This window comes from Aliiglaciecola sp., assembly GCF_039982535.1.
Lineage (GTDB): Bacteria > Pseudomonadota > Gammaproteobacteria > Enterobacterales > Alteromonadaceae > Aliiglaciecola.
Genome location: NZ_JBDWYG010000077.1, coordinates 1 through 54,017, shown reverse-complemented (window position 1 = coordinate 54,017; position 54,017 = coordinate 1). Strand labels below are relative to the sequence as shown.

Genomic DNA, 54,017 nt, shown 5'->3' with positions numbered 1-54,017 from the left:
CATTGGAAGTTGTAGCCCCCTAGCCAACCGGTAACATCGACTACCTCGCCGATAAAAAATAGGCCATCCACGTCATTTGCCATCATGGTTTTTGAGGAAAGTTGGTTGGTATCAACTCCACCTAAGGTTACCTCGGCAGTTCGATATCCTTCAGTACCATTGGGTTTTAATTGCCATTGATGAAAGGCGCTGGAAACCTGCTCAAGTTGCTTACCTTGGAATTGTTTAAGGGGTTTATTTTCTAGCCCTAAATAAGGCAATGCCGTCTGTACATAACGTTTGGGAAAGTGTTTCGATAATGCTGTCGCTAACAAACTATCTGGCGATTGTTGCTGAGCTTGTTGCAATTCGTTGAGTAAGTCGCCATTGGGAAAGACGTCAAATTCAACCTCTTGGCCTGGATGCCAAAAAGATGAGATTTGTAACACCGCGGGGCCACTTAAGCCTCGGTGAGTAAATAAAATATTTTCGTTAAAGCTGGTGTTGTTGCAGCTTGCTCGCGCATCTAAGGAGATGCCGCTTAGCTCGGCTAATACGGTTTTATCTTGTTCATGCAGGGTGAAAGGAACCAATCCAGCTCGAGTTGGTTTTACCCTTAACCCAAACTGCTCAGCGATTTTAAAACCAAAAGGTGACGCGCCTAATTTGGGCATAGATAAGCCGCCGGTGGCAACCACCAGTGATTCACAGCGATATTCACCTTTGCTGGTTTGCAAAATGAAACCATCGGACGTTTTATCGATATCAATAATTTCACATTGATTAGTCACCCCCGCCCCTGCCTTGTCGCATTCTTGCAGCAACATATTGAGGATATCTTTGGCCGATTCATCACAAAATAATTGCCCGAGGGTTTTCTCGTGATAGGGAATGCCATATTCAGCCACCAAACCAATAAAGTCCCACTGGGTGTAACGACTTAGAGCTGACTTACAATAATGAGGGTTATCAGAGAGAAAGTTCTCAGGAGCAGCGTACATATTTGTGAAATTACAGCGCCCACCGCCTGACATCAGTATTTTGCCACCAATACGTTTAGCGTGATCCAGCACTTGCACTTTTCGGCCACGTTTAGCGGCTTCAGCGGCACAAAATAATCCGGCAGCACCCGCGCCTATGACAATGACATCAAGTTGTTTCAATTTTTACTCTGTTTTTGTGTATGTTGGAATTTGAGCGCTTGCAAATACCCGCCTCAATTGTAGAGGGGATTATATATTGTCAACGAAGCTGTAGCACGGGATTTATCCCGTGTTCGAAAACATCAAGGCGAGGAACCTGTAGCACGGCCCTTAGGCCGTGTTCGAAAACATCGAGGCCTAGGAACCTGTAGCACGGCCTTTAGGCCGTGTTCGAAAGCATCGAGGTCGAGGAACCTTTAGCACGGCCTTTAGGCCGTGGAATAATCACTACCAAATACAGCGGCTGAAGCGCCCTGCTACAGAGGAGAAGCTTTTACCTGTTTATTCTCAATATAAAAGGCTTCGGGCGGCGTTGCATTGAGGGTTTGGATTAAGGTTTTTGCAGCATGTTTAGCCACATAACGCGTTTTTTCGTCAGGTTCGTTATCACCTACTTCATAAGTTACGCCATGGACTTTATAAACATCAGCAAAAAACTGCTTAAACACTCCTCTGCCTGGCGAAGTCCCTGGCTTATCATTCACCTTAAACACCCCTGCGGTTTTTTCTTGTAAACTTGATAACCACGTCACTACCATTTCTGTTGGGGCGATCTTTTCATCCTGTGGAATGGTGTAGAAAACATTATTGTGTGTTGAATGGAAGTCCATACCCATCACAATTTTACCGCCGCCATTAGTTATAACGTCTAAATATTGTTTAACCGCCCTGGTTTCTGGTTGAGAAAATACATTCCAATCGCGATTCAGGTCTTTATGACCCAGACTATGACGCCAATGACCTTCTGCAACTCCATCGGGATTTATATTCGGCACCACTAGTACGTTAAATCGAGATAAAAATTCACTTTTAGATGCAGTGTAAGCAAGAAACTCGTCTAAAAATGCGAACATGGCTACAGCACCGGTTACCTCAGGAGGATGTTGACGACCAAGTAATATCACCCACTCTTTGTTATCCGGTTTTTGTAACGTAAAAGCAGATAGAGTGCGACCTGCGGTGGACTTACCAATAGCAAAGGGCTCAAAGGCGTAAGTTTGCGCGGCTTTATCTAACCAGGCGTCGTAAGCCGAATTTGGTATGGGTCGCTGGGCAGCTACGTATAAAGGTTTGTTAGTGACGTCCAATGACAACGACATACTCATGTCATTTGTATCAAAGGCAATGGGCTGCCAAGACATTTGATCAGTACTCACTTTCGGTAAATATCTTGGTGCAAAGCCATCGAAAGTAAGTACCACATCAATTTTTTTAGCCGTTGTTGATTTTACGCTGAAATAATACCAAGGGCTTGGATTAATAGGTTTATCTTCGGGCAAGAACGTCAATACGTACTCGCCATTTTTATTCAATTCACAACTATCTAAACTGCCTGCCTCAAATTTGGCAGAAAAACTCACATCTTCAAACTCACACCCATAAGTGACAGGCGCTGCAAATGCCAACACAACCAATAAAAACCGGATCATTAGACCTCCAAAAAATTATCGCCCAGGTTGAATGAGCAATATTAGTTAAACATTATAGGTTAGGGAGCCTGTAGCAGGATCTTCAGCCCGTGGAGTGTACACCATACAACTTTCGCGGGGCTAAAGCACCCGCCTACAGATAGGATTTTTGCGTTGTCCCATACCCTTAGGTTATGGAATTTATCTTAACCAACTTTCGCGGGGCTAAAGCGCCCGCCTACAGATAGGGTTTTGCTCTAGTAGCATGGCCTTTAGGCCATGGGTTAAACCAAGGATTTAAACCATACAACTCTCGCGGGGCTAAAGCACCCGCCTACAGATAGGATTTTGCTCTTGTAGCATGGCCTTTAGGCCATGGGTTTAAGCCAAGGATTTAAACCATACAACTTTCGCGGGGCTAAAGCGCCCGCCTACAGATAGGATTTTGCTTTGTAGCATGGCCTTTAGGCCATGGATTAAACCAAGGATTTAAACCATACAACTTTTGCGGGGCTAAAGCGCCCGCCTACAGTGCATTTAACATGGTTTCGGCATCGCTAACTTCGAAGGTACCTGGCTCTTCTTTATTGAATATTTTAACTACGCCATTATCGACTAACATGCTGTATCGGCATGATCGCACACCGCCGAAATTACCTGTGTCGATATTCATCCCGATTGCGCTGGTAAAACTACCGTCGCCATCCGCCAACATTAATATATCGTCGGCATTTTGTTGTTTTCCCCAAGTGTCCATCACAAAAGCATCGTTTACCGATAAACATATTATCGTGTCTACACCTTTTGCTTTTATTTTGTCGCTTAATGCCACGTAACCAGGTAAGTGGGCTTGCGAGCATGTTGGTGTGAATGCACCAGGAACGGCAAACATTACTACTTTTTTATCTTCAAAAAGATCGCTGGTAGTAAATGTTTTCATTTTACCGTCTACTCTTGCGGTAGTTTCGGCTTCTGGCAACTGACTTCCAATGCTAATCATAGCGTTCTCCAATTAATTTTAAATATGGGTAAAATAGACATCAAACCGAAGCTTTTTACCTTTGATGGACATATTTGGTTCATTTTCTTGTAAATAAGGCGCAGATTCTGGCCTTTTTACCACAACTCGCTGTTTCGCGAGGCCTAATGCAGGTCCCAGTAAATCATCTGCATCTTCATCGGCCCCTAGTAACGCTTGAAACAAACGCATTTCTTTCTTCACCAACGCTGATTTCTTGCGATGGGGAAACATAGGATCTAAATACACCACATCGGGTTGTATTCCTTGCCAATTTGCTAACAAATTGACGGCTGAATCATGAAAAAGTGCCATTCGTTGAGGCAACCAATCGCCTAAAAGTGAATGCCCTTCAGCACGATGCAATCCATCACTCAGTAACGCTGCAACCTCTTTAGATCGCTCTATCATATCAACATGGCAGCCAAAGCTAGCGAGTATAAATGCATCTCGCCCTAAACCTGCGGTGGCGTCTAACACATGAGGAAACACATTGCCTTTTATTCCCACAGCCTTAGCTATGGACTCTTTGCGAACGCTGGTTTGCTGTCGCCTAAAAGTCAAAATATCCGAGGCAAAATCCACATAAACAGCACCTAATTTAGGCTCATCTAATTGTTTAAGGGCTAAATAGTCTTGATCTAGCACTAACGCTAAGCCGTTCGTTTGCTGATTATCAATTTCCATTCCCCACTTTGTTTGCCAAGCTCGGGCTTGTTCCTGCAACAATGGATTGTCCGGTTCAGATAATAATAGCTTAAGCATGGCCATAACGCTCTTTATGTCCTAACCATCGATTAATGATGGCTTGAGATTTTGACGGATAGTGTTGCCACATATGATCAGCAATATTTTGTACCTCGGGTATGAGCTCAGCATCACGAATTAAATCGGCGATTCGTAAATCTGCTAATCCCGTTTGTTTGGTTCCCAGTAGCTCTCCTGGTCCGCGAATTTCGAGATCTTTTTGAGCGATATAAAATCCGTCATGGGACTCACGCAGGACACTTAAGCGTTTACTGGCAGTTTTCGATAGCGGGCTTTGATACATCAACACACAATGACTTTCCACCGAGCCTCGACCCACTCGTCCACGCAATTGGTGTAATTGAGCCAATCCAAGACGCTCTGGGTTTTCAATAATCATCAAGCTGGCATTAGGCACATCCACTCCTACTTCAATTACCGTTGTAGCAACTAGTAAGTCTAATTCACCCTGCTTAAATTGCTCCATAATTTGCTGCTTTTCTTGGGATTTCAAACGACCATGCACCAAACCAACGTTTAATTCAGGCAACGCAGTGTTCAGCGCAATGGCTGTATCTTCGGCAGCCTGACACTGCAACACTTCTGATTCATCAATAAGGGTACATACCCAATAGGTTTGTCGTTTTTGATTAACGGCTGCATTACGCACCCTTTCTATCACCTCGCCTCTGCGAGTATCCGGCAACACGACTGTGGTGATGGGAGTGCGGCCTGGAGGTAACTCATCAATTACAGAGGTATCAAGATCAGCGTAAGCGGTCATAGCTAACGTTCGAGGAATAGGCGTTGCTGTCATTATTAATTGATGGGGAAATGCACCTTGTTGCTCGCCTTTTTCCCTTAGCGCCAAACGTTGATGTACTCCAAACCTGTGCTGCTCATCAACAATCACTAAGGCTAATTTATGGTATTCCACGGCTTCCTGAAACACCGCATGAGTACCTACTAACATATCAATCTGACCACTTTTCAATTCGCCTAAAACCGATTCTCTAGCTTTACCTTTTAACTTACCCGCCAACCAACCGATTCGAATATTCAAAGGTGAGAGCCAGCCGCTAAAGTTGTTAGCATGTTGTTCTGCCAAAAGTTCAGTTGGGGCCATCATCACCACTTGAAAACCTGCGCCTATAGCAGATAAAGCAGCCATTGCGGCCACTAGGGTTTTACCCGAGCCCACATCGCCTTGCACTAAACGCATCATAGGAGCATCTTGTTGCATATCATGTTGAATCTCAGCCACCACTCGTGATTGAGCATTAGTAGGAGAAAACGGTAAGCTTTCTAAAAATTGGCCAAGCAATTGGGTGGAAACAGGTATTGAGAAAGTATGTTGGCGCTTACTTTGTTGACGCACCTTTAGCACACTTAAGTGGTGAGCTAGCAATTCTTCAATAATTAATCGCTGTTGCGCGGGATGTTTACCTTCTTCTAGCAACGTTAACGCAACATCAGGTGGGGGACGATGAACTAAGGTTAGGGCATCAACAAGGCTGATTTGGGCTGCATAAAGATTATCAGGCAATAGTTCAGCTAGGCCACCCTGTTTTAATTTCGTTAAGGCTTGTTCACTCAAGTTACGTAAGGTGAGTTGTTTAACTCCCTCTGTGGTTGGATAAACTGGCGTAAGGGACTCTTCCAATTCGCTAACTGACTCGTCCCGTTTTACACGATACTCTGGGTGCATCATCTCAAGACCAAACTTACCCGCACGCACCTCGCCAAATGCCCGAATGGTAGTGCCTTTTTCTAAGCTATTTTTTTGTGCCGCTGAAAAATGGAAAAAACGTAGGGTTAGACTGCCGGTATTGTCACTAACACGCACTACCAACATACGTTTGCGTCCGAACTGCACCTCGCATGACATGACTTCAGCTTCAATACTGGTATGCAAAAAAGGCTGCAAATCACCGATGGGATAAATGCGCGTGCGGTCTTCGTAACGAAGGGGCAAGTGGAATAACATGTCCTGAATGGTAACTAACCCAATTTTTTCGAGCTTTTCAGCGACTTTACTGCCTACACCTTTTAACTCGGTTAATTTTGTTATTGCCAGAGATTGCATCTGAGCCTTTTTAATTCAGAACCACACAACCTGTTATTCTGCCTTACAGTGAGCAGAATACAACTATTCTGAAAGCTAAAAATTCAAAACCTCGTTAATCAGCCTTTAATAGACACAGCAATGAGCGAGTTTGCCTGCAATAAAAGCCGTTTTCTCTGGGTTTAAACTGAATGGTTTACATCGTCTACAATTAATTGAATCGAAGACTAAAATTCTGTTTCAAACTGAATCACCTATACGGATTGAAGTTATTCATTCATAGTGAGCCTAGAAAACAGAAAATGTGAGTGTTTATGAACTTGGAAACCTTTTCCATCCGCGCTGAAGAACTGTGGCAATTTGTAATTGCTGGCTTAACCGACACCAATACTTATGCTCAAGTGACGATAGTCGTTTTAGTCTATTTATTGGCTTTCTGGTTGGCAGGAAAAATTCGAAATACCGTAGGTCTCACCCACCATGAGCCTGACCCAAGCGCCCACCCAATGCGTAAACTAGCCTATCGAGTTGGCTATTTGGTATACCCGTTAATTGCCTTAGTGGTTTTAAAGGTGATCATTGAAACCAGCGCAAATAGCGGATTTCCCACTTGGTTTTTAGATACCGCATTAACCATTGCCGTTTTACTGTTTTATTATTCTATGATCAGAGTTTTAGTTGTGAACCCCGTCGCTGCAAAGCTCTTTAAATGGGTTGGTATACCAATTCTACTGTTGCATTTAATAGGCTCACTAGACGCAGTGATTATGGCTCTTGAAGATATTTCACTAACCTTAGGTAACGTCAACATTACAGCTTATGGCGTAGTCCGAGTGCTCATTTTTGGTGCGGTGCTTTTTTGGTTAGGACGTGCTTCCAATAGTTTTGGCAAAGACATTATTCGCAAACAAGAGTCTATCGATATTCGAACCAGAGAAGTCTTTTCGAAACTCTTTGAAGTAGCCTTATTTTGTATAATTGCCCTATTACTGTTGAATGTAATGGGGATAAATCTTACAGCGCTTGCCGTATTTGGTGGGGCTGTTGGGGTTGGATTAGGTTTAGGGCTTCAATCCATCGCCTCAAATTTTATCTCTGGCATTATTATTTTATTGGATCGCTCGTTAACCGTTGGCGATTTTGTGGAAATGGATGACGGTAGCAAAGGTTTTGTGCGTGAATTTAGAATGCGTTACACGGTACTAGAAACCTATGATGGTAAAGACATTCTAGTACCCAATGAAAAGTTTATATCCAACTTAATCGTTAATTGGACCCACAAAGATCCTAAACAGCGCTACAGAGTGGACTTTTCCGTACCCTACGCCACTGACATTCGCGCCATGGTAGAGTTAATTAAAGAGGCCGTGGCGGAACACCCCTCTGTGATAAGTGGTATGGATGTGCCATTTGAAGAGCGTCCTGATTGCGAAATTGATAGTTTTGGCGACTCTGGCGTGAATATGTTTGTAGAGTTTTGGATGGAAGGTATTGATGATGGTAAAAACCGTGTGGGCGGGGATTTGATGTTGATTATCTTTGAAACACTGCGAGAAAACGGTATTGAGATCCCCTTCCCTCAACGTGAAGTGCGAATTCTTAACGACGAGTTGCTAAAAGGCAAAACCACTACTTAAAAAACAGAGTCGAAATCAATCAAATGATTTCGACTCACTATTTTCTCAACGCTAATTCCGCGTGAAATTTGGTAGTAAGTATTTACAAACTCAACTTAGCGGCTTGTAAAAGCAGTTCAGCCGAAGGTCTTACTCTGAAATTTGGATTAACATAGTTAAATTTGATTAAGCCAGTTTTGTCAGTAATAAACACCGAAGGTGCAGGCAATACCGCACGGTCGCTGCTACTCTCTGCAGTTAATTCAATATTCTTTTTAGCTTTATAATTTTCTTTTGTTTTATTCGGGACGTAAAACCCGATGCCAAAGCCTTTAATGGCTTGCAGGCTCTCGTCAGATAATAGTTGAACTGCAAATTCAGTTTCGAGCTTTTGTTCTTGTAAGCGTGTTGGTGATTCTGGCGAAATAGCTAGAATTTGATAACCCATTTCAAGTAAAGGCTGTTCGATATCTTTCAATTCTGCCAACTGACGACTGCAATAGGGGCACCAACCACCGCGATAAAATAGAATGATAGTGGGTTGTTGCATCACCATAGCTTGAAGGCTTACCGGCGCTCCCCCCGCGGTGCGCAAGGTTACACTGGGGATCGTTTGCCCATTTAATAAAGGCGTAACATCTTCTGGAGATTCAGCAATAACCGTGCGATCCAACGCAAACAGTTGTACCGAAACAAGCATAAGAAAAACGCCAATAAAGTGAAAGGGTCGCATAGTAGTGTTCCTTTGAAAGTTAATAACAAAAACAACAATGTAGCATGGGCTTTAGCCCATGGGAAAGGAACATATGGCGCTTTTGTAGCCTGGCCTTCAGGCCATGGATTAAGATAATGGAAAGAATAGCCATCCCGCAAAGATGTAGTACGGCCTTTAGGCCGTGGATGTATCGAATTACAAATTTCAACCGCGGGGCTAAAGCACCCGCCTACAGGTTGCGCTTTTGTAGCACGGGCTTTAGCCCGTGGAAAAGGAACAGATGGCGCTTTTGTAGCATGGCCTTTAGGCCATGGATTAAGATAATGGAAAGAATAGCCATCCCGCAAAGATGTAGCACGGCCTTTAGGCCGTGGACATAGCGAATTACAAATTTCAATCGCGGGGCTAAAGCACCCGCCTACAGGGTTTTGAATTGTAGCGCTTGCCACCAATCGTCGTCGGCGACTATGCTGCCTTGTTCGTCGATATGTGGGTATGGCAGGTTTTTTTCGTCACAAAGTCTGCGGAAGTCGGGGTAACCTCGTTCGAACAGCATTTTCTGACAATCCGATTCCTCAAGATGCTGGGAATCATACATACCTGCAATTTGTCGTTGCCGCTGGGCTTCGTATAAAACAAGGGCTGCAGCAACACTAACATTGAGGGATTGCACCATTCCAACCATCGGGATCACGATTTCTTGATCAGCTAATTCAATGGCTTGTTGCGTAGCGCCGTACTTTTCTTGGCCTAAAATTATCGCAGTTGGCTTAGTATAATCGACATCTCGAAAATCCACGGCTTCATCTGATAAATGGGTCACAAGTACCTGCATATCTTGGCTTTTCAAATGACTAACCGCATCGCCGATACTCTGATGGTTCTCCATGTACACCCAATTCTGGCTGCCCATGGCGGTGCCACCGCGTAACTCTTTGGTTTCATCATCCCACACAGCATGAACTCGATGAATACCTACGGCATCACAACTTCTGACTACAGCGGAAACATTATGGGGTTTATGCACTTGCTCTAAACAAACGGTTAAGCTTGTTTGTCGCTTGCGTAACACATCCCTAATTTTTTGATAACGTTCTGGTGACACTGACACTAAAAAAACCTCTAACTAAAAACTACGTTTTCTAACGCAATATCACTCAGGCAATTCCATTACACCGTCAATTTCGATTTGTGAGCCTTTAGGTAACTCTTTTACACCGATAGCTGCTCTTGCAGGATATGGCTGCTTAAAGTATTGGCTCATCACTTCATTAACGGTGGCGAAGTTGGATAAATCCGTCAAAAATATATTCACTTTAACTAGATCATTGGTAGTGCCACCAGCAGCTTCACAAACAGCAGTAACATTGTCGAAAACCTGAATAGCTTGGGTTTTAAAATCGTTCGAAACCATTTCCATAGTTTCTGGAACCAAAGGTATTTGGCCTGATAAATATACGGTTGTACCCGATTTCACTGCTTGGCTATAAGTACCAATAGCTTGCGGGGCCCGGTCAGTGTGGATTACGGACTTTGACATAATGTTTTACCTTAATTGTGTCGAATTTTACTATGACGAGAGACTTTTTGTACTTCCGGCATGGAGCGAATTTTGCGCATTATCTTCGCCAGATGTACGCGATTTTTGGTGGTTAACTCAATATCAATGTAATAAACATTGCTTTCTTTTTCTTCGGTTTGTAAGCCAATTATATTGGAATCACAAGAAGCTACGGCATTGGTTAACGTGGCTAATGTGCCTTGGTGATTAATAAGTTCTATTCGAACTGAAGCTTTAAACTCACCTTGAGCTTCATTATCCCAATGCATTGGCAATACACGTTGTGGTTCTTCTTTGCTTAACTTACGAATATTGCTACAACCAACCTGATGAATAACCATGCCTCGCCCTGGGCTTAGAATGGCAATAATTTCATCATCTGGAATGGGGTAACAACATTTAGGATAAGTAACTAATAGACCTTCAGTACCTCGGATAGCAACATTGCGACCTTTTTCCGGTAGTACTTCAGACTCACCCAACAAACGTCGAGCAACAATCGCGCTAAGCTCGTTTCCTAAACCTATTTCTGATAGCAATTCGTCAAAAGAATTATGCTTAGTTTCCGCCACAACACGATCTCGGTCTTGTTGAGGAATATCGTCTAATCTTCTAGCCCCTAAAGCGTGGCGCAATAAACGATTCCCCATGCTAATCGCTTCTTCAGACTGCTGGCGTTTAAGGTATTGGCGAATATTTGCACGAGCTCGGGCACTAACCACAAAATTAAGCCAGTTAGCGTTGGGTTTCGCCCTTGGAGAGGTAATAATTTCCACTAATTGACCGTTTTGCAGTGGCTTGTTCAGGGAATAATTTCGTCGTTCAACCCGCACACCTACACAAGAATTTCCCACATCAGTATGCACTGCGTAGGCAAAATCCACAGGCGTAGCGCCCATAGGCAATTCAACAATGCGTCCATCTGGCGTAAAAACATATATTTCGTCAGGGAACAAATCGGTCTTAACGTTTTCAATAAATTCGAAGGATGAGCTGGCACTTTGCTGCAACTCTAATAAAGACTGCATCCACTTACGCGCTCGAACTTGCGCCGTAGTGCCCTGCTGAGTTTCACCATCGTCTTTATAAATCCAATGGGCTGCCACACCTTTATCAGCCATCTGATCCATTTCATTGGTTCGAATTTGAATCTCCACGGGAATACCATGGGGTCCAATTAGAGAGGTGTGTAATGACTGATAACCATTAGTGCGAGGGATGGCTACATAATCTTTAAAGCGTCCTTCAATGGGTTTATATAACCCATGCATTGCGCCTAACCCACGATAACAATTATCCACAGAGTTGACGATAACTCGAAACGCATAAATATCCATGACTTCGTTGAACAACAGTTCTTTGTTCTTCATTTTTTTATAAATGGAATACAAATGTTTTTCACGGCCAACTACTTGAGCTTCAAGACCATTGGCTTGTAAGCGGGTTTCGACTTCATGGCGGGTATTTTCGATAATTTCTTTGCGATTACCCCGAGCTTGCTTAACTGCCGCCGATAAGGCTCTGTGACGCATGGGATACATCGCCTGAAAACCTAAGTCTTCTAATTCATTTTTTATATCGTGGATACCAAGACGGTGGGCGATGGGAGCATAAATTTCGAGGGTTTCTCTGGCTATTCTGCGACGTTTGTCCGGTCGTAAAGAACCCAAAGTGCGCATATTATGTGTTCGGTCAGCAAGTTTAATCAGGATGACACGAATATCCTGCACCATAGCCATCATCATTTTACGGAAATTTTCGGCTTGGGCTTCTTGTTTGGTACTAAACTGGATTTTATCTAGTTTAGATACACCTTCGACCAAATCACCAACAGTTTCACCAAATGCTTCCACCAAATCTTCTTTGGAGTAGTGCGTGTCTTCAATAACATCGTGTAACAATGCCGATTTGATGGTTTCTTCATCTAGGTGCATGTCGGCAAGAATCCCTGCCACCGCAACAGGATGGGTAATGTAAGGATCACCGCTGGAACGCATCTGTCCGTCGTGTGCATCTTTGGCTAAAACGAAGGCAGCCTCAATCCCCTCAACGGCGTTTTGAGGTAGGTAATCACTTAGTTTGTTTTTAAGGCCTTCGAATAAATACACTTAACACATGCTTTTAGTTAACTTTGCAGTTAAGAATACGAGGATTTTGCTAGATTGTCAGCCAATAAGTTCATCCTGAACTCAAAGAGTTCAGGATTGGCTTAATTTTACTCAGACAGGATGTTAGCAACTGATGAAAACTCAGCTTCATCGTGCTCTTGTTGATCACGAATTGCTTCAGCTGCAATTGTTGATGCATCAACAAAACCTTCTTCAATTTCACGAAGAGAGATTACTGTGGGTTTGTCATTTCCCATAGGAACATGAGCTTCTTTGCCTTCAATAGCAATCTGACGTGCGCGCTTAGCAGCAACTAATACTAAATCAAAACGATTGCCAATTTTATCTACGGCATCTTCTACTGTTACACGAGCCATATATTTCTCCGAGGTGGTCGATATGTCTAAAGGTGTTCAAAAAAAGGTCGAGTAGTTTACGTTTTTATCGGCCTAAAGGAAAGATCTTTCACGATCATTCGGCGGTTTATTTTCCAAGTAAATTGGCAAATAAACCCGCATGACGGATAACCTGCTTCTCTTTTCTAAGTCTGCGAGCGCTTACTATCGAGTCTAACTCATTTAAAGCCGACTCAAAATCATCGTTTACCACGATAAAGTCAAATTCGTGATAATGAGAAATTTCTGACTCAGCTTCTTTCATTCGTTGTTGGATCACTTCATCTGAGTCTTGGTTTCGTTGGGTTAACCGACGAAAAAGTTCATCACGAGAAGGCGGTGCAACAAAAATAGTCGCAGTGTCAGGGATTTGTGCTTTCACCTGACGCGCGCCTTGCCAATCAATATCCAAGAAGATATCAGTGCCTAGCTTAAGGGTTTTTTCTATTACCACACGTGACGTGCCGTAATAATTACCGAATACCTCTGCCCATTCGAAAAAAACCTGTTGTTTAATGTTTTCTTCGAATTCCTCTCTGGAAACGAAATGATAGTGTTGCCCATCGACCTCTCCCGGCCTAGGTGCGCGAGTAGTATGAGAAACAGAGACCTGCATTTTGTTACTGTGCATGGTCGACTCACTATGCCTTTCAATTAACGCATTAATGAGACTAGATTTACCGGCTCCTGAGGGAGCGGCCAAAATAAATAAGTTACCGGGTGCTTTTGCCATAAATTTTTATAAAATAACTGTCGCGAATTTTCAGCAATGTTAACATATTCTGACTTATTACCTAACTAGCGAATCACGAAATGAATGACAGCCAGTATCACCAACTTGTAGATGACATGTTTATCCAATTGGAAGAAGCGTTAGACGCATGCGAAGTGGATATCGATTATGAATCGGCAGAAGGGATATTAACCCTAGAATTTTTAAACAGAACCAAGATCATTTTAAATAAACAAGCGCCTTTGCACCAACTATGGGTAGCCACTAAATATAATGGCCACCACTTCAACTTTGAAGATGGTGTGTGGATTGACGAGCGCACCGGTGTTGAGTTTTGGTCATTTATTGATGAAGCAGCCACCAAACAAGCAGAACAAACCGTAAAATTATCTTAAAAAAGATCAAAGGAAGCAGCTAAATGAGTGAGCAGTTATTGCCCTACGTAGAAGTGAATCCCAAAAAGCCACACGATGCAGTTGTAATTTGGATGCACGGTTTAGGAGATTCAGGTAATGGTTTTGCGCCAATTGTGCCTGAACTGAAGTTGCCTGAAAGTATGGCGGTTCGTTTTGTTTTTCCCCACGCTCCCGTTAGACCCGTAACCATTAACAATGGCATGCCAATGCGCGCATGGTACGACATTAAAACCATGGATTTTAATAATCGCGCCGATGTAGATGGTGTTTTGGACTCCGCCGCTAAAGTTGCAAAATTAATTGAAGCGGAAAAAGCCAAAGGCATACCAGCTGAACGCATAGTATTAGCCGGGTTTTCACAAGGCGGCGTAATCGCCCTTCATTTAGGCACTCGCTACCCAGAAAAACTAGCTGGGATTATGGCACTTTCAACTTATATGTCAGAACCAGATAAGTTTGCTAACGAAGTTCATAACTCTAACAAAAATACGCCGATACTTTGTGCTCATGGGCAACAAGATGAAGTGGTTCCGATGTTTTTAGGACATGGAGCCTTTAAGGTACTCGAAGATCTTGGTTATCCTGTAAAGTGGAAAGAGTATGCAATGCAACACAACGTTTGCCCACAGGAAATTAAAGACGTATCTCAGTGGTTACAGGAGCGTTTGGGCTAATCCCAAGATGTTGTTAAACAAAACTTACACTTGTCAGCGGTTAAATATCGCGCTATATGTACAAAAAGAAGGTTGGTTTAAGCAGAACCCAAATACAGAATTTAAATAGGTTAATAAAAATACACATTAGATGTAGTTAAATCTAAGCCTACTGCGATAAATTGGCGGTAGGCAATTCCAAGATTGATTGCAGCGTCTAGCAAGCCGCGTTGACCTAGGAGGTTGGTATCCCAAAAGGAATATCAACTTCAACCAAGCTTACCTCCACCTTCTTCAATACCTTTATCCATAAAAAAATAGAAATTTGGCTTCGCCCTAGTGTGCGTAATTTATCGGCTAAAAGAGCACCGTTGGCGGACAGAAACTTTGGAATATTTTCCAATGCCCTCAGTGATTGCTGATCTAGTTTTTACGTAAACTATGAAACAAAGCTTTAAAATTCGTTCTACAAGTGGACACCTTGCCCGCTTTCAACCATATCGATGTTAAGGCAGTAATATGAGTAATAGCTTACCGGATACAACCGAACAGCACCGTGGTCGATACCAAAAGATTGGCCTGCTTGCCGGACCGGCATTATTCGCGCTAATGATGCTTTTAGGAGTGGATCAAACCACGATGGATCCCACTGCATGGCGCGTTGCCGCTGTGGGAATTTGGATGGCAACTTGGTGGGCCACTGAGGCTGTACCCGTACCCGTTACCGCATTTTTACCCATAATTACTTTCCCTGTTCTTGGTATTAGTTCTTTAGCCGATGCCACATCCGATTATGCTAACCCGATTATTTATTTGTTTATGGGCGCATTTATTTTAGCTCTGGCAGTAGAACGTTGGGAGCTGCACAAACGTATTGCTTTAGTAATTTTGTCTTATACCGGCACCGATGCAAATCACCTCATTGGCGGTTTTATGATAGTCGCCGCGTTGTTATCTATGTGGATGACAAATACGTCGACCACTATGATGTTAATGCCTATTGCTTTATCAGTTACCCACGTTATTGCTGAACACAATCCCCAGTTAAGTAAACAACAAACCAAATCTTTTCAAGTTGCCATGTTATTGGGGTTGGCCTATGCCGCTACCATTGGCGGTCTTGCCACTTTGGTAGGTACACCACCTAACGCATTGTTAGCTGCGTTTCTAAATGAAAATTACGATATTAAACTCACATTCGCCAGTTGGATGGCGTTAGGCGTGCCAGTCACCCTGATTATGTTGCCATTAGCTTGGTGGTCGTTAACACGCTGGAGTTTTCATATTGATATCCCTAAAAACCCCGAGGTACAAGATCATCTAACCGAATTACGACAGAATCTTGGCCCGATGACGAAAGCCGAAAAGCGAGTTGCCATTGTATTCGCTTTGGTGGTGATGCTGTGGATTGTTAGACGCCCTCTATCAGCGCTACTTGGCATTGATTTTTTATCCGACACTGGCATTGTAATGTCAGCCGCCTTACTTTTATTTTTATTGCCAAGTGGCAACAAAACTCAGCCACAAATCATGATTTGGGAAGATGTAAGTAGATTACCTTGGGGTGTCCTCATTTTATTTGGCGGCGGATTAAGCTTAGCCGCAGCTGTCTCTTCCTCCGGACTTGCCAGTTGGTTAGGTACCAGTTTGATGCCATTGGGTGCATTAGGTGTTTTTACCCTTGTTATTGCTGCCACAGCATTGGTCATATTTCTCACTGAGCTCACCAGTAATGTTGCCACAGCGGCCACTTTTTTACCTGTTGTTGCAGCGGTTGCTTTAGAACTTGGCGTGTCGCCGTTGCTGCTATGTATTCCTATTACTCTAGCGGCAAGTTGCGCCTTTATGTTGCCCGTGGCAACACCTCCCAATGCCATTGTATTTGCTTCCGGTGTAATCACCATTCCACAAATGGTTAGAGCTGGGGTGATGCTTAATATTGCTGGCTTAGTGTTGTTGAGCGCGGTATCTATATGGTTAGCACCGTTAATATTCTTATAAAGTGAATGGTAGTAGGTGATTACTTACTAGCCCAAGCTCGAATCAAATCTAATTTGGGTTAGTGAATATTTTTGCAATTTCATGAAAGGCTTTTTGTCATCGAATTCCCCAATACCGATTCACAAATTCACGCTGTGATAAAATTGTGATGAAATTTTTAATCTGCTTCTCCGGTATTGTTAGTAACCTTAATATACTTTTTGAATCGGATTGAACATGAACTATTTGAAAGCTTTAATATTTACCGTAGCAACTCTCTTTTTTACCACAGCCAATGCATCTGACCCCATTGAAACGGGCTTTTTTAATAACCACGCAATTTATGGTTATGACACTGTTGCCTACTTCACTCAAAATAAAGCGGTAAAAGGTAATAAACAAATCACCTACGATTGGCGGGGCGCCCAATGGCACTTTTCTACAGAAGAACACAAAGCGATGTTCGTTGCTAACCCAGAGAAATTTGCGCCCCAATATGGTGGTTATTGTGCTTATGCAATGGCCGATGGTAATTTAGTTGGAATAGATGAAGAGGCATTTACCATAGTAAATAACAAACTTTATCTTAATTACAGTATTAGCGTGATGGAAAAATGGCTCGAAAACAGAGACGAGTACATTCGAAAAGCTGACGCACAATACCCTTTAGTGGTGGATTTTTAGACTTTTTCCATTGCGATTGATGTAGATCAGCTTGGTTATCAGCTTTTTTACAACTCTGCTGTACCAATCCGCTCAGCAAAACCTTAAAATGGAATCAAAAGGTTAACCGGATTGTTTATGACTCGCTCAGTAATTAAAATTGCTACCCGAAAAAGCGCCCTTGCTCTTTGGCAGGCAGAATTTGTTAAAGCTGAATTAGAAAAAGCGCACCCTCACATTGCCGTTGAGTTGGTTCCAATGACAACTAAGGGTGATGTGATCCTCGATACCCCCCTTGCTAAGGTCGGCGGTAAAGGATTGTTCATCAAAGAATTGGAAGTGGCTATGCAAAAAGGCGAAGCCGATATTGCCGTGCATTCCATGAAAGATGTCCCTGTAGAGTTTCCCGATGGTTTTGGCCTGCACGCCATTTGCCAACGGGAAAATCCATTGGATGCTTTTGTGTCTAATGATTACGAAGATATTGTTTCCCTGCCCAAAGGCGCAATTGTTGGCACCTCAAGTTTACGTCGCCAAGTGCAAATCAAAGCCTATCGTCCAGATATTCAAATAAAAGATCTCCGTGGTAACGTCAATACGCGTTTAGCAAAGCTTGATGATGGCCAATACGATGCCATTATTTTAGCGTCTGCTGGTTTAATTCGTTTAGATATGGCCGACCGTATTCGTCAAGAAATTAGTAGCAGAGTATCATTACCCGCTGTTGGTCAAGGTGCCGTTGGGATTGAGTGTCGCACGGATGATGCAGAACTAGTTGCGTTGTTACAACCCTTGAATCATCCGCAAACTGCAGTTCGAGTAATTGCCGAACGTGCACTAAACGCTAAGTTGCAAGGAGGCTGTCAGGTTCCCATCGGTAGTTTCTGTGAAATCGTCGACAATCAACTACACTTGCGTGGTTTGGTAGGTTCGATTTCAGGTAAGCAAATTATTATGGCAGATCAATATGGTGATATTGCTGAACCAGAACAATTAGGAATAGCTGTGGCTGAAAAGCTGCTTGAACAAGGTGCGCAAGCATATTTAGCTGAAGCATACGTCTAACGTTAATGTCTATTTTATTACTACGGCCAAAGGAAAAATTCGAAAAAAGCACAAGGTATATGCAGCGCCATGGCATTAACGCCATAGGTGTGGGACTGATTGAAATAGTCATCAACCACCACACTTTGCAGCAATTTTCGAATTCGATATTGGCCTTAGATAACGAGCAAACTCGCTTTACTAAGTGTATATTTGTTAGTACGCACGCAGCTGAAATTGTGATTAATGGTGTGCCAAATTGGCCGTCAGAACTTGAGGTTTTTGCGGTGGGTCCAAGTACTGGCCAATGTTTAAACCAGTTGAGCGAACAAGTTGTTGTACCTGATATGGCGAGTTCCGAGGGCTTGTTATCACTACCACAATTGCAAGATTTATCGAATCAGCGAATATTTTTGTTAAAAGGCGTGGGTGGCCGTAAAATATTACCCACTGAACTGCAAAATCGAGGGGCAGTGGTAGAACATATTAATCTTTATAATCGTTTGCCCTGTATAGATTATTCGCAAACAGAAGAATGGCAGCCACAAGACATTCAATGTATTGTGGCCACAAGTGGCGAAATTATCCAGGCAGCATGGGACAAGTTTGACCAAAAATGGTTAAAATCTATACCTTGGATCATGGTTAGTCAGCGTCTAGCCGATTATGCAGCTAAACTTGGCATACAGCAGGTATATCTGAGTGCTGGTGCAAGAGATGAGCAACTCAAAGACGCAATCAATCAATTTTTGGAGCGCTAGAATGACGGAAAAAGACAAACTCACCGCACTCGAAGAGGAAATGAAAGCCTTAGAGATCGAGAACGCATCCTACGTCGAAGATAAAGAGCCCCCTAAGGCCAAAACTAAATCCGACAAGAAACCTGCAGTGAAAGCGCAGAGCAAGGTTGATAGCAAACCAGCTCCTAAAGCCGAACAACCGCCATATACGCCCAAGCCCAAAAGCACTCCCCAAAAGGAACAACCTGCCAAGGGGAAAGCCAAAACTGGCTTCTTATGGTTTATCACACTAATTAACTTACTTTGTTTATTGGCTATTGCCGCAGCCGGATACTGGTTTTGGCAGCAGTGGAATAATACTCTCAATTCCGAAAATGCGGCTTTGACAGAACAAAGTGACAGCATTTCAGAGCAAGGGCGCACTATTGATCAATTAAGCAGACAGTTGATTGAACAACAAAGAACACTTTCTGCGTCCATTGATAAACAAAATGAATTAACCAATCAAGCTTTAACCCAGGCACAATCGAATAGCAGAAACCTAGCTGAAGTGTCTGGTCGTCGCCCCGCAGATTGGCTTTTAGCAGAAGCGGACTATTTAGTACGAATGGCTGGCCGCAAACTGTGGTTGGAAAATGACGTTCGTACAGCAGTAGCTATGCTGCAGGCAGCCGATAGTCGGTTACAAGACTTGGCAGACCCATCCCTATTGCCTGTACGACAATTTATTGCCAGCGATATTCAAAACCTGCAACAGATCAATCAGGTTTCATTAACTTCAATCGCTTTATCGTTATCTGGCATGGTACAGCAAGTTGATAATCTACCCCTGTCGTTACCGGAAGTAGAAGTTAAAGGTTTTGAACCAGAAGAGCTCACTGGAATGGCTAGAGTTTGGGCATATATTGAAAGTAACTTTAAATATCAAGCCAATGAAGGCCCAGTTGAGCCACTGTTATCGCAACAACAACAATGGTTAGCCAAAGAACAATTGCGTTTTGCATTAATGCAAGCACAAACGGCCATCATGAAAGAACAAGACACGCTGTTTAAACAAAGCTTACAACGAGCCATAGGTTTAATTGTGCAGCACTATGATCTTGAAACCACCGAAGTAGCGGGAATGGTAGACGCTCTGCGTAATTTGGAACAAACCGAAGTAGCGCGTAAATATCCTCAACAACTCGATGCGGCAAAACCACTACAAGACATATTAGAAGACCGAATGAGTAACGCATTCTCAAACGGGAAGTTTGAACTATGAAAAAAATCATTCTGCTGTTAATTATTATTGGGCTGATTATTGTAGGTTTGTATGCTGGCCCTAGTTTAATCAATTACCAAGGCTATTTTTTGATAGCCCTTGAAAGCGGTACTTACCAAGTCTCCATTTTTGGTTTTGTGGTTTTAGTGGTGACTCTATTTTTTGCCACTTGGTTAACCATCATTGTGATTAAAAAACTCATAGATATTTTAGCTGGGTCTCAAGACTGGTTATTTGGTTTTAGTAGCAGACGCAAACAAAAGGCTTTCACCAATGGTTTAATCTTCCTAGCTGAGGGTAACTATTTGGATGCGAAAAAATCCTTAAAAAAAATCCGCAGTGAAGATTTCGATGGGATCAATTTGTTAGCCTTAGCTGAGGCAGAGGCACAACTAAACAACAAATCTGAAGCCCGTGACCTATGGTTTGAAGCAGCCGAAAAGGACAAAACCAAATTAGCTGCAAATCTGTGCCTGATCCGTGATTTGGTATTGGAAAATCAAGGTGAGCAAGCACTCACATACATAAATGATGCACCAGAGAAGGTGCAAAAAGATCCCAATATCATCAAATTGTGGGCCCGTGCTCTTGAGCAGACCGGCCGCTTTACAGTGCTAAAAGAACATGTGAAAAAATGGAAAAAGCCACTTGGTGAAGAATACGATTATTGGTTATTGAAAGCATCTAAAGGTGAGTATGCTGAGATTGCCAGTAAAGAAGGTGCCATCAAATTGAAAGAAAAATGGCAGTCTTTGCCCCGGGGTGTCCGCAAAGAATCCGGTCAGGTTGCTGCATATGCTCAGCAATTAATTGACCAAGAAATGTATGAAGAGGCACAAACCATTTTAGTGAATAGCCAAAAAAGTGGCCCAGTTCCTGTTCTCTATAATATGTATCGTCAGCTTAAAAATACCCAAACTAATGGCGCAGTAAAGCAGTTAGAGGGTTGGCTTAAGAAAGACGATTCGAATGTTGATTTGCTCTCTACACTTGGGCAACTTGCGTATAACTCTGACGATTTTATGCTTGCCGAAAAAGCCCTTTCTAAGGCCATTAAGCTTGCAAATGAGCGTCGAGATGTGCTGCTTTTAGCGCAAATCAAAGAAGCTCAAAAAGACAATATTCACGCCTTAGAACTATACAAACAGACCGTTTTAAGCGCTGATTAAGGGCGCCAAAAAAGCGTCTTATTAATTTTTATAGCAATCACTACAATAATCAACTTTAAACCCCTTGAAGATTATTGTAGTGATGATTACTTTAAATTCTAAACTACCCATCACTTGATTGTTCGACATTTATAAAACCCCCTCCTTATTTATCTTGAAAGCCTTGTAAAATAGTTTTTTGTAGCGTTTAATACAATTAATTCACCTAGCAATTATATGAATTTTGTAATGAATGATACAAATACCTTTACGACACGAGGCAGACCGAGAAAACTTGATACAGCGGCAGGTCTTAAAAAAGCCCTGACGCTATTTCAAAAGTACGGTTTTGAAAATGTTTCAGTGGCAGAACTCAGCGCCACATTAAATGCCACTGCCACTTCAATATACGCCACATATGGGAACAAAGAGGCACTTTTTCTAAAGGCACTCGAGTTATACAAAACGCAATTTTTAGCCAGCCTTGAAAAAGTACTAACGGAATCTCAAAATCCAAGCGAGATGTTTAGAAATAGTCTAGAAATGTGTCTCGAATTTTACCTAAATGAGAATCACAGAAGCGGCTGTCTAATTTTGCAAGGCCACCTATTTTGTCGCAACAAAACGCTGCTTGATGAAATCAGCAAACTACAAAATGAATTGCAAACCAGATTAAAAGATCGCTTACAAAAATTAGGTTCAGAAAGTCCAGAAGAACTGGCCGATGTTTTAATCACTCTCATGGGTGGCATCGCCCTTTCGGTAAAATCCGAATCCGACGAAGACAAACTTTATACCACCCTCGAATTTTTCTGTACCGCGTTTGAGTGTTAAAAGTTTTGAAAATAAAGTGACTACTTCAAAAGTTAATTCCCGTTACCTTGCTAGTTTTTTGTGGGAGCTAACAAGTAAAATTACCAGCAAAGACTAAATGAGCAGATTCATTTAGTAAGTAAGTGATTACTACAACATCTTTTGCACAAAAAAACAACTTATCCACTAAAACCAACTAAAAACATCTAGCATCCGCCGGATAATTAAAAATAACAGTGGAAAATTCCTAGGTTTTCATTAAGATCACGCCTGCTTCCAGCGCACCCGTAGCTCAGCTGGATAGAGCGCTGCCCTCCGGAGGCAGAGGTCATAGGGTAAAATGGGGTTTGAGGGTAAAGGTCATTGACCTAAAGCCAGGCCTAATAAAATAAAACAAGTAAAAAGAGTAAAAATCGCTACGCACCCGTAGCTCAGCTGGATAGAGCGATGCCCTCCGGAGGCATAGGTCAGAGGTTCGAATCCTCTCGGGTGCGCCATTTTTGTATATCTTGACCGCTGCCCCCCGTGACCAAAAAGCCTTAAAAAATCAGCCCGTGACCACACCGTGACCAAAATATATTCGAGATTACGCTTAACTGTACATTGGGTTTCTTTTGACTTGCTTCTATCGAACGTTATTTTTTAAATCGCTGTTCACGGTGAAATGCCAAGTAATCTTGATGTGATTTAGATAACAACACACTCATTTGCTTATCAATTCCTAAAGTTTGATATTCCTCTAATTGTTCGGATATCAAAATATTGCCTTTATCATTAAAGCTTACGTAGCCCAAGTCGAATGCTTTATCTAAATTTGCTAGCAACAATAAGCCATTGTATTTATCAAGCCTTTCCTCGTTTGAGGAATGCGACCATGGCTTAATGTGTGATGCGACCAAAAACGAACTATTTTGGTATCTAGTTACTGCACATCCTTGCCATAGGTCGATTAACTCTCGTCTATATTTACCTTGTCCAATGCGGGTACTCACTAAGGTTGCTTTCTCCGTATCTGGTATCAACTTATCTAAAATTATCTCTTCAATATCTTGCTGAACTTCTGCTTGAGTGATATCTGACAAAAATCCTCTGTAGGCATTGATAGCAGCAGAATACATGCCATTGCCTGTTTTATTTTTTTGTTGAAATTCCTTTATTTCGTAAACTTGGCTAGTAATCTTTTGGTATTCAAAATATGATCCTACAGACAACAAATTCTTATCACTTATACCTGCATCATTTGCCCAGTTTGAAATTGAACCTTTCAGAGCCCCAAGGTAATTCTTAATTGTTTTATCAGATTTACCTACAGATTTCGCCCATCTTGAAAACTGCTCACTTAATGTATCTAGATTACTAATCAATGCATTTTTTAACGTTGTTTGAGTGATAGGGCTTTTTAGTAAATCGAATAGTTCATTGTCTAAAAATGCGTATGCAACATAGTTCCGAATCGTTGCGTCACTTACAGACTTTACTGATCGGTATGCTATTTCTGAGTCAGCCTTAAATGCTAGCGACCAAAAGCCGGAAGATTGTAAATGGTGAAATGGAAGATAAGGGCTATTTTTATCATTGCCAGCTTTTAATCTATTAAAATGCCAAGCAAAGCTTTGTTTTAATTTTTCATCATAAAAAATACGATTTTGTTTAATATGCCCTTGTTCGATCAGATCCATGATAGCGAACATTAAGCAGACTTTGTGGGGTTTAACGTGGCCTGATGAGCGATCTGGTCTAATACTCTGAAATTTTTCAATGTAGTAAGTCAGACTCATTGCGTAACTCCTTGCTTAGCAAATACTAATGTCTGCCAATTTACGCTGCTGCGGTCGAGCTTGTCGACATCTTCTTGATTAAAAACACAAGTTAAACCTAGACTTTCTGCTTGTTTGATTGTGATATCAGCGTTTAAATTTGATGACGTACGACTATCTTGAAATGTGCCATGCCTTAACGTAATAACGACTAAACCATTTTCATTAAGTAACCCAAATATTCGAGTTAAACTGGCTAGTTGTTGATTGTTGGTTAGATGCATCCAAACTGCACTGATCAATATTAAGTCAAACGTTCTGACGTTAAGTTGGCTTAAAGATGGTAGAGAGTCATCTATCCATTCAACTTTATCCTCACAATAACTACAGCCCATTTTGTATAGCAATTTGGCTGGCTCTACAGCCGTTACAATAAAGCCTAATTCTGATAACGCTTTAGCATCTCGGCCACTGCCAGCACCTACGTCTAGAGCACGACTTCCTGGCAGCAATGAGACTAACGAAAGCCAATTTTGATGAATACTTTGAAATGAAACTGACTGATATTGTTCAAATATGTCTACAGCATTTCTATTGTAAAATTCGATATTATTATCTGTCATATCCACTAATATTCTTAGAGTTAATAATCTCTGTCGCTAGAGGGATAATTAACAATCAGTCACTCCGTTGATTACCAAGCAAAAGCTACTGGCTTTCCTGTAAATAGTTGCCACAAGCACATCTTCAACAGCACTGTTTTCTTAGTCATTAATCAAGACTTCATAAGCTTTTACAAGCTATGTTGTGATGCGTTTACATTGGCCGGTATATTTACCGCTTTATTTGCTTATTAATCGTTGGATGAATAACTGACACTTCTTTTATACATTGTCACTGGTCGCGCACCAAAACGTCCTCTTCCATGGCCAAATATCATTGAAATTACCACAAAAATAGATACACAAGTGCTTATTACAACAAACCAATTAATTGAATAATTTTCAGCGGAAAAATTAATTAAATTTTGATCAAATAAATATTTTGCACCAAGTAATAGCCAAATGATAACGAATACAAAACTAACAATTTCATTAATTTTTGAAACGGAGTAAGTTTCTTGCGGGTGAACTATTTTATACAGTGGACCAGTAAAGGCATCTTCGAGAAGATCTACATGAACCTCCCAATGTCTTTGCCAAGATTTACTTCCAATATTAGTGAAGTGCCAAGCTAAAGACAGAACAAATCCAATACAAATAAGAAAGTACACTTCAACATGATGAAACTGATCATCCGTAGCATAATTGGTTGATGAAATAAGCGCAAAGTAGCCTACAAACGTACTAGCTATGAATGCCCAAAAATAGGTGGCGCGTTTCCAATACATCTCTATTTCAAAATTCCTTGTAGCCCATGCTTTCTCAAACGCTCTTTCCGCTTTTTTTGGGTCAATGTTAATTAATTGCTCAACGTACTCATCCTTGTTCAGCTCAGTGAGATCAGACTTCTTTTTAGAATATATGTATTTAATAATTTTTATGTTCCTTATTTTTAAAAGGGTAGCGAAGCTATATCTAATTTATTCGTGCATCCCCAAATCGAGCCATTACTACTCAAACTGCCTAACAATTATTTTCAAGTGTTTATATGCTTGGCTATCAGACAATTGAGGAGCCACTTCAACTATGTTTTCAATACAATCTTTTAATTTGCTCGGAGGCCTAAAATTTGGCTCATCAATCAAAGTACTTAGTAAATTCAGTACCTCCGTTGGGAACTGATGAGTTAAATCGCTTTTCTTTATTTGCCTTACAATATGATCAGTATCTTTAATGGGCTTCAAATCGTGTTTTAATAAATCAAAAGCTTCGGTAAAATGACTTCTAGCCGAGATACATAATAAGGCTAATTGTTTTATGGTCTCATCGGTAATTATTTGTTGTTTTGGCCACAACTTCTTAATAAATGGTAGGAGTCTATGTTCCCAATATTCACTATATTTATCACCTGCACTAGATAAACCATCAACTAAGCATGACGAAACGTCATATAAAGCTTCAGGAGGCAACTTACCAAAAGCTTCCACCAACTCTTTTGTTTTGAATTCTTCATACTGCTGTAGAGCAATATATGTCAATAACCTTGTGTACTGCTCCTTATGAGAATCTAACTGTTTATAATGATCTACAGTACTCAATAAGTATGATTTCAATTCTATTAGCAGCCCTTTGTGTAGACGCGGAGACCAAAGATAACTTCGCCAAGCCATACTCGCTAATTCAATGTTTTCCCAGTTGAACCATGGTATTACATTTTTAGTAGTCCAATCACGGTCAACCCGAAATAACGATAGAACATTTGAAGAAACAATTACTTTTCCAAAATACAAACAACAATTATCAATTAGGCAAATCTGATTGAGTCGCTTTTGAAACTCTTCTGAAAACCCATCTTCATCATTTGGCTTTTGGCCATACCACCACTTAAAAAGCGTCTCAGTTAAAATACCAACGGGGTGATTTATAGCTGAATTTAAAGGGTCATTTAAATCTTCAACATCTATGTCATAGGGAAGACTTATTAATTTATCAAAATATAAAAAGAAACTGTCGCTATCGATAACCTTGCAACTAATATTATTTTGAAGCCAGCGAGATAAATTCCAAGCAATATCTCTTAATTGAGGGGCATCCAACTCTAATAGATGTGGAGTCAGAGTTCTCCAAGCCTTGAATGAAAGTAACTTGTTTTCAGTCCACACTTGTAACGCTTCACGCCACCTTTCGGCAATCCATATACCTTGTTCTTTCAAACCAATGAGAGCTTTAGTAGATTTAATAAAATCCCGCTTACATCTAATAGGCCAATCATCGTCTTCCCAATGGTCGTGATCTGGATTGTCTTTTAACCATTTAATTAAATCAGGAAGGCTTGCTGGACTTGTAGTTATGTTTCGGAAGTTTTCACCATTACTCATCCAAACTGGAAAGTCGTCACTGCCATCTTCACTTAATTCCCATTTGGGGTGTTTTTCAACAATTGATTGATAGCGATCTTCTGTACTTTTATCAAATTTGAGGTTAGCTTGTTTTAATTTCTTCAATCGAAGCCATATTCCTCGCTCGCAAATGCGCTCAAATTCTTCATCTGAAATCTCTTTTTTAAACCAGGTTCGATTCGGACCTTCGGCAATATTAGCCAGCAATCGATTTCGCTCAACTTCATCTAATCTTGCTGTCAAAATCGATAGTAATTGAAGCACCTCCCGCTGAGAAACGATACTCCAAAGCCAGTAGCTTTCCCTTTCCTCAAGCCAATCATTGATTGTAGACGCAGGGAAATTCTCAATTGCAAATGCGGCAAAAAGAGCAAGTCGTTTAAAAATGGGATAAGGTACACGCCACCAATCATTAGCAACTTTGATCGCCAATTCAGTGTTCATCTTATTAATTGAAATCAATGAATCTCTTGTTAAATCAATTAAAGCTGTCCAATCACGAAAATTTTTATTTTGCGGATGAGGTTTTATCGATGGTTGGTGGATATATGAAAAATCATGAAATTCCTCTACTTCATTTAAATCAGCCATTACGTCCATAGTTTCCTTAAGAAGGGCACTAAATTCCAATACCAATGAGCCAATGTCGATTTGCCATTGAGGTAGCTTATTTAAAGACCTAAGACCTGCGTGGACATGTGAAGAAGAAAGATTAATGTCCCAACCCAATTTACTTTTAAGCCCCATATTGCTTTCATTTTTGTTGTAATTAAATGGTTTTTTAAAAAAAATTTTTGGCGATAAGATGTTTCTAATTTCTTTTTTTAGCGCCGTTGTTATCCCACTTACCTTATATTTATCCACCCAAGAATATAGACCGAATGAATTATTGGACTGTTCACAGTAACCAGCTAGAACTAAAGACCAAACGATCTGCATATCTTTAGAAACTATTGCATCAGGACTTGAATAGCGTAACTCCTCAAAGTATTCGTTATCGTTTTCTTTTGCTTTTTGTTTTTGCTCTTCTATTTTATCGTTAATTTTCCACTTAAACTGGCTGTTTAAGATTCCTCCTTGTTTTAAGATAAATAAAACTAAATCTTCATTATTTAAATGACGAATTAGCCAATCACCTAGGTTATTCATCACATCATCCCAGGATGTCTCTGAAAACGGATATCGGGACAATGCCATATTGGGAGTAAGAGAGCTTATTGCTGGCCTGTTAAACAAATTAAACCGCAACTCTTCAGTAAATTTGCCATCAAGAACCCCAAATTTTAAGAGATCTTCCTTTTTAAATTCAATAGAAGCTAAAACACTTAACCACTCAATTGGTGGGACAGGGTTTAATCTTGCAAATCTTTTAGCTGGAATACCTGAAGGGTCGCAGAGAGCCCAAGCTAATTTTCTAGCATAATCATCATGCAAATCTGATTTAGATGGCTTAGAAGTAGCAATTGTTGCAACTATTTGTTCTTTACCACTTAGGCCATCCCTGTAGGTTTCAGCCCAATTTTCTAATGTTTTATGTAGATAATAATGATTTCGATGGCTTTTATATAATATGGGGGTTACATTTTTTGCTTTCCATTGCTGACATTCACTGTCGAATTTACCTTTTCTAAATTCTCCAAATGCAAACATCTCAGGTGGTGATTCTCCCAATAAGCGATCCGCTGCTAGTGCATCCATCATATATCTTAAAACAGGATCATTTAGACTATACCCGACAAAACATACGGTATAAGTTCTAAATAATTCACTAACAAATCTAGCTGCCCATCTTTCAGTTAGATAAGCTAATCCAAAATCACCACTAGAAATCACTAAGTTGTCTAATTCTAAACCGTTAATTTGTTCAGGGAGTAAACCATGCAAATAAACTAAGCCGTCCCATCTATTTTTGGGTATAGGCAATAAAGGGGCTTGATACGTTGGATAGTTAAGATTATCTGCAATACCAGCCTTGTGGAAGATTCGATCAAAGTTTGTCGTTATTAGTCGAGTTTTACTCTCATTTGATTCTTTATCTATAACTTTTGATAAATGCAGAAGCGCTTTATGCGTTGATATGGACTTTGGATTGGTGTAATCGGGCTCAAGCAATCCTGCCATTGCAACTCTAACGTCTCTGCGCCAAAGGTTGGAGTGTTTAACTCCTTCAAGCAAAGAAACAGCTGTATCAAACTGTCCCAAGTCTAACGCTCGTTTCTGAACTGCATCAGGAGTGACTCCCATGTTTTCATAGAGGCTCCTAACTAATCCACCAAACCCTGGTAATCCAGCGGGAAACGAGATTCCTGAACCACAGAAAAAAACAACATTACCTTCCTCATGCGTTTGAAGTAGCCTCTCTGGTATATCTGGTCCATTCTTTACAAACTGCATTTATTTCTCTTTAGTAATACTCTTTAATATACCCATACGCCCTATCAAACAGCACTTGGTCTTTGTGTAGTTTGTATTTGAGTAATGCTTTTCTCAGTGACTTTTGCACTTCGCGTTCGCCACCTGTGGTGGTTTGCCAGCCTGGGAAGTTGACTATGCGGACTATGGCATCGATGTCAGCGACTATACGTTCTACTACTGCTGGGGTTTCGTCGGTTTTTAATTCGAGGAATAGTTCGGTTAGTGCTGCCTGGGGTGTTTTACTTTGCAGTTCTTCTTCGAAGTCTTTTTCGGCTTTAACTGTGTCTTTGGCAATAGCACATAACTCTTTAACGAACTCAATAGACGAGATCAGGCCTTTTTCAGCCTTGTCTCTTAGCTCTTCCAATCGTTTACTAAGCTTTTTAAACTCTGCATTGCCACCAAGGCGTTTAAAGCGTTGGATTAGGTCTTTTTCGAGTTGTTTTATCTTTTTCGGGTCTGGATTATTGAAGATGTTTTCAATAACATCAGCATCAAGTACAAACTCGTCTAGTGTGTGTACTTCGCCTACATGGATATTTTCATGAATTAGCTGAGTTGTTTGTGCACCTAGGGCTAACCAGAGCATTTTGCCTACGTTGTCTGAGGCGGGTTTTACTGACTCAAATACTTGTGCTAACCATTTATAGTCTTGGTTGTAGGGGTCTAAAATATTGTCTGGCGATAATGATTCCCATAGCTTCGATAGGTACTTAAAGTCTTTAGCAAAGGCGTCTTTTTTATCGTCTGTTCTAATGGCGTTTTGTGCAGCTTCTAAGCCCTCGTATCCTTCAATGGTTCTGTCTACACCTTCAAAGTGTTTTAACGCGTCTGCCATTGCTTGTGGTAAACGAGAGCGTAACTCACCTAAGTTAGTAATAACCTGCTGAACACTTTTTTCATCAAACTCTAAGGCTTTGGCGGCATCATCAAAAACACCGAAGTAATCAACAATACAGCCGAATGTTTTTTGTGGGTATAAACGGTTAGTTCGGCATATTGCCTGTAGCAAAGTATGGTCTTTTAATGATTTGTCTAAGTACATGGTTTGACAAATTGGCGCATCAAACCCGGTCAGTAACTTAGCGGTAACAATAATAAATTTGAGCTCAGAGGTGGCATCGTTAAATTCATCAACAACCTTTTCTTGTTGGCTTTTATCCACACCCCATTTTTGTTTAAATTCAAAGTCATCATTGGCGGTAGTTGATATAACTACCCTGCTTGCTTCTTCAGGAAAATAAGCATCTAGCTGTTCTTTGTATTGCACGCAGGCATGGCGGTCTGGCGTGACTATCATAGCCTTAAAGCCTTGTGGCATCACTTTGCTTTTAAAGTGCTCGGCTATGTCTTTAACAATCTTTTCAACACGCTCTGGTGACTTTAAAAACGCCGACATTTTGGCTGATTTTTTATTCAGTGCATCGGCCTCTTCATCTGTTAAGGCAGCACTTTGTTTAAACTCTTCAAAGGCTTTGTCTAATGCTTCTTTATCAACATGTACATCAACTAAACGTGGTTCAAAATGCAATGGTAGTGTTGCATCGTCACGAATAGAGTCATGGAAGGTATAACGCGACATATAGCCGCCTTTATCTTCTTCTGCGCCAAATGCCCAAAAGGTATTTTTATCTGCTTTGTTTACTGGCGTACCGGTTAAGCCAAATAAAAAGGCATTAGGTAATGCAGCACGCATTTGACGACCTAAATCACCTTCTTGGGTGCGATGCGCTTCATCCACTAATACAATGATGTTTTCTCTGTCATTCATATTAGGTTTGGCATCACGGAACTTGTGGATCATTGAGATAATGATCTTTCGAGTGTCACGCTCAAGCATTTGTTGTAATTCTTTAATGCTATCGGTTGATTCCACGTTAGCCACGTCGGCCGCATTAAAGGTGCCGCTAATTTGGGTATCTAAATCGGTTCTATCAACCAATACAATTACGGTTGGGCTTTTAAGTTGTGCAGCACGTCTAAGCTTTTGTGCAGCAAACACCATTAATAATGATTTACCCGAGCCTTGAAAGTGCCAAATAAGGCCTTTTTTGATCTTACCTTCAATCACCCTCTGAACAATTTTATTAGCACCTTCATATTGCTGAAAGCGCGGAATTACCTTGATTCGCTGTTTTTTGTTGTTAGTGGTAAACAACGAGAAGTTACGCATGATATCCAGCAAACGCTCAGGGCTTAATAAGTCGGTTAATTCTTTACCTATTTCAGCTAAACCTAGTGCTTTGGATAATTGATTGTCTTTGTTTTCTGTACGCCAAGGTGCCCAAAACTCTAGTGGGCAGCGTATTGCGCCGTAAAATAGCTCTTTGCCTTCGGTGGCAAAAGATAAAATATTAGGCACAAACAATTGCGGTACGGCATTTTCATAAATGCTGTGTACTTCATGAGCACCATCTAACCAACTGACTGATGGACGAATCGGTGTTTTCGCTTCACCCACCACTACCGGAATACCATTAATCATTAATACCACGTCAGGTATTTTGGTTTCTCGGTGGTGAATCCGAAACTGGTTAGTGACAACGTAATCGTTGCGGGTTAAGTCATCAAAGTCGATTAAGTTAACGGGTACGTGGCGATTGTTTTCGCCAAATGGCATGGTTTTTTCGCCTGTCATCCAAGCGAAAAACTCTTCATTGGCTTTTACTAAGCCAACTTGATTTACCGAAATTAAAATAGCACGCAGTTTATGTATTACTTCATCAGCCAAATTTGGGTTAGCTTCAATCTCTGGGTTAAGGCGAATTAACGCCTTAACTAATTCAGATTCAACTAACACTTCGTTAACACCACGGCCTAGTTGCTCTGGCGATTGGAATTGCCAGTTAACTTGTGAAGAGTGGCCATATTGCCCATGAGGCTCGTAAACTTGGTTATTATCTTGACTAGCGTTTAAATTAACGCCTGTCATTTGGTGGATGATGTAGTGTTCGACACTATTTAATTCGGTAAATCCCATACCTAAAACACCTGATTAATTATTGACTTTTGTAGTGACTTGGTTGACTCAATTTTTAAAACACAATTTGATAAAGATTTCTTCATAGTAAGGATATTTTTTGTAAAATATTCTCTCACTTCTTTGTCAGGTAAAGGCATCATTAATTCAGAGATAGTCTCGGTTGCAAGACGCCTTGTACCATGAGTTGTTGTAGTTGTGAGATTAACTATAGTTTGTTTCATATGCTGTAAAAAGCACAGTACATATTCGGAATCATACTCATCAGAAACCATAATTGCTTTCATATCCTGATTAAAAGAACAAGCTACTTTTGATAAAGCTACAGGGAATGAGTGAGCTAAAATAAGGCCTCTAACAACAAACAAAATTGTATTTATAGGTATTAATTTCGCCCCGCTCGCTACTGCTTTGTCTGTAATCATTTCTTGGGAACTATATAAATGCTCCACCTTCATATCTTTAGGGCTTATCCAAGGTGTGTCACCATTCCAGTAGTCTGCTTGCTTTCGGCTAGGAGTACCTCCACTTAACCACTTCCCTATATTACCTAAAGGAACACTTTTCTGATTGTTTGATAAAAAGAAATTATTACTTACAGTTTTTATGGATTGAGAAATGTTTTTAGATAAAACTCTTTCTTTTTCATTAACATCATCAATGGACCAAAGCAATTCAGCAAGCTCGGCTTGTTGCTCTATAGGAGGCAGAAGGAACTCGATGCAGGCTAAATCTCCCCAGTTAACATAAGGATTAACTCCTCCTCGCACGTTACCAACCGACTGTTCAATAAATGTATCTGAATGCATTAGGAATGGGATTAAATCATTGCGAAGGACTTCTTCATTTTTACTTTCCAAAATAAATGTAGTGTTCGAACATATACCATCAAAATCAGGGTAGCCTACTTTCATTAAATGAGGGTTTCTGGATACGTATAATATTTGACCTTTCTTAAACCCCATATGAAATGCAGGCCCCAGATAGCCCAGTTCATTTTTATTTTCATATTTTCTAATATGAAAATCACGTTTGTTAATATGCCCCCCCTCTACGACAATATCCGAATCATATTCAAAAGGATCTATTTTATTTGAGACTTTTTTAACTACATCACCAAAGTTGACTTTATCCCAAGTCGATTTATCTAAAAAAAGTTTCACTATTTCAAATCCTTAAATAAATGTTCCATGCTAGTTGAAAGCTCTTCTCCTGAACGAATAAAATTCTCATATAATTCTTTAAAAGTTGAGTTCTCTTTCTGGGGTATTTTTGAAGAGCGTATATACTTTGATACTTTCAAATTGGAATCTTTATCTAGCACATCTTGCAATGTTACTGTTTTAGAAAACCCTGCCACTTCTTTAAAGTCACTGTAGGTGTTAAATATTCTCTTGATATTACTTTCCGTTAAATAGGAATTAGTTTTTTCTTTTTGGACCTCATTAAGCGCATCTATGAAAAGAATTTTTCCTTTGTGATCTTCTTTTTTATTGTTATTACAAATAAGAATTGAAGCTTCCATAGGTGAGTTATAAAAGAGATTAGGGCCAAGTGCTATAACGCTTTCAATAGTATCTGTTTTAATCATCTCTTCACGCATTTTTTTTTCCATTTCTCGAAACAAAATGCCATGAGGCCAAAGAATTGCACATCTGCCATTTTCTTCATTCAAACTTTTATGAATATGTTGCTGAAAAGCATAATCCGCACAGCCAGCAGGGGTCTTCCCCCACATATTTCTTCCAAAAGGATCATTTTCAAAGGACTTATTATCCCACTGACTAATCGAGTAAGGAGGGTTAGCGAGAATCACGTTGAATTTTTTCAGTTCATCATTTTCAAGTAAAGCTGGGCTGGTTAACGTATCACCACGGACAATATCGAACTCTTCAATACCATGCATAAACATATTCATGCGTGCAATAGCTGAGGTCAATAAGTTAATCTCCTGACCATATAATTTAAGGGTGCGGTATTCTTTGCCTTCATCTTTAAGGTGCAAAGCACAGTTAAGTAATAACCCCCCTGAGCCACAGGTAGGGTCGTATACTGACTCACCTGGCTGTGGGTCCATTATCATGGTCATTAATTTAACTACGGTACGGTTGGTATAAAACTCTGCTGCGGTATGGCCACTATCGTCAGCAAACTTCTTAATTAAATACTCGTAAGCATTACCTAGCTTGTCGTCGGGTACATTTTTTAAATCAAGGGTGTGCTGTGAATAATGCTCAATTAAGTTGGTGAGCATGGCATCTGAAAGACGGTCTTTATTGGTCCAACTAGCATCACCAAATATACCTTCTAAGGTATCGGGGTTAGCCTTTTCAATGGCACGCATGGCGTTTTGTAGCGCTAAGCCAATATTGGTGGTGGTTTCGCGAACATCTTTCCAGTGAGCGCCATCTGGTACTTGAAAATGATGGTTTTCAGCAAAGGCGGCGTACTCTAAATCACCATCACTTTCTGCTAAAGCATTGTTAAACTCTTCATCGTAAACATCAGAGATACGTTTAAAGAACATGAGTGGGAAAATGTATTGTTTGTAATCACCCGCATCTATGGTGCCTCGAAGCGCAGTGGCTGCACCCCATAGGTATTTTTCTAATTCTTGTTGGGTCATCATTGGATAAATTTCTCCAATACCTTTTTAAATTTATCTTCGGCATCAAGGCTTGCTTGCCATGCTTGTTTTAAATCACTCATCGCTTCTTCTACTGACGGCAGGTTATCTTCAATAGTTTTTTCAACGTATAGCGGAATATTTAAGTTAAAGTCGTTTTCTTTTAACTCGTCCATTGAAGCCACTTTGACGTAGTTTTCTACGTCTTGATAATCGTGGTACCAATCGTAAATTTGTTGAACATGGTTTGGCTCAAGGTAGTTTTGTGCTTTACCAACAATTATTTGATCTGAAGCATCAATGAACAGAACTTTATCTTTTTTTTCAGTGGATTTATTTTGTTTAAAAACCATGATAGAGGCAGCTAATTGTGCACCGTAGAACACGTTAGGGCCCAAACCTATAACAGCTTCTAGCATGTCTTGCTCTAATAGTTGCTTACGAATTTTACCTTCTGCACCTTTTCTAAATAGTGCTCCATGAGGCAATACAACTGTCATACGGCCAGTGCTGTTCATAGATTTAACCATGTGCTGCACCCATGCCATGTCACCATTACCTTTTGGTGGTACACCGGCTATATTTCTTCCGTATGGATCATTTGCCCAGTTTTCAGCGCCCCAGTCTTTTAGTGAAAATGGCGGGTTTGCTATTACACAATCAAAAGTTTTAAGACCATCAGCTTCAAAAAAGGCTGGGTGACGTAAGGTATCGCCACGCATTATTTCAAAGTCTTCAATGCCATGTAAGAACATGTTCATACGGGCAATTGAGCTGGACGTTAGATTCTTCTCTTGGCCGTAAAGATTAAGTGTTCGGTAATCTTCTTGGTTGTCTTTTAAGTGATCAACACACTCAAGCAACATACCACCTGTACCACAGGCTGGATCGTAAATAGTTTCACCTTCATGGGGGTCTAAAATCATACCTAGCAAATGCACCACCGAGCGAGGTGTGTAGAATTCACCGGCCTTTTTATTGGTTAAATCAGCAAAGTGCTTAATTAGATATTCGTAAGCATTACCCAGCATATCTGGATCAACTTTTTGATTGCCTAATGTGTACTGTGAAAAGTGCTCGATAAGGTTTATTAGCAATGCATCAGAAAGCTTATTTTTATTGCTCCACTGGGCATCACCAAAGATGCCGTAAAGGAACTCTTGGTTAGCTTGCTCTATACCACGTAAAGCGTTTTCAATTGCTGCACCAACGTTGGTTGTAGTTTCACGCACATCTTGCCAATGACAACCCTCTGGTATTTCAAAACGGTGCATTTCAGGCAATGCTGCATATTCTTCATCACCATCTGACTCATCTAGTGCTACCCGGTATTCTTCATCGTAAACATCGGAAATACGCTTAAAGAAAAGCAGCGGAAATATGTAAACTTTAAAATCAGAAGCATCTACTGGGCCCTTTAATATCCAGGCTGCTTTTGATAGGTATTGCTCTAGCTGAGAGAGCGTAAGTTTTTCAGTTGTCATTTGATTCTTATTTTTTGAAAGATTTTTATGCGTTGTTCTCTATTGGGGACTAAACTTTTCAATTGATAACTCCATTTAATTCATCCATTTTAGAAACCATACTATGCAGTTAGGATATGTTTGTCATTCTTATTGTTTCGCTGATGGTTTACCACTTTATGAAACAGCTATAACAAGTTCAGGTTTACCTGGTGCTATAAAAATAGGTGTTCATCTTTAGAATGACTTATAAAAAACTCTATGAGGTAGAAAACAATAGCGCGCTTTTATTGATAGAGTGAGCTGCTTCTATATTAGTAGTTTCCTGCATTTGTTTTTTCAATATTGCAATAAGCTGCTAACTCTTGATTATCGCCTGAATCCGTTGCTTTTTTGAAATAATTCTAGCCTCTGTTTATTAGGTAATGAGGCGAACCTTAACTATTAGATTATTGCTCAAAGAAATCCAGACATTTTAACCATAGTTGCAAAAGCCAAAATAGCTCCCTCACAAATTGGCTATGTTTATTTTCGTCTCATAGCTACACTTGCTTTAGTGTTTTCATTCTAGTCAGTTTGAAAAGTCGTAAATAACATCAGAAAAGCACAACTTTGATCCCTTTAGCACACCATTAAACTGCATCATAGCGGTTAAAAGTGTCTAGCATAATCTTGGAACTCCACTGTTCTTTAAGTGAATTAGCCATAATTATTATATCTATCTAGATTTTTCCAACAAATCACCCACTTCACATTCAAATAACTCACAAAGCTTATCAATCGCTTCTAGATCTATGCGTTGTGCGGTTTCTTTATATAGCAAAGTAACCGTATTCCGGTTCAAGCCTGTTTCTCTGGCTACGTCCATGATCTTCATTTTTCTTTCGCCCATCAATCGCGCAAGATGACACTTAACCATACTTAATAACCCTTAAGATGAATTAATGTCATTTTAAATGGCAAAAAGGCATTGACAATTACATTTTGTCATGCATAATGTCATCTAGAATGACAAATTGTATTTTTAGATAGCAACATGTCATTTGATTTTACACTGTCGTAAGGAGAAATCAATGAACAGTAATTCTAATTTGTACTTAACAACGTCTGAACTTTCAGCTCGCATAAAATATGACACTCGCACTATCCGTGAGCGATTGAAGGATTCGGTTTTAATCGAGGGTGTACATTACATCCGCCCTTTTGGTGGTCGTAAAATCCTCTATGTCTGGGAAGCTATCCAAAAGGATATGTGCAAGTTCTCACAAAGCGCAATGGCGATTCCAATGACCAGCGGAGGTCTTAGTCATGGCTAGTATTAATGTGAGAAAAGATACAGGTAAGATATTTCTAGATTTTAGATTCCGGAATATACGTTGTCGTGAGCAAACTGAGTTGAAAGATACGCCAGCTAATCGAAAGCGAGCGCAAAATCTAATGGATAAGGTTCAGGCTGAAATTATGCTTGGTCAGTTTGACTATCGTACAACCTTTCCAAACAGCACCAACTTAAAAAAAGTTGAAGCCTGTGCAGATGCTATTGCTTCATCATCTGGCCAGATCCCTTCCATGGCTAATTTTGCGGCACTTTGGTTTAACGAAAATAAAGTGCAGTGGCGTAAGAGCTATACCACTTCTGTAACCAACGTTGTTGAGGGAAGAATAATTCCTTACTTCAATCAGATACCTGTTGATCAAATTACTAAGCAGCAAGTATTGGCATTTCGCGCTCATATTTGTCAATTGAAGAAGAGAAATGGTGAGGCGTTTTCGCCTTCGCATATAAATCGGCATATGAAGCTCCTTCGCGCCATATTGCACGAGGCGGCAGACCGTTTTGCCTTCACGTCGTCTTACCGGGGTGTAAAGCCGCTCAAGGTACCCAAGTCTGACATAAAGCCTTTCACGCCTGTCGAAATCAATTTGATCCTAGATAACTGCCGTGAAGATTTTCGCGAATACTTTTTAATTCGGTTTTTCACCGGTATGAGAACCGGTGAAATTGATGGGTTGAAATGGAAATATGTAGATTTTGCAAATCGTCGAATTCACATTCGAGAAACCATAGTAGATGGCGAAGTCAGCTACACCAAGAACGACTTTAGTCAGCGCGAAATTCATATGAGTGAGCCAGTCTTTCAAGCGTTTTTAGCGATGAAGCAACGCACCTTTGAGTTTGACTACGTATTTGTGAACGGCGAAGGAAACCCACTAGAGCACAATGCAGTAACAAAGCGAGTTTGGTATCCCTTGTTGAATTCATTGCAGTTACCAAAGCGAAACCCCTACCAGATGCGCCACACGGCAGCAACGCTGTGGTTAGCCTCTGGTGAAAGCCCTGAATGGATAGCAAACCAGATGGGTCATGCAAATACAGAAATGTTATTTCGTGTTTACTCACGCTATGTGCCAAACCTAACACGCCAAGATGGGTCTGCGGCAGACAGAATGTTTTCTAATGTGATGGGAGTAGTGGCCAATGCTTAAATCAATTCAACCATCGTTGTCAAAAATAAAAGAACTTAAACGTTTTAAAGGTAGATATTTTCTAGTGGGTTGTTTACAGAAGCACTCAAAAAAGGGCGAGCCTATTTGGGAAATATGTTTATCAGACAGCACTGCTACAGTAAAAGTTTACTGTTTTGACCAAAGGCACTTTTTTTCTTCGTTTAAAGCCAACTCACTTGTGCATATTGAGGTATGCGCTAAATCATATAAAGGCAAAACGTATCTGCGGTGTGTGTATTTAGAGGAGGTCGCTCAAGACAAACTAATAAACAAATTAGATATTACCTCACTGCCAATCAGTTTGTGTCCATATCCGTCACAACTTACAGAGGTTGTTGCTTTGTTTCATTCCATAAAAAACAGCCATTTGAAGCAGGTTGTTTCACAAACGCTTTTACAGCGTGATGTAGGGACTAAATACGTAAATTGCCCCACACGAGTAAAGGTTAAACACAGCGTGACTAACTGCTTGTTGTCCCAGGCTCTACTAATAGCCAACAAGTTTTTAAGTAATAAAAGTTTGTCTGCAGAGCAAAGAGATTTGGCTATCGCGTTTTCGATTTTGCATGAGGTTGGCAAGATAAAAAAATACACCTCTGATTCAACGCTTTCTGCTATTGGGATAAGAGCTGATATTGAAGACTTGACGTTGGATATTTGCGCTACGCCTTTAGCCGGGCTCACAAATACATCACCTCAATTGCACTATCAACTTCGCTTCTTGTTGAGCTTTGGTTTTGTAAGCAAACGCGGCAGTTTTAACGTGGACAGTTTTTACTCTTGCCTAGACCATTTGTCTGCATCTTGGCGCAAAAAACAGATTCAAGCCGGTAGCGCTAAAACCAACCAATCAATGGCGGTTGCATCTATTTAATAGAAACGCTGTTTCTTAAATTTAAATAACGCAACTAATTAAATTAATTAAAGGAATTAAACTATGGCTAGGCACCCAGAAGTGAAAGAAAAAGAAATCATTGAAGCCGCTTTAGAGCTTGAAAAAAGCGGCAAAACACCTAACCCAGGTGCTATTCGAGCAACACTGGGATACAGAGGTGGATTGGTTAGGATCCGAGATATTTGGAACGCATATGCAGCTAAACGAACAGGTAGTTTTGGGGAAATTAACGATCACGAACTATCACTTGAAGATTTACCGTCTGATATCGCTGAAGCAGCAAGCCAAATGATTTGCCAACAACAGGATCAACTTGAAATTCTGGTCATTAGCGCATTTAGGCGTTGTCAAAAACTGTATGAAAGACGTGCAGATGATTTGAATAAACAGCACGAAGAATCGCTTCAATATTACAAAGACTATGAGCTTAGTGCTGACCAGTCCATCAAATTGATTGAATCTGAGATGCGTGAGCTACAAACCGAATTAAAAGCACTCGCAAAACAAAATGCTGATTTGCTCATCGAAAACTCAAAACTCACTGGCAAAGTCGCAGCATACGAAGCGGCATTTCCTCAAACACAAAAGTAACCGAAAGGTTGTCACCATTAAACAAAAGGACGCAGTATGAGCCTAATTCTTAACAAAGCTAAAACACTTGCCATGCAAGCCCATCAAAACCAAACACGAAAGTTTGACAACTCACCTTATGTCAATCATCTCAACGAGGTAAGAGCAATTCTTGAGTACTTTAACTTTAGCGACGTTAAAGTTCTGTGTGCTGCATTACTGCATGATGTGATAGAAGACACCAGTGTAACCAGCATCGAAATTGAAAAGACGCTTGGAGTAGAGGTTAGGTCTATGGTTGAACAACTTACAGACGATAAATCTTTATCGCTAAAGGGACGTCGCCAAACAGCTATTAACAAATTGATAGACCAACAAGCTACCATCCATGCCATTAAACTCGCTGACCTCATCAGTAACTTAAGCGCACTGCCAGCGTCTTGGAAAATGGATAAGCGAAAAGACTATTTTAGCTGGTGCGAAAATCTAATCGGCGCTTGCAATAAAGCACCAGTTGGCATGATTAGGCTTGCGGAATATCTGCTGTGGAATCAATCGGGAAAATCTGACGACTTTGATGTTTTAAAAAGATGGGTGAAAAATAACAACCTATATTGGAGCGAAGAAAAGCAGGCATTACTGTTTGTTGGCTTTACTGAAATAGGAGAGGTAGAAGCGCATATAATGCTAGATGAGGCGGGAGTCATCAACACGCTATTCAGTTTAGGGTTATTGCGTGGCTTTTTCGCAGATTCAGCAACGCTTACTCAGCATTTAGTCGTCAATACATTGCCCAAATCTGCGGTACCCAGATTTGAGCAATACTATTTAAACTGTTGCAGAGTGAACATTAAAAGCAGCTGAGCTAAGCGTAGCCTTCGGCTTTCTTATTCAAATTAAGTGATGAAAGAGTGAATGCAGTGACTCTATTAACGTTTCACTGCATTTTTTTGCTGAATTAAAAATAAAACACAGGATCAAGCAATTGAACAAACAATCAAAAAAGGTAGTTCTTAACTCAGTTTTAAAGCTGTTAGATAAGTGGAGTTTGACCGCAACAGAAAAGCAAAACGTTCTAGGGTTTGAGTTGAATAATATACCTAAAACACTATCCCCAGAGCAGGAGCTACGTTTGTCTGTTTTGTTAGATATGCATGGGGATCTTAGACAGCTATTTACCAATCCAGCGAACCTATACGGTTATATGACAATGAAAAATCACAATGCTCCTTTTAATGGCGGTCGACCGATTGATTTAGCGTGTAAAAGTTTGCAAGGACTTAACTCTGTACATAACGCTATTAAATCAATTATCACTTTATAAGGCAGTCATAGAATTGAGTCACTGCAGTATTGAACAAGCACATATAAGCCGAGCTTATAGAGTTTATTTGCTAATTGAAGCGGCATAATATTCATGCCTAGAAAAGGTAAGAATCGGCCTAAAGCGGAAGTTAGAGAATTCGAAAATTCACTCTATATTGAGCGTGAAATCATCATGGGAATATTCAAACTCGAATGGCAACTGTGAGCGATGACTTCCTTTGTTGACTAGACCCTTATGTCAACTTTAGGCCGGTAATCGCTTTCAAACGTTTTACGAATTTGTTAAACACTTCTGTTATTGCTAAACTTTATTAGTGTTAAGGAAGTTTTCTAACGTCGTATTTTGCTTTGTACCATTCGTGAACTACAAAGGTTTTTGCCGTTTCACAATTACTGACATAATCGCGCCACGCTCCATTAGAGTCATTCGCATCTGTTGAAAGACACCAGCCCCTACCGCCGTCTTTGCCAAACGATTTTGTACCAAAACTACGCGGACCTATTAGCTTAAATTCATCAATGAAAAAAGCATTGTCGCCGCTGGTTGTAATCTCAAACTTATTGAAAAACAACCTCTTTTCCTGAATTTCAAAAATATCATCATTATCAAACGCGCCACAAGAATCAATGCGCGACTTTGAAGCCGACGCCACTATTTCTTTGCCACGAAAAAAGTTTACAGTAATACGATCGCTTGTGTCAGCGTTAGAAACACTACCATGGTGACAATCAATTTTAAGCTCAAACTTAGCACCAGTTCTGAATTTTTCTATCTGACTTTCCATCGCTCTTTCTTTACGGCGACGCTCTTGATACTTTCTTTTGTCATTAGCGCGTTCTTCACGCGTTTTAACCTGTGCTTCTGCAGGCTGAAAATTAACTATTATGCTGCTACTCAGGCCGGCAAAAATTGCAACTGTTAACAAATACTTGAGTATGTTCATGTTTACCTGTTTTCGGTAAATGTGGTAATTACTTCTATGAGTATAAGGAGAATTAAAGCTATTTACTATCCCTCGTAACAGCTGTACTTTTTGATAAGATTTGTTTAAATGTTCGGTTGGGGATGTTTTGCATGGCATGTGAGTCATCAAATTCTTGCGTAGATAGGCCATTGTTAGAGAAAATTGTTGTCTGACATGTCAAAAACCCAACCATGAAGTATGTTATTTCTTAGTATTGTTTGTTGACTTGAACTATCGGGGTCGGAACAAAGTTAAATTATTCGTGATGCAATTGGTAATAGTTTAATCGTACTAATGCCAGCAAATTTGTCTTAAGCGTTAGGAAAGAAAAGGTCCGCTTTTGGTCGATTGTTCCCTTTTAAAACTAGAGCCTAATGACGGCTTTAGGCCGATTTAAGGCGTTTCTTGACGAGAATCTCCGGTAGGTTTTGTTCGCGTTGTTATCGTTAGCTTCGACAAACTTGTTATGTCTGCTTTGTCGGATCTCCGGTCATAAAAGTCTTGGAACCAAAGGTCCGCATTTCTCTCGTTGTTTTCTAAAAAGAAAAGACAAATATCGGCCTATGGTGGAAATTAGAGGGGTCGATTAACTAAACGATTTTGAATGAAATCTCTCGTCCTATTTCCCCTCTTGGTTAGCGGTTAAAACACATGGTGGATGCGGTAAAAATCGCGTATGGGTTGCCTTATAAGGTCAGCGCGCGCCACCTAAGGTTTCAATCACTGACTCTGTCATTGAATTTGCAATTGGTCAGAATATTGACTATGAGTAATGTTATGGAATCTTACACAACTATCAGTTGATTGAGTGCGGCGCCTGTTTAAGGGAAGAGTAATATCAGTTGCTAAGTCATGTTTACAATGGAAGGAGGACGCTCAATTGGATGCGAATCTAATCAATCAAATTTTGTGTCAGAACAATGAGCTGGAAAGCTATGAGACAAGAGAACAATTTAATTCTCACTTATTAGAGCAGTATAAACTTTATTTAAACTCCGCAGAAAATATTAGCAATCGGCGACAGACTGCCAATGCCTTTTTTGTAACCCTCAACACTGTAATTATTTCTTTGGTCAGCTATCTAAATTTAGGAACTACGCAAAATTCGGCGCTTTACTGGATTGTGGCTATTGCTGGGATAGTTATTTCCTACATGTGGTATCGCCTTATTGTCTCGTATCGGGATTTAAACACCGCAAAATTTAAAGTCGTCCATGAAATTGAAAAAATGCTTCCGCTTAGGCCTTACGATGCCGAATGGCAAGCAGTAGGACGTGGCGAAAAGCCGGCGCTATATTTACCCTTTACGCATATCGAAGTTTTTATACCCTGGGTGTTTTTATTCCTACACCTGATCGTTTTGAGCATCACTGTACTTCCAAAAATTCTTAATTTAATCGGTTAAAAACAAAACGGTAACAGTGATTTCATTTTAAGCATACTGACCCACAATACAAAAATGGATAGATAGCATGGACTCTGACTTTAGCTCCTTAATAATGGACTTTGCGATTAAATGGCTACCACCTCTACTTGCGTACCTAATGCTTCGCGCAATTGCAGTTCGTGCAACTTTATATTACATGATGAAAAAAGCTCGCACAGCGATAGATCCACCCGCTGAATTCGAGCATGGAGTCCCACAAATTGTTTCACTCAATAGTTCTTCTTACGATTGCAACTATGTCATAACGCCACAAGATCCGACTTCCTATGACATATGGCAAAGAGCGCTTAATGTAGGCAAAGCTAGTTGGTGGCGTTTCGCTAAAGCATTGACAATATTTGTATTGGCGTTAGCGGCGCTTGTTTTTTACCAATTACATCTAAAATCTACGGCTCAAGTCACAACTGTGAATACAAGCTTTGCAGATTCCCTTCTAATTATTTTGTATTGCTATATGGCTGCTCTGTTACTTACGCAGGCCAACAAAACACTTTTAGGTTATCTCTCGTTAGTTAGCGCTTTACTCTGGCTAGTCTTTTTCACCATAGTAACCTTAATTGTTTCGTTATTTCTTTCGGTTCCACTTTGGCTTGTTGCACTGCCTGGCATGCTTGCTATCTGTTATTTCATTTTTTCGTTTACCCGTTGTCAAAGAACTAGCAAAAAATACCGCAATAATCGATTGTTGATATTACGTATATTTGATGCCGATAACAGTACCGCGTTTACGTTTGGTGACATAAGCCACGCTTGGCGATTTATTGGCTCGACCATTACCGTTGCAGATCCTTCTTACTTACGTTTTCGATACTCGCTATCTTATCCGCGCAACAAATTGCGATTTTTACGTTTTGCCTTTTTTATGACCCTACTATTGGGCGGCATAAATTTAGTCTTTGATTATCTTGATAATAACGGTTTGATCGCAGGCGGCTCAACTTTTCCACTAGCCCAACAGAGAGAAGATTTACTGAGTATTGCTGCCTGGCTATTAGTACTAGTTATTGCCATCGTACCAATGGTGCTGACCTTCAAGCGCCGCTTTATCGCTTCAATGAGCGATTTGGTAAAATACTTAACTAACGTAAGAAAGGATAAACCCAGCACCGACGGCGTCTTTCAAGATATCGCGTTTTATTGTCATAGCAATGCATGGAAGCCTGCAATTCATCGTTTAATAGATACTAGCAATGTTGTGTTAATGGACTTGCGAGGATTAACTGCGGAAAAATCAGGCAGCTTGTATGAATTAGACTTAATCATCCATACAACCTCGCTACAACAAGTTGTTTTCTTAGTTAATGATGACGCGGAACATCAACGACTAACTGCCCTTATTAAGCAAGCTCTGGTCAATGCCAACACTGACTCCCCTAACCGCAATGCAATGCCCATTGATCTCAATATATACCAACCCGGCAGCTATGAGCCTAGAGATACCGATAAACTCCTTGCGATGCTAGCCGCCGCAACCGGAGAGCAGATGGCTAATCGTTTTAGTCATACCATTGAGCAGCTTTCTCAGTGGCAGAAATTCAAGATCCTAATTGGAAAACCTGCGAAAATTTGGCGAAGGTTGCGTGAACGAATGGATATGACCTTTTCACGTCCTCCTCTGGCGTATGTCACCATACCGGTTCTATTAATATTGGTCATTGGCCTCTTTTTGTTAAGACTCAATCCTGTAATGAACGAAACTGATAATCAGCAATCGGTAGCTGAGCAAACTCTGCCAAACGAGTCAAAAAGCGGTGATATTTTTGGCGAAACAATGAATAAAGAGCCTAAATTAGAATCCGACCTACCACAATATGCTTATGCTTTGGGGGCGACTATGGGTGGTTACGCAAGCAAAGAATTCGATAACCTAATCGAATTAGATTTGGCAATTGATAAAGCACAGATTTTACAGGGTTTTACTGATACCTTGTACGGCGAAACTCGATATAACGAAGAGCAAATACGAACGATTATTTCTTCCTTAAATAAAGTTTCGCGAGAACGCAAGGCACAGGCAGATAGCATCAAAGCCAAACAAAACATCCGAGCCGGTCAAGCTTGGTTAGCTGAGAATAAAAAAAGAGTTGGCGTTGTAACCACCAAATCAGGCCTTCAATATGAAGTTTTAACGCTTTCTGAAGGTCAAAAGGCGAGTGCGACAGACACCGTTAAAGTTCACTATCGAGGTCAATTACTGGATGGCACTGAGTTCGACTCCTCGTATTCGCGCGGTCAAGCCGCAACCTTGCCATTGAATCGCGTGATAGCAGGTTGGACTGAAGGCATTCAATTGATGCCAGTTGGCTCAACCTATAAGTTTTATATTCCATCAGAATTAGCCTATGGCGAACGAGCGACTGGAATGATAACAGCAAACTCTACACTGATTTTCGAGGTCGAGTTATTGGAAATTGTTGGAAAATAAGTGGCTACACATTGAATGGTATATGTTCTCCAACACTTTGCTTTCCATTGAATCCAACTTTCCAGATTCATCTGGGGATGAATGACCAAACTGGCTAAGCACTTAACTCGTTGGCAATAAGAAAAGCACTCCATCAGTATTTTACAACTGTATAAACTACTGTATATAATGTTTGTGTTATTGGTTAACTGGGCCCTCAATGCATAGCAAAAATAAGACGTTACCAGAGAAATATTACCTCGAGCATTTCAATGAGATTATTCATTTCCTCACTCATGAGTGTTTACATCTGTTAGATGAAGGTAATAAAAATTTTGTAAGGTCCTATCAAGAATTACCCCATGACACTCAGTGTATGTTTGTCAGGGTCGTCAATCGACAAAGTCGGTTTATTAAGCTGGATAAAATGATTTATCGAGAAATTGACGATTGCCCACGTCAATTGCAGAAATTGGCGGACAAAGGTTTTCTGGTTACGTTGCACCCAAACGACATTAAAGATTGGTTGCAGGAGCTAACTAAAGAGCAATTGATTGATCTGTTGACCCTTCACCATAGTGACCTTGTAAAAAAAAGCGCCAGCAAAATGAAGATACTCGAGCAAGTTAAGCAACTCTGCTCTGTAAATCAGTGCCTCACATCTGAGCTTGCTGATCAGTTTTTAGTTAAAGATTTTGATGCTAATTTAGCCTACCTTCTTTTTTTGTTTTTTGGCGATAGTACCAGTGGTTTAAGTAAGTTTTCCATGCGTGACCTAGGCGTGTTAAGAACACGAACCAAAGATACAAAGGCTAGTGCCAGATTTGAGAGCTTACAGCAGGCAAGGAGTGTTTTTTACTACAGCGTTAAAATAGAGAAGTTAAAACGAAATGAATTAGATTTTAAAGAATATGCGCTACAAAGCGAAGGCGTAGCCGCATACCCAGTAGCGCCAGATAATTGTCTTCAATCTGCAAAGCTTAGGGATAACTATTTTTATTTATTAGGCAAACAGTTGTTAGGCATACACCTTCCTTTAGCGCTGGAATATCTAAGCGCTTCTTCTTACCACAAGGCTCAGGAAAAATGGTTAAGAGAGCTTTATAAAATAGGGGAGAAAGTAAAAGTAAAAGCAGAGCTTGAACGAATCATTGATAACTCGTTAGATGATGCATTGTTGCTGTTCGCTGAAGATTTTTATCAACGCAAATACCACCAATCAAAAGTCAGCAAACTCACCCAAAAGTTACGAGAAGACAGTATTAATCTTGTTATAGATGAGTTGTATAAAGACCAAGTTGAAATAGGGGTGAAAGAATATTATCAGCGCCAAGGTGCAATTGTTTTTAGAACCGAAAATCGTTTATTTAATGCGTTATTTGGCCTGACATTTTGGCAAGAGTTATTTAACGCTCAAGCCGACTCAATAGCAACAGAGTTTGATAGAAGACCGAGAGTGGTGAAAGAAAATTCATTTTATCAAGAATTAGGCGAGGCCGTTGAGGAACGTTTATTGATATTTTCAACCCCACAAAGGGCAATCGTTTATCTAACAAAAATTGCCACTCAATATTACGGTCAACCTAATGGTATTTTTCGCTGGAACTCTAAAATAATTCAAATTCTCTCGCTATTTTTAAATACCGCACCATTAGACGCTGTCGTCATGCATTTACGGGCTATGGCAAAAAATTATCAGGGCTTAAAGGATGGTTACCCAGACTTAATGATTGTAGAGAACGGAAATTTACGATTTGAAGAGGTAAAAGCCCCCGGTGATTCTATACGGCCTAACCAGTTTGTTACCATTAACGCACTGCAAACAGCTGGTTTTGACGTTCAAATCTGTCGCGTTAACTGGATTGTAGATCCGATGCAGCCTTATGTTGTGGTTGATATTGAAACCACCGGCGGCAAACATCCTCAGCATCGAATTACTGAAATTGCCGCTGTAAAAGTAGTGAACGGTGAAGTAGTGGATACATGGACTAGCTTGGTCAATCCTGAACGTCATATTTCGAAATTTATCACTAAACTAACCGGCATAAATAACAGCATGGTTAAGGGCGCACCACTTTTTTGCGAGGTTGCTGATACGTTTACTAAATTTATTCAGGGCTGTATTTTTGTGGCTCATAACGTCAATTTTGATTATGGATTTATCAAACAAGAATATCAGCGAATAGATCGAAAGTTCAGCATGCCAAAATTATGCACAGTGAGGGAATCAAGAAAATATTTTCCTGGACTAAAATCTTATTCTCTCGCAAACCTTTGTCAGCATTTTGATATTCCCCTTATCAACCATCATCGCGCATTATGTGATGCACAAGCCACAGCGCACATATTGAATTTAGTGAATGAGTGTAAATATGAATATCCTCAAGCTGATACTTAAATCTGATCGGAACTTACCCCGATACATCCAGTATTAGACGTGTGGGAAAGGAACAATGTGGGTAACTTTAACAACAATCAAACCACAGCCTTCACACCATGTTTAGCAGATTATTTTAGGGATGTCGCCCCACCGAGTTGTATACTGAGGTGATAGAAATTCGCGACGCATTGCGAATTTATTATCAAACCCTTTTGCCGCTAAATGTAATGTTGAGCGACCGAACCTCGCATTAATACTGTCCATACAAGACATTAATTTAGTGTTATCGGTTGAGTGATTAAATAGGTCGTATTGAAAGAGGCTTTCTTTGTGAAAGTCCATCAAACCTACACCACACTTATAGTAACGCACACCTTTAACAAAAAGCTTCGGTATCGATTGTATTGCAGATGCAATGATATTTCGGGTGTCATTGGTGGGCACTGTAAACTGATGAAAATATGATTTGCTTACATACCCTTCGTTATCGTGAGGTGAGCTGGTAGCAAATACTGTCATTGCTTTCGTTAAACTCTTTTGTTTTCTAAGCTTTGCAGATACGATTTCTGCATGCGTTGCTAACGCAAATTGCAGTTGGTTGATATCAGTTATACGTTGCCCAAAACTTCTGGTGCTAAATATTTCCTTTTTAGCTGCTCTTACGTCATCCCAATTATGCCGCACTTCACCATTTAACTCTCGCACAGTGCTTTCAACCAAGATGGAAAAGTCTTTTCTTATTTTTGTAGGGTTTTGGCTAGCTAAGTCTAACGCAGTATTAATACCCATAAAATTTAGGCGCTTGCCTAATCGTCTGCCAATGCCCCATATATCAGTTACTGCCATTTGCGATAATACGTGTTTACGGGAGGCTTCAGTGTCTATAACCGCTACACCATTGAACCCATCTAGCTTTTTAGCGGCATGATTCGCAGCCTTAGCTAGAGTGGGGGTTTTACCCATACCTACGCCTATAGGAAGCCTTACTTCCCGCCAAACGGTTTTTCGTATAAGCCTTGCTAATTCGGACCATTCGGCTGAACTAGATGTATTGTTTTTACCGTAATGAAGAAAGCATTCATCTATAGAGTAAATGTGGATTTCTGGGGCAAATCTGCTACACGTATCCATCATACGCTGACTCAAATCGGCATATAATTCATAGTTACTAGAGCGAATAACAACGCCAGCTTTAGCAAGTTCATTTTTAACCTGAAAGTAGGGGACAAACTTTTTTCCAACACCTAGCTTTTTAGCAATACCACAGGCAGCACAAATACACCCGTCGTTATTAGTCAGCACGACAACAGGCTTTTTTCTTATAGATGGGTCAAAGACTTTCTCACAACTGGCATACATACCGTTGACGTCGCAAAGTGCATACATTAAAGGTGTTTCTTAAAAGGGCGATGTAACCTGATCGAGCGTGTCACCACGCCTTCAATTTGAAACTCATCACCTTCATTTAAAAAATAGGGGTGATAACCTGAATTAGATGACATCAAACACCGATTCACCTTATCTATTTTCTTACACACGAATACACCATTTAAATTGGCGACGACGACATCTTGGTCTTTAATGGATTGAGCACGGTCAACTATCAGTAAATCACCAGAAAAAATGCCATCACCTTTCATTGATTCCCCCTCAGCTAAACCTATATAAGTAGCTGAAGGATGGTCAATAAGAAGCTGGTCTAAATCTAGTTTAAGCTGCGTGTATTCTGCGGCGGGGGACTCAAATCCTACTATGCCAGCGTGTACTTTGATTGGGATAAATTTCAACATATAACTGTAATTATATACAGTTATATGTTGTGTTGGATACAATAAATTTAAGAATTTATTTTACTGCGCTTCTAAGTTTTTAGGTAAGGCTGGGGTTTTTGATTGATGCTACTTTGTTCGATGTACTCTATCGCTATATCTACACTACCGAACGTGTTTGCTATCATCTTTTTAGCATGCATTCTAGCTTCCTTTTCATGGGAGTTACTTGTCAGTTGTAGCCAAGTCTTAACTAGTACAATAGGAGGGATGGGTAATGGCATAGTATTCTTCCTTAAATACAAACGAATATAAAATCTAGTTTATGGTATTTATTCTGTCAAATAGTCCACCTGTATAGCTTGTTAAGTTAAAAATAGGTTCGCTTTTTTATTTCGAATAGTGAATTTATGAAAATCTAAACTCATATTCTAAAAGTTAGTTTCTAATGCCGTTAAATATCAAAATCTTAAACAAGTGCTATCCTTTATTAAAGGGACTTCTTAGTCGCAAAATAATAACTTTATTTTCATGGTGCAAGATAATGGTTTAGGTGTACCTATAAAACAGTAAGAGCAATTGTTTCAAATGTTCAAACATTTTCACCCTAGAACGGCTTTTGGCTCTGGGTTAGGTTATACCTGGTAAAAAAGCGTCGATGCGCATGGGGGAACATTTCGTATGAATACAGTGGAGGAGGGAGCATTTTTAAGCGAACTGTGCCCTTCACCAACCCAAAATTTACGTGAAACGAATGAAGACACGTAAGGAGTTATATGAAAAATCGGTCAATACTCATCGTTGAAGACAGTGAAGTAGGCCAATATATCGCTAAATATGTCATAAAAAAATATGATCCCGGATTAGATATATTGCAAGCCTATGACGGACAAGAAGCTCTTGAGTTACTATCAGAAATTCCTAAACAACCCATCATTATTTTGCTAGATATCAATATGCCTAGAATGAATGGTCATGAATTTTTGCAACAATATGAAACTAGTGAACTTAATAAAACTAACGTAATAATGCTAACATCTTCCTGTCTAGATAAGGATAAAGATAGGTGTTTGTGGCATAAGTGTGTTAAGAAATACTTAACAAAGCCCTTAGCAACTTCTGACTTAGAAACAATATTAACTATCCCTATTTGATCACCGAATGATACTGCCGAGTTTATTACTGAGAGGCTTTGTCGTAGAGAATATTAGCCTGTAATGGTAAGCACATTTTAGTAACCTTGATATGACGAAACAAGCCTCATGTGATCAACATTGCTCCTCGAGGAAGGGTATTGAAAATATACAATGGAATGTAATATTCACTCCACCCCCTTTTTAATTTTTAGTTGATTACTTTTAGGGCGATTTGATGGCCGTCTATCGCAACGCCGTCTTTCGTTCTGATGACGAGTATATTCTGATCTTTGCAAATGTGCGGATACACTAGCCATTGGATCTTCGCTCCCAAGTCTAATTTGCGTCCATCCTTAGTATAAAAAAACATTCTTCTTGTTGAGTCGTGAAACTCAATGTGGTCAAAGTCACATTCTAATTCTGGACCGTGGAATATATAATTGATGCCCTTTTCTACGTCGCAGTAGATGTCGAAATCAGCCGGGTCTTTAAATAAGCAATTTTGCTCATAACGTACTTTCAAGGGTATAATTTGCGAATTTACGCGCTGTTTATTAACCGTTTGGGTAAATTCAATATATTGGTCTTTTTTAAAGCAGTTTGAAAGTTGGCTAGTAATAGAAATACCTAGGTCGAAAGTGGCGCCCATATCATCGAAGAACAACAATCTAGCACCAGAAACCTGAAACTCCGCACGGCAGAATCTATGGTTAACTTCTGGACCGTAAAAGATATAGTTTTTATCGTTCTTGATATCGCAATACACGTCAAATTGCTCTACCGAGTCAAACAACACAGGGTGCTGAGCTAATTTCCCCGTTTCGTCTTTGACTTTTTCGTGGGCCACTACAATCTCCATCAATAATAGGTATATCTGGTGAAGAAGCTTTGAGTCGTTTAATTTTCGATAGCGTCTTAATTTTGTGATTGAGCGCATTAAACCTTCTAATCCACTTTTATACTGTTCAGATTGGCTATCAATATCCATGGCACTGGTGACGAGTTTGGCTACTTGGTGTTGGGAATATGCCCAGAAAGACATGACTAGCAGGGTTATAATAGACATGACTAATATCATTATTACACTGGATGGTTCGGCAGGAACAAACCAAAATAAACAAGCTAGTACTGAACAAGCTCTGGCAATCAATATTGCGTCTATCGCAGGTTTGTTGATTGGTTTGTCGTTAATAATGTATTTTTCCGAAACCTCACCTATTTGCTCTCCGCTTCTTTTTTTATCCAGCGTTTCGCTAAAATGGTCGATCCAAATTTGATTTTCCCGTTTGAAATCGTCTCCTCTACTGCAAAGTTTTTTAGCGATTTTTTGAGATGGGTAATCTTTGAACCACTCGACTTTTGCGCGGCGTAGAGCAAAGTTATCGGCCTCTAATTCATCAATTAACGTGGTCATTTTTGTGTGTTCTGAAATTAATTTAACGTACAAAAAAGTCAGAAAAATGCTGGCTAAAACCAATAACAAGGGAATAAAAATAGCGTCGCTTCTAAGTAATATGTAGATACCGAAGATTAGAGCAAAGTATACGTGTACGTAGGAACCTTGAAGGCCTTTTGAAAGCGCCATTTTGGAAAGGTGACCAATCTCATGCAGCAATTGAAATTTGCCAATACCATTCATTTTTTCATAGTCTGATGGTAAAAAAATCCAAGCGCCTACAATAGTAGGAAAGGTAATAACTTGCGTCGGTAGGATCCGTGTTTTTTCGTAAGTATCCCTCACCGTATATATTTTTAAGTTGTTAAACATTTGCTTTAAATAAAAATTTGATTTGTCAAAAACCTTCACACCTTCAAGTTCTAACTTTTTTATCAACCCATTCTTATCAACTAGCTTGTAGTTATAAGGCTTGTATCTGAGCATCATTGTGATTAGATCTGACACCCCACCTTTGACTGCACCGGAAGCACCTTCAGCAAAGGAAAAGGACCAGATAAAAAAAATAGCGGATACAAGTAACAATATTGAATAAAAGTTGAGTGTAGATGAGTAAAGACTGTAAAGTATTTCCAATACTAACGGTGTGAAGACCCAGATTTTTCTTGAAATCAATCTATATAAATATGTGAACATTACTTTCCCTGTTA

General features: G+C 40.2%; 45 protein-coding genes and 1 tRNA gene. 21 read left to right on the top strand and 25 right to left on the bottom strand.

The annotated features are described in order from the left end of the window. From ABJV04_RS20910 to recG, 5 genes are all read right to left on the bottom strand, one after another. A partial coding sequence (locus tag ABJV04_RS20910; protein WP_348493671.1) for an NAD(P)/FAD-dependent oxidoreductase occupies window positions 1–1,142 on the bottom strand: 1,142 nt, incomplete at its 3' end. A 296-nt stretch (window positions 1,143–1,438) separates the two neighbouring features. Next, on the bottom strand, window positions 1,439–2,611 hold the full coding sequence (locus tag ABJV04_RS20905) for a M14 family metallopeptidase (protein WP_348493669.1): 1,173 nt from the start codon (window positions 2,609–2,611) through the stop codon (window positions 1,439–1,441). 505 nt (window positions 2,612–3,116) lie between these two features. Beyond that, on the bottom strand, window positions 3,117–3,590 hold the full coding sequence (locus ABJV04_RS20900) for a peroxiredoxin (RefSeq protein WP_348493667.1): 474 nt from the start codon (window positions 3,588–3,590) through the stop codon (window positions 3,117–3,119). 18 nt (window positions 3,591–3,608) lie between these two features. Beyond that, window positions 3,609–4,373, bottom strand: a complete 765-nt coding sequence (locus ABJV04_RS20895) for a class I SAM-dependent methyltransferase (RefSeq protein WP_348493665.1) — start codon at window positions 4,371–4,373, stop codon at window positions 3,609–3,611. After that, window positions 4,366–6,441, bottom strand: coding sequence for an ATP-dependent DNA helicase RecG (gene recG, locus ABJV04_RS20890; protein ID WP_348493663.1), 2,076 nt, complete (start codon window positions 6,439–6,441; stop codon window positions 4,366–4,368). The genes ABJV04_RS20895 and recG overlap by 8 nt, the downstream gene beginning before the upstream one ends. Window positions 6,442–6,734: 293 nt before the next feature. On the opposite strand from recG, the gene ABJV04_RS20885 reads away from it, so the two are divergent. Then, window positions 6,735–8,057, top strand: coding sequence for a mechanosensitive ion channel domain-containing protein (locus ABJV04_RS20885; RefSeq protein WP_348493661.1), 1,323 nt, complete (start codon window positions 6,735–6,737; stop codon window positions 8,055–8,057). An 82-nt stretch (window positions 8,058–8,139) separates the two neighbouring features. Here ABJV04_RS20885 and ABJV04_RS20880 read toward each other — a convergent pair whose 3' ends face one another. The 6 genes from ABJV04_RS20880 to gmk all read right to left on the bottom strand — a co-directional run bounded on the left by ABJV04_RS20880 (window position 8,140) and on the right by gmk (window position 13,548). After that, the gene (locus ABJV04_RS20880; protein ID WP_348493660.1) at window positions 8,140–8,769 is read right to left on the bottom strand and encodes a peroxiredoxin-like family protein; all 630 of its coding nucleotides are present in this window, start codon (window positions 8,767–8,769) and stop codon (window positions 8,140–8,142) included. A gap of 400 nt (window positions 8,770–9,169) precedes the next feature. Further along, window positions 9,170–9,856, bottom strand: a complete 687-nt coding sequence (trmH, locus tag ABJV04_RS20875; protein ID WP_348493673.1) for a tRNA (guanosine(18)-2'-O)-methyltransferase TrmH — start codon at window positions 9,854–9,856, stop codon at window positions 9,170–9,172. A 48-nt stretch (window positions 9,857–9,904) separates the two neighbouring features. Beyond that, on the bottom strand, window positions 9,905–10,291 hold the full coding sequence (locus ABJV04_RS20870) for a RidA family protein (protein ID WP_348493659.1): 387 nt from the start codon (window positions 10,289–10,291) through the stop codon (window positions 9,905–9,907). An 11-nt stretch (window positions 10,292–10,302) separates the two neighbouring features. Next, complete coding sequence (spoT, locus tag ABJV04_RS20865; RefSeq protein WP_348493658.1) at window positions 10,303–12,420, bottom strand: bifunctional GTP diphosphokinase/guanosine-3',5'-bis pyrophosphate 3'-pyrophosphohydrolase; 2,118 nt, start codon at window positions 12,418–12,420, stop codon at window positions 10,303–10,305. Window positions 12,421–12,527: 107 nt separating this feature from the next. Beyond that, window positions 12,528–12,797, bottom strand: coding sequence for a DNA-directed RNA polymerase subunit omega (rpoZ, locus tag ABJV04_RS20860; protein WP_348493657.1), 270 nt, complete (start codon window positions 12,795–12,797; stop codon window positions 12,528–12,530). Window positions 12,798–12,903: 106 nt separating this feature from the next. Beyond that, window positions 12,904–13,548 carry a guanylate kinase gene (gene gmk / locus ABJV04_RS20855; RefSeq protein ID WP_348493656.1) on the bottom strand — a complete coding sequence of 215 codons (645 nt, stop codon included), beginning with the start codon at window positions 13,546–13,548 and terminating at the stop codon, window positions 12,904–12,906. A gap of 80 nt (window positions 13,549–13,628) precedes the next feature. On the opposite strand from gmk, the gene cyaY reads away from it, so the two are divergent. The 10 genes from cyaY to ABJV04_RS20805 all read left to right on the top strand — a co-directional run bounded on the left by cyaY (window position 13,629) and on the right by ABJV04_RS20805 (window position 22,766). Next, complete coding sequence (gene cyaY / locus ABJV04_RS20850; protein ID WP_348493654.1) at window positions 13,629–13,943, top strand: iron donor protein CyaY; 315 nt, start codon at window positions 13,629–13,631, stop codon at window positions 13,941–13,943. A 23-nt stretch (window positions 13,944–13,966) separates the two neighbouring features. Next, window positions 13,967–14,638, top strand: coding sequence for an alpha/beta hydrolase-fold protein (locus tag ABJV04_RS20845; protein ID WP_348493652.1), 672 nt, complete (start codon window positions 13,967–13,969; stop codon window positions 14,636–14,638). A 498-nt stretch (window positions 14,639–15,136) separates the two neighbouring features. Continuing rightward, on the top strand, window positions 15,137–16,618 hold the full coding sequence (locus ABJV04_RS20840; protein ID WP_348493650.1) for a DASS family sodium-coupled anion symporter: 1,482 nt from the start codon (window positions 15,137–15,139) through the stop codon (window positions 16,616–16,618). Between the two features lie 216 nt (window positions 16,619–16,834). Next, window positions 16,835–17,281, top strand: a complete 447-nt coding sequence (locus ABJV04_RS20835) for a YHS domain-containing (seleno)protein (RefSeq protein WP_348493649.1) — start codon at window positions 16,835–16,837, stop codon at window positions 17,279–17,281. Between the two features lie 117 nt (window positions 17,282–17,398). Then, window positions 17,399–18,325 carry a hydroxymethylbilane synthase gene (gene hemC / locus ABJV04_RS20830; RefSeq protein WP_348493647.1) on the top strand — a complete coding sequence of 309 codons (927 nt, stop codon included), beginning with the start codon at window positions 17,399–17,401 and terminating at the stop codon, window positions 18,323–18,325. A gap of 5 nt (window positions 18,326–18,330) precedes the next feature. Further along, window positions 18,331–19,065, top strand: coding sequence for a uroporphyrinogen-III synthase (locus ABJV04_RS20825; protein WP_348493645.1), 735 nt, complete (start codon window positions 18,331–18,333; stop codon window positions 19,063–19,065). A 1-nt stretch (window position 19,066) separates the two neighbouring features. Next, window positions 19,067–20,308 carry a uroporphyrinogen-III C-methyltransferase gene (locus tag ABJV04_RS20820; protein WP_348493643.1) on the top strand — a complete coding sequence of 414 codons (1,242 nt, stop codon included), beginning with the start codon at window positions 19,067–19,069 and terminating at the stop codon, window positions 20,306–20,308. Beyond that, on the top strand, window positions 20,305–21,477 hold the full coding sequence (locus tag ABJV04_RS20815; RefSeq protein ID WP_348493641.1) for a heme biosynthesis HemY N-terminal domain-containing protein: 1,173 nt from the start codon (window positions 20,305–20,307) through the stop codon (window positions 21,475–21,477). Before ABJV04_RS20820 ends, ABJV04_RS20815 begins: the two co-directional genes overlap by 4 nt. Window positions 21,478–21,705: 228 nt before the next feature. Further along, complete coding sequence (locus tag ABJV04_RS20810) at window positions 21,706–22,290, top strand: TetR/AcrR family transcriptional regulator (RefSeq protein ID WP_348493640.1); 585 nt, start codon at window positions 21,706–21,708, stop codon at window positions 22,288–22,290. A 399-nt stretch (window positions 22,291–22,689) separates the two neighbouring features. Then, window positions 22,690–22,766 (top strand) — tRNA-Arg (locus ABJV04_RS20805). Between the two features lie 138 nt (window positions 22,767–22,904). Here ABJV04_RS20805 and ABJV04_RS20800 read toward each other — a convergent pair. From ABJV04_RS20800 to ABJV04_RS20760, 9 genes are all read right to left on the bottom strand, one after another. Further along, window positions 22,905–24,047, bottom strand: a complete 1,143-nt coding sequence (locus ABJV04_RS20800; RefSeq protein WP_348493638.1) for an HNH endonuclease — start codon at window positions 24,045–24,047, stop codon at window positions 22,905–22,907. Continuing rightward, window positions 24,044–24,649, bottom strand: coding sequence for a methyltransferase domain-containing protein (locus ABJV04_RS20795; protein ID WP_348493636.1), 606 nt, complete (start codon window positions 24,647–24,649; stop codon window positions 24,044–24,046). The genes ABJV04_RS20800 and ABJV04_RS20795 overlap by 4 nt, the downstream gene beginning before the upstream one ends. A gap of 230 nt (window positions 24,650–24,879) precedes the next feature. Continuing rightward, window positions 24,880–25,416 (bottom strand): hypothetical protein, encoded by a 537-nt coding sequence (locus ABJV04_RS20790; protein ID WP_348493634.1) that lies wholly within the window; start codon window positions 25,414–25,416, stop codon window positions 24,880–24,882. Window positions 25,417–25,638: 222 nt separating this feature from the next. After that, window positions 25,639–29,421, bottom strand: a complete 3,783-nt coding sequence (dsr1, locus tag ABJV04_RS20785) for an anti-phage defense-associated sirtuin Dsr1 (RefSeq protein WP_348493633.1) — start codon at window positions 29,419–29,421, stop codon at window positions 25,639–25,641. A 10-nt stretch (window positions 29,422–29,431) separates the two neighbouring features. Continuing rightward, window positions 29,432–32,422, bottom strand: coding sequence for an HsdR family type I site-specific deoxyribonuclease (locus tag ABJV04_RS20780; protein WP_348493631.1), 2,991 nt, complete (start codon window positions 32,420–32,422; stop codon window positions 29,432–29,434). Between the two features lie 2 nt (window positions 32,423–32,424). Then, on the bottom strand, window positions 32,425–33,585 hold the full coding sequence (locus ABJV04_RS20775) for a restriction endonuclease subunit S (RefSeq protein ID WP_348493629.1): 1,161 nt from the start codon (window positions 33,583–33,585) through the stop codon (window positions 32,425–32,427). Then, window positions 33,585–35,051 carry a class I SAM-dependent DNA methyltransferase gene (locus ABJV04_RS20770; protein ID WP_348493627.1) on the bottom strand — a complete coding sequence of 489 codons (1,467 nt, stop codon included), beginning with the start codon at window positions 35,049–35,051 and terminating at the stop codon, window positions 33,585–33,587. Before ABJV04_RS20770 ends, ABJV04_RS20775 begins: the two co-directional genes overlap by 1 nt. Then, window positions 35,048–36,532, bottom strand: coding sequence for a class I SAM-dependent DNA methyltransferase (locus tag ABJV04_RS20765; protein ID WP_348493625.1), 1,485 nt, complete (start codon window positions 36,530–36,532; stop codon window positions 35,048–35,050). The genes ABJV04_RS20770 and ABJV04_RS20765 overlap by 4 nt, the downstream gene beginning before the upstream one ends. A 697-nt stretch (window positions 36,533–37,229) precedes the next feature. After that, window positions 37,230–37,430 carry a helix-turn-helix transcriptional regulator gene (locus ABJV04_RS20760; RefSeq protein ID WP_348493623.1) on the bottom strand — a complete coding sequence of 67 codons (201 nt, stop codon included), beginning with the start codon at window positions 37,428–37,430 and terminating at the stop codon, window positions 37,230–37,232. Between the two features lie 154 nt (window positions 37,431–37,584). On the opposite strand from ABJV04_RS20760, the gene ABJV04_RS20755 reads away from it, so the two are divergent. The 6 genes from ABJV04_RS20755 to ABJV04_RS20730 all read left to right on the top strand — a co-directional run bounded on the left by ABJV04_RS20755 (window position 37,585) and on the right by ABJV04_RS20730 (window position 41,808). After that, the gene (locus ABJV04_RS20755; protein WP_348493622.1) at window positions 37,585–37,827 is read left to right on the top strand and encodes a hypothetical protein; all 243 of its coding nucleotides are present in this window, start codon (window positions 37,585–37,587) and stop codon (window positions 37,825–37,827) included. Further along, on the top strand, window positions 37,820–38,998 hold the full coding sequence (locus tag ABJV04_RS20750) for a site-specific integrase (RefSeq protein WP_348493620.1): 1,179 nt from the start codon (window positions 37,820–37,822) through the stop codon (window positions 38,996–38,998). The genes ABJV04_RS20755 and ABJV04_RS20750 overlap by 8 nt, the downstream gene beginning before the upstream one ends. Then, entirely contained in the window at window positions 38,991–39,893 is a 903-nt protein-coding gene (locus ABJV04_RS20745) for a hypothetical protein (RefSeq protein WP_348493618.1), read from the top strand. The genes ABJV04_RS20750 and ABJV04_RS20745 overlap by 8 nt, the downstream gene beginning before the upstream one ends. Before the next feature lie 63 nt (window positions 39,894–39,956). Continuing rightward, window positions 39,957–40,505, top strand: coding sequence for a DNA-binding protein (locus ABJV04_RS20740; RefSeq protein ID WP_348493617.1), 549 nt, complete (start codon window positions 39,957–39,959; stop codon window positions 40,503–40,505). A gap of 36 nt (window positions 40,506–40,541) precedes the next feature. Beyond that, a complete protein-coding gene (locus ABJV04_RS20735; protein WP_348493615.1) occupies window positions 40,542–41,348 on the top strand; it encodes an HD domain-containing protein in 807 nt (268 codons plus the stop codon). Between the two features lie 121 nt (window positions 41,349–41,469). Next, window positions 41,470–41,808, top strand: coding sequence for a hypothetical protein (locus tag ABJV04_RS20730; RefSeq protein WP_348493613.1), 339 nt, complete (start codon window positions 41,470–41,472; stop codon window positions 41,806–41,808). Window positions 41,809–42,127: 319 nt separating this feature from the next. Here the strand turns inward: ABJV04_RS20730 and ABJV04_RS20725 are convergent, their stop codons facing one another. Continuing rightward, a complete protein-coding gene (locus tag ABJV04_RS20725) occupies window positions 42,128–42,754 on the bottom strand; it encodes a hypothetical protein (protein WP_348493611.1) in 627 nt (208 codons plus the stop codon). A 901-nt stretch (window positions 42,755–43,655) separates the two neighbouring features. Here ABJV04_RS20725 and ABJV04_RS20720 point away from each other — a divergent pair. The 3 genes from ABJV04_RS20720 to ABJV04_RS20710 all read left to right on the top strand — a co-directional run bounded on the left by ABJV04_RS20720 (window position 43,656) and on the right by ABJV04_RS20710 (window position 49,024). Beyond that, on the top strand, window positions 43,656–44,180 hold the full coding sequence (locus ABJV04_RS20720) for a hypothetical protein (protein ID WP_348493609.1): 525 nt from the start codon (window positions 43,656–43,658) through the stop codon (window positions 44,178–44,180). A gap of 67 nt (window positions 44,181–44,247) precedes the next feature. Then, on the top strand, window positions 44,248–46,647 hold the full coding sequence (locus ABJV04_RS20715) for an FKBP-type peptidyl-prolyl cis-trans isomerase (RefSeq protein ID WP_348493607.1): 2,400 nt from the start codon (window positions 44,248–44,250) through the stop codon (window positions 46,645–46,647). Window positions 46,648–46,846: 199 nt separating this feature from the next. Continuing rightward, window positions 46,847–49,024, top strand: coding sequence for an exonuclease domain-containing protein (locus ABJV04_RS20710; RefSeq protein ID WP_348493605.1), 2,178 nt, complete (start codon window positions 46,847–46,849; stop codon window positions 49,022–49,024). A 102-nt stretch (window positions 49,025–49,126) separates the two neighbouring features. Here ABJV04_RS20710 and ABJV04_RS20705 read toward each other — a convergent pair whose 3' ends face one another. The 3 genes from ABJV04_RS20705 to ABJV04_RS20695 form a co-directional block, all read right to left on the bottom strand. Then, window positions 49,127–50,392, bottom strand: coding sequence for a Y-family DNA polymerase (locus tag ABJV04_RS20705; RefSeq protein ID WP_348493604.1), 1,266 nt, complete (start codon window positions 50,390–50,392; stop codon window positions 49,127–49,129). Further along, on the bottom strand, window positions 50,392–50,796 hold the full coding sequence (umuD, locus tag ABJV04_RS20700) for a translesion error-prone DNA polymerase V autoproteolytic subunit (protein WP_348493602.1): 405 nt from the start codon (window positions 50,794–50,796) through the stop codon (window positions 50,392–50,394). Before umuD ends, ABJV04_RS20705 begins: the two co-directional genes overlap by 1 nt. A 71-nt stretch (window positions 50,797–50,867) precedes the next feature. After that, on the bottom strand, window positions 50,868–51,059 hold the full coding sequence (locus tag ABJV04_RS20695; protein ID WP_348493600.1) for a hypothetical protein: 192 nt from the start codon (window positions 51,057–51,059) through the stop codon (window positions 50,868–50,870). 492 nt (window positions 51,060–51,551) lie between these two features. Between ABJV04_RS20695 and ABJV04_RS20690 the strand changes: the two genes are divergently transcribed. Continuing rightward, a complete protein-coding gene (locus tag ABJV04_RS20690; protein ID WP_348493598.1) occupies window positions 51,552–51,929 on the top strand; it encodes a response regulator in 378 nt (125 codons plus the stop codon). A 190-nt stretch (window positions 51,930–52,119) separates the two neighbouring features. Here ABJV04_RS20690 and ABJV04_RS20685 read toward each other — a convergent pair. Next, window positions 52,120–54,017: hypothetical protein (locus tag ABJV04_RS20685; RefSeq protein WP_348493596.1), on the bottom strand; the 1,898-nt coding region annotated here is incomplete at its 5' end.

Coding starts and splice junctions, on each gene's coding strand:
- ABJV04_RS20905 (WP_348493669.1), bottom strand. CDS start 2,611: ATGATCCGGTTTTTATTGGTTGTGTTGGCATTTGCAGCGCCTGTCACT.
- ABJV04_RS20900 (WP_348493667.1), bottom strand. CDS start 3,590: ATGATTAGCATTGGAAGTCAGTTGCCAGAAGCCGAAACTACCGCAAGA.
- ABJV04_RS20895 (WP_348493665.1), bottom strand. CDS start 4,373: ATGCTTAAGCTATTATTATCTGAACCGGACAATCCATTGTTGCAGGAA.
- recG (WP_348493663.1), bottom strand. CDS start 6,441: ATGCAATCTCTGGCAATAACAAAATTAACCGAGTTAAAAGGTGTAGGC.
- ABJV04_RS20885 (WP_348493661.1), top strand. CDS start 6,735: ATGAACTTGGAAACCTTTTCCATCCGCGCTGAAGAACTGTGGCAATTT.
- ABJV04_RS20880 (WP_348493660.1), bottom strand. CDS start 8,769: ATGCGACCCTTTCACTTTATTGGCGTTTTTCTTATGCTTGTTTCGGTA.
- ABJV04_RS20870 (WP_348493659.1), bottom strand. CDS start 10,291: ATGTCAAAGTCCGTAATCCACACTGACCGGGCCCCGCAAGCTATTGGT.
- rpoZ (WP_348493657.1), bottom strand. CDS start 12,797: ATGGCTCGTGTAACAGTAGAAGATGCCGTAGATAAAATTGGCAATCGT.
- gmk (WP_348493656.1), bottom strand. CDS start 13,548: ATGGCAAAAGCACCCGGTAACTTATTTATTTTGGCCGCTCCCTCAGGA.
- cyaY (WP_348493654.1), top strand. CDS start 13,629: ATGAATGACAGCCAGTATCACCAACTTGTAGATGACATGTTTATCCAA.
- ABJV04_RS20845 (WP_348493652.1), top strand. CDS start 13,967: ATGAGTGAGCAGTTATTGCCCTACGTAGAAGTGAATCCCAAAAAGCCA.
- ABJV04_RS20840 (WP_348493650.1), top strand. CDS start 15,137: ATGAGTAATAGCTTACCGGATACAACCGAACAGCACCGTGGTCGATAC.
- ABJV04_RS20835 (WP_348493649.1), top strand. CDS start 16,835: ATGAACTATTTGAAAGCTTTAATATTTACCGTAGCAACTCTCTTTTTT.
- hemC (WP_348493647.1), top strand. CDS start 17,399: ATGACTCGCTCAGTAATTAAAATTGCTACCCGAAAAAGCGCCCTTGCT.
- ABJV04_RS20825 (WP_348493645.1), top strand. CDS start 18,331: ATGTCTATTTTATTACTACGGCCAAAGGAAAAATTCGAAAAAAGCACA.
- ABJV04_RS20820 (WP_348493643.1), top strand. CDS start 19,067: ATGACGGAAAAAGACAAACTCACCGCACTCGAAGAGGAAATGAAAGCC.
- ABJV04_RS20815 (WP_348493641.1), top strand. CDS start 20,305: ATGAAAAAAATCATTCTGCTGTTAATTATTATTGGGCTGATTATTGTA.
- ABJV04_RS20810 (WP_348493640.1), top strand. CDS start 21,706: ATGAATGATACAAATACCTTTACGACACGAGGCAGACCGAGAAAACTT.
- ABJV04_RS20800 (WP_348493638.1), bottom strand. CDS start 24,047: ATGAGTCTGACTTACTACATTGAAAAATTTCAGAGTATTAGACCAGAT.
- ABJV04_RS20795 (WP_348493636.1), bottom strand. CDS start 24,649: ATGACAGATAATAATATCGAATTTTACAATAGAAATGCTGTAGACATA.
- ABJV04_RS20790 (WP_348493634.1), bottom strand. CDS start 25,416: ATGTATTGGAAACGCGCCACCTATTTTTGGGCATTCATAGCTAGTACG.
- dsr1 (WP_348493633.1), bottom strand. CDS start 29,421: ATGCAGTTTGTAAAGAATGGACCAGATATACCAGAGAGGCTACTTCAA.
- ABJV04_RS20780 (WP_348493631.1), bottom strand. CDS start 32,422: ATGGGATTTACCGAATTAAATAGTGTCGAACACTACATCATCCACCAA.
- ABJV04_RS20770 (WP_348493627.1), bottom strand. CDS start 35,051: ATGATGACCCAACAAGAATTAGAAAAATACCTATGGGGTGCAGCCACT.
- ABJV04_RS20765 (WP_348493625.1), bottom strand. CDS start 36,532: ATGACAACTGAAAAACTTACGCTCTCTCAGCTAGAGCAATACCTATCA.
- ABJV04_RS20760 (WP_348493623.1), bottom strand. CDS start 37,430: ATGGTTAAGTGTCATCTTGCGCGATTGATGGGCGAAAGAAAAATGAAG.
- ABJV04_RS20755 (WP_348493622.1), top strand. CDS start 37,585: ATGAACAGTAATTCTAATTTGTACTTAACAACGTCTGAACTTTCAGCT.
- ABJV04_RS20750 (WP_348493620.1), top strand. CDS start 37,820: ATGGCTAGTATTAATGTGAGAAAAGATACAGGTAAGATATTTCTAGAT.
- ABJV04_RS20745 (WP_348493618.1), top strand. CDS start 38,991: ATGCTTAAATCAATTCAACCATCGTTGTCAAAAATAAAAGAACTTAAA.
- ABJV04_RS20740 (WP_348493617.1), top strand. CDS start 39,957: ATGGCTAGGCACCCAGAAGTGAAAGAAAAAGAAATCATTGAAGCCGCT.
- ABJV04_RS20735 (WP_348493615.1), top strand. CDS start 40,542: ATGAGCCTAATTCTTAACAAAGCTAAAACACTTGCCATGCAAGCCCAT.
- ABJV04_RS20725 (WP_348493611.1), bottom strand. CDS start 42,754: ATGAACATACTCAAGTATTTGTTAACAGTTGCAATTTTTGCCGGCCTG.
- ABJV04_RS20715 (WP_348493607.1), top strand. CDS start 44,248: ATGGACTCTGACTTTAGCTCCTTAATAATGGACTTTGCGATTAAATGG.
- ABJV04_RS20710 (WP_348493605.1), top strand. CDS start 46,847: ATGCATAGCAAAAATAAGACGTTACCAGAGAAATATTACCTCGAGCAT.
- ABJV04_RS20705 (WP_348493604.1), bottom strand. CDS start 50,392: ATGTATGCACTTTGCGACGTCAACGGTATGTATGCCAGTTGTGAGAAA.
- umuD (WP_348493602.1), bottom strand. CDS start 50,796: ATGTTGAAATTTATCCCAATCAAAGTACACGCTGGCATAGTAGGATTT.
- ABJV04_RS20695 (WP_348493600.1), bottom strand. CDS start 51,059: ATGCCATTACCCATCCCTCCTATTGTACTAGTTAAGACTTGGCTACAA.
- ABJV04_RS20690 (WP_348493598.1), top strand. CDS start 51,552: ATGAAAAATCGGTCAATACTCATCGTTGAAGACAGTGAAGTAGGCCAA.